The organism is Cryobacterium sp. HLT2-28 (genome assembly GCF_004402495.1).
GTDB lineage: Bacteria > Actinomycetota > Actinomycetes > Actinomycetales > Microbacteriaceae > Cryobacterium > Cryobacterium mannosilyticum.
This window is the reverse complement of sequence record NZ_SOFH01000023.1, coordinates 452692-510362: the sequence shown is the minus strand read 5'-3', so window position 1 is coordinate 510362 and position 57671 is coordinate 452692. Positions and strand designations below refer to the sequence as shown.

At 69.2% G+C, this 57671-nt stretch carries 51 protein-coding genes and 2 tRNA genes (2 of these 53 only partly in view); 29 read left to right on the top strand and 24 right to left on the bottom strand.

What is annotated here, in order from left to right; translation table 11 throughout:
- Window positions 1-435, top strand: partial view of a uridine kinase gene (locus tag E3O48_RS13920; protein ID WP_241982539.1) — the 3' portion only. Its footprint begins 246 nt before the window's first position; the window shows 435 of its 681 coding nt (coding positions 247-681); its start codon lies beyond the left edge, outside the window; it ends in the stop codon at window positions 433-435.
- A 43-nt stretch (window positions 436-478) separates the two neighbouring features.
- On the opposite strand, the gene E3O48_RS13915 is transcribed toward E3O48_RS13920, so the two are convergent.
- Window positions 479-1486, bottom strand: coding sequence for a ketopantoate reductase family protein (locus E3O48_RS13915; protein ID WP_134539591.1), 1008 nt, complete (start codon window positions 1484-1486; stop codon window positions 479-481).
- Between the two features lie 117 nt (window positions 1487-1603).
- Between E3O48_RS13915 and truB the strand changes: the two genes are divergently transcribed.
- The 4 genes from truB to E3O48_RS13895 are packed head-to-tail and all read left to right on the top strand — an operon-like array spanning window position 1604 to window position 4335.
- On the top strand, window positions 1604-2563 hold the full coding sequence (gene truB, locus E3O48_RS13910) for a tRNA pseudouridine(55) synthase TruB (protein WP_134539687.1): 960 nt from the start codon (window positions 1604-1606) through the stop codon (window positions 2561-2563).
- The gene (locus E3O48_RS13905; protein ID WP_134506291.1) at window positions 2560-2928 is read left to right on the top strand and encodes a hypothetical protein; all 369 of its coding nucleotides are present in this window, start codon (window positions 2560-2562) and stop codon (window positions 2926-2928) included. Before truB ends, E3O48_RS13905 begins: the two co-directional genes overlap by 4 nt.
- Before the next feature lie 37 nt (window positions 2929-2965).
- Entirely contained in the window at window positions 2966-3409 is a 444-nt protein-coding gene (locus tag E3O48_RS13900) for a hypothetical protein (RefSeq protein WP_134539589.1), read from the top strand.
- Window positions 3406-4335 carry a bifunctional riboflavin kinase/FAD synthetase gene (locus E3O48_RS13895; protein ID WP_134506295.1) on the top strand — a complete coding sequence of 310 codons (930 nt, stop codon included), beginning with the start codon at window positions 3406-3408 and terminating at the stop codon, window positions 4333-4335. The genes E3O48_RS13900 and E3O48_RS13895 overlap by 4 nt, the downstream gene beginning before the upstream one ends.
- A gap of 185 nt (window positions 4336-4520) precedes the next feature.
- On the opposite strand, the gene E3O48_RS13890 is transcribed toward E3O48_RS13895, so the two are convergent.
- Window positions 4521-5198 carry a maleylpyruvate isomerase family mycothiol-dependent enzyme gene (locus tag E3O48_RS13890; RefSeq protein WP_134539587.1) on the bottom strand — a complete coding sequence of 226 codons (678 nt, stop codon included), beginning with the start codon at window positions 5196-5198 and terminating at the stop codon, window positions 4521-4523.
- 23 nt (window positions 5199-5221) lie between these two features.
- On the opposite strand from E3O48_RS13890, the gene E3O48_RS13885 reads away from it, so the two are divergent.
- Window positions 5222-6448: an MFS transporter gene (locus E3O48_RS13885; protein WP_134509781.1), complete on the top strand. Its 1227-nt coding sequence runs from the start codon at window positions 5222-5224 to the stop codon at window positions 6446-6448.
- 25 nt (window positions 6449-6473) lie between these two features.
- Here E3O48_RS13885 and E3O48_RS13880 read toward each other — a convergent pair whose 3' ends face one another.
- Window positions 6474-8132, bottom strand: coding sequence for an MFS transporter (locus E3O48_RS13880; RefSeq protein WP_370250052.1), 1659 nt, complete (start codon window positions 8130-8132; stop codon window positions 6474-6476).
- Window positions 8133-8244: 112 nt separating this feature from the next.
- Here E3O48_RS13880 and E3O48_RS13875 point away from each other — a divergent pair, with 112 nt between their 5' ends.
- Window positions 8245-8838 (top strand): TetR/AcrR family transcriptional regulator, encoded by a 594-nt coding sequence (locus E3O48_RS13875; protein WP_134539585.1) that lies wholly within the window; start codon window positions 8245-8247, stop codon window positions 8836-8838.
- 31 nt (window positions 8839-8869) lie between these two features.
- Here the strand turns inward: E3O48_RS13875 and E3O48_RS13870 are convergent, their stop codons facing one another.
- A complete protein-coding gene (locus E3O48_RS13870; protein ID WP_134539583.1) occupies window positions 8870-9802 on the bottom strand; it encodes an ROK family protein in 933 nt (310 codons plus the stop codon).
- Between the two features lie 123 nt (window positions 9803-9925).
- On the opposite strand from E3O48_RS13870, the gene E3O48_RS13865 reads away from it, so the two are divergent.
- From E3O48_RS13865 to E3O48_RS13850, 4 genes are read left to right on the top strand one after another with little or no spacing between them, the layout of a single operon-like run.
- On the top strand, window positions 9926-10876 hold the full coding sequence (locus E3O48_RS13865; protein WP_134509776.1) for a sugar-binding transcriptional regulator: 951 nt from the start codon (window positions 9926-9928) through the stop codon (window positions 10874-10876).
- 25 nt (window positions 10877-10901) lie between these two features.
- The gene (gene deoC, locus E3O48_RS13860; protein ID WP_241982538.1) at window positions 10902-11921 is read left to right on the top strand and encodes a deoxyribose-phosphate aldolase; all 1020 of its coding nucleotides are present in this window, start codon (window positions 10902-10904) and stop codon (window positions 11919-11921) included.
- Between the two features lie 11 nt (window positions 11922-11932).
- A complete protein-coding gene (locus tag E3O48_RS13855) occupies window positions 11933-13468 on the top strand; it encodes an aldehyde dehydrogenase family protein (protein WP_134539581.1) in 1536 nt (511 codons plus the stop codon).
- Window positions 13465-14328 (top strand): aldehyde dehydrogenase family protein, encoded by an 864-nt coding sequence (locus E3O48_RS13850; RefSeq protein ID WP_134539580.1) that lies wholly within the window; start codon window positions 13465-13467, stop codon window positions 14326-14328. The genes E3O48_RS13855 and E3O48_RS13850 overlap by 4 nt, the downstream gene beginning before the upstream one ends.
- 138 nt (window positions 14329-14466) lie before the next feature.
- On the opposite strand, the gene E3O48_RS13845 is transcribed toward E3O48_RS13850, so the two are convergent.
- Window positions 14467-15828: a zinc-dependent metalloprotease gene (locus tag E3O48_RS13845; RefSeq protein ID WP_370250048.1), complete on the bottom strand. Its 1362-nt coding sequence runs from the start codon at window positions 15826-15828 to the stop codon at window positions 14467-14469.
- Window positions 15829-15952: 124 nt separating this feature from the next.
- Between E3O48_RS13845 and E3O48_RS13840 the strand changes: the two genes are divergently transcribed.
- The 5 genes from E3O48_RS13840 (at window position 15953) to E3O48_RS13820 (ending at window position 21497) form a co-directional block, all read left to right on the top strand.
- The gene (locus tag E3O48_RS13840; protein WP_134539578.1) at window positions 15953-17071 is read left to right on the top strand and encodes a PDZ domain-containing protein; all 1119 of its coding nucleotides are present in this window, start codon (window positions 15953-15955) and stop codon (window positions 17069-17071) included.
- 214 nt (window positions 17072-17285) lie between these two features.
- The gene (locus tag E3O48_RS13835; RefSeq protein ID WP_174774804.1) at window positions 17286-20198 is read left to right on the top strand and encodes a UPF0182 family protein; all 2913 of its coding nucleotides are present in this window, start codon (window positions 17286-17288) and stop codon (window positions 20196-20198) included.
- A 223-nt stretch (window positions 20199-20421) separates the two neighbouring features.
- Window positions 20422-20498, top strand: a tRNA-Met gene (locus tag E3O48_RS13830).
- Window positions 20499-20592: 94 nt separating this feature from the next.
- Window positions 20593-20669, top strand: a tRNA-Met gene (locus E3O48_RS13825).
- 111 nt (window positions 20670-20780) lie between these two features.
- Complete coding sequence (locus E3O48_RS13820; RefSeq protein WP_134539576.1) at window positions 20781-21497, top strand: maleylpyruvate isomerase family mycothiol-dependent enzyme; 717 nt, start codon at window positions 20781-20783, stop codon at window positions 21495-21497.
- 69 nt (window positions 21498-21566) lie between these two features.
- Here E3O48_RS13820 and adhE read toward each other — a convergent pair whose 3' ends face one another.
- The 10 genes from adhE to E3O48_RS13770 form a co-directional block, all read right to left on the bottom strand.
- Entirely contained in the window at window positions 21567-24311 is a 2745-nt protein-coding gene (adhE, locus tag E3O48_RS13815; RefSeq protein ID WP_134539574.1) for a bifunctional acetaldehyde-CoA/alcohol dehydrogenase, read from the bottom strand.
- 278 nt (window positions 24312-24589) lie between these two features.
- Window positions 24590-25735: a cysteine desulfurase family protein gene (locus tag E3O48_RS13810; RefSeq protein WP_134539572.1), complete on the bottom strand. Its 1146-nt coding sequence runs from the start codon at window positions 25733-25735 to the stop codon at window positions 24590-24592.
- Between the two features lie 7 nt (window positions 25736-25742).
- Window positions 25743-26600 (bottom strand): carboxylating nicotinate-nucleotide diphosphorylase, encoded by an 858-nt coding sequence (gene nadC / locus E3O48_RS13805; protein ID WP_134539570.1) that lies wholly within the window; start codon window positions 26598-26600, stop codon window positions 25743-25745.
- On the bottom strand, window positions 26594-28267 hold the full coding sequence (gene nadB, locus E3O48_RS13800) for an L-aspartate oxidase (RefSeq protein WP_134539568.1): 1674 nt from the start codon (window positions 28265-28267) through the stop codon (window positions 26594-26596). Before nadB ends, nadC begins: the two co-directional genes overlap by 7 nt.
- A 1-nt stretch (window position 28268) precedes the next feature.
- Window positions 28269-29585, bottom strand: coding sequence for a quinolinate synthase NadA (nadA, locus tag E3O48_RS13795; RefSeq protein ID WP_134539566.1), 1317 nt, complete (start codon window positions 29583-29585; stop codon window positions 28269-28271).
- A gap of 61 nt (window positions 29586-29646) precedes the next feature.
- Window positions 29647-30339 (bottom strand): NUDIX domain-containing protein, encoded by a 693-nt coding sequence (locus E3O48_RS13790; protein ID WP_134509756.1) that lies wholly within the window; start codon window positions 30337-30339, stop codon window positions 29647-29649.
- 95 nt (window positions 30340-30434) lie between these two features.
- On the bottom strand, window positions 30435-31190 hold the full coding sequence (locus tag E3O48_RS13785; RefSeq protein WP_134509754.1) for a polyprenol monophosphomannose synthase: 756 nt from the start codon (window positions 31188-31190) through the stop codon (window positions 30435-30437).
- A gap of 4 nt (window positions 31191-31194) precedes the next feature.
- Window positions 31195-32736, bottom strand: coding sequence for a glycosyltransferase family 39 protein (locus E3O48_RS13780; protein WP_134509752.1), 1542 nt, complete (start codon window positions 32734-32736; stop codon window positions 31195-31197).
- An 83-nt stretch (window positions 32737-32819) separates the two neighbouring features.
- Entirely contained in the window at window positions 32820-34187 is a 1368-nt protein-coding gene (locus E3O48_RS13775) for a HAMP domain-containing sensor histidine kinase (protein WP_134509750.1), read from the bottom strand.
- Between the two features lie 13 nt (window positions 34188-34200).
- Window positions 34201-34875: a response regulator transcription factor gene (locus E3O48_RS13770; RefSeq protein ID WP_134539564.1), complete on the bottom strand. Its 675-nt coding sequence runs from the start codon at window positions 34873-34875 to the stop codon at window positions 34201-34203.
- 153 nt (window positions 34876-35028) lie between these two features.
- Between E3O48_RS13770 and E3O48_RS13765 the strand changes: the two genes are divergently transcribed.
- Complete coding sequence (locus E3O48_RS13765; protein ID WP_134539562.1) at window positions 35029-35892, top strand: carbon-nitrogen hydrolase family protein; 864 nt, start codon at window positions 35029-35031, stop codon at window positions 35890-35892.
- Window positions 35893-35914: 22 nt separating this feature from the next.
- On the opposite strand, the gene E3O48_RS13760 is transcribed toward E3O48_RS13765, so the two are convergent.
- Together E3O48_RS13760 and E3O48_RS13755 are read right to left on the bottom strand one after the other, a co-directional pair.
- A complete protein-coding gene (locus E3O48_RS13760) occupies window positions 35915-36319 on the bottom strand; it encodes an ATP-dependent DNA ligase (protein WP_241982537.1) in 405 nt (134 codons plus the stop codon).
- A 108-nt stretch (window positions 36320-36427) separates the two neighbouring features.
- Window positions 36428-37459 carry an alpha/beta fold hydrolase gene (locus tag E3O48_RS13755; protein ID WP_134539560.1) on the bottom strand — a complete coding sequence of 344 codons (1032 nt, stop codon included), beginning with the start codon at window positions 37457-37459 and terminating at the stop codon, window positions 36428-36430.
- A 151-nt stretch (window positions 37460-37610) separates the two neighbouring features.
- On the opposite strand from E3O48_RS13755, the gene E3O48_RS13750 reads away from it, so the two are divergent.
- Entirely contained in the window at window positions 37611-38684 is a 1074-nt protein-coding gene (locus E3O48_RS13750; RefSeq protein ID WP_134509742.1) for an alkene reductase, read from the top strand.
- A 99-nt stretch (window positions 38685-38783) separates the two neighbouring features.
- On the opposite strand, the gene E3O48_RS13745 is transcribed toward E3O48_RS13750, so the two are convergent.
- Window positions 38784-39986, bottom strand: a complete 1203-nt coding sequence (locus tag E3O48_RS13745) for an aminotransferase class I/II-fold pyridoxal phosphate-dependent enzyme (protein ID WP_134539558.1) — start codon at window positions 39984-39986, stop codon at window positions 38784-38786.
- A gap of 103 nt (window positions 39987-40089) precedes the next feature.
- Between E3O48_RS13745 and E3O48_RS13740 the strand changes: the two genes are divergently transcribed.
- From E3O48_RS13740 to E3O48_RS13710, 7 genes are all read left to right on the top strand, one after another.
- On the top strand, window positions 40090-40650 hold the full coding sequence (locus E3O48_RS13740) for a hypothetical protein (RefSeq protein WP_134539556.1): 561 nt from the start codon (window positions 40090-40092) through the stop codon (window positions 40648-40650).
- Between the two features lie 152 nt (window positions 40651-40802).
- Window positions 40803-41486 carry a hypothetical protein gene (locus E3O48_RS13735; RefSeq protein WP_134539554.1) on the top strand — a complete coding sequence of 228 codons (684 nt, stop codon included), beginning with the start codon at window positions 40803-40805 and terminating at the stop codon, window positions 41484-41486.
- 121 nt (window positions 41487-41607) lie between these two features.
- Window positions 41608-43263, top strand: coding sequence for a S1C family serine protease (locus E3O48_RS13730; protein WP_134539552.1), 1656 nt, complete (start codon window positions 41608-41610; stop codon window positions 43261-43263).
- A 128-nt stretch (window positions 43264-43391) separates the two neighbouring features.
- The gene (locus E3O48_RS13725) at window positions 43392-44453 is read left to right on the top strand and encodes a glycosyltransferase family 2 protein (protein ID WP_241982536.1); all 1062 of its coding nucleotides are present in this window, start codon (window positions 43392-43394) and stop codon (window positions 44451-44453) included.
- Window positions 44450-45262 (top strand): CDP-alcohol phosphatidyltransferase family protein, encoded by an 813-nt coding sequence (locus tag E3O48_RS13720; RefSeq protein ID WP_134539550.1) that lies wholly within the window; start codon window positions 44450-44452, stop codon window positions 45260-45262. Before E3O48_RS13725 ends, E3O48_RS13720 begins: the two co-directional genes overlap by 4 nt.
- A gap of 46 nt (window positions 45263-45308) precedes the next feature.
- Window positions 45309-46184, top strand: coding sequence for a glycosyltransferase family 2 protein (locus tag E3O48_RS13715; RefSeq protein ID WP_134539679.1), 876 nt, complete (start codon window positions 45309-45311; stop codon window positions 46182-46184).
- Window positions 46185-46253: 69 nt separating this feature from the next.
- Entirely contained in the window at window positions 46254-47552 is a 1299-nt protein-coding gene (locus E3O48_RS13710) for a hypothetical protein (RefSeq protein WP_370250039.1), read from the top strand.
- Between the two features lie 53 nt (window positions 47553-47605).
- Here the strand turns inward: E3O48_RS13710 and E3O48_RS13705 are convergent, their stop codons facing one another.
- Window positions 47606-48568, bottom strand: coding sequence for a hypothetical protein (locus tag E3O48_RS13705; RefSeq protein ID WP_134539548.1), 963 nt, complete (start codon window positions 48566-48568; stop codon window positions 47606-47608).
- A 97-nt stretch (window positions 48569-48665) separates the two neighbouring features.
- Here E3O48_RS13705 and E3O48_RS13700 point away from each other — a divergent pair, with 97 nt between their 5' ends.
- Window positions 48666-48953: a helix-turn-helix domain-containing protein gene (locus E3O48_RS13700; protein ID WP_134539546.1), complete on the top strand. Its 288-nt coding sequence runs from the start codon at window positions 48666-48668 to the stop codon at window positions 48951-48953.
- 38 nt (window positions 48954-48991) lie between these two features.
- Here E3O48_RS13700 and E3O48_RS13695 read toward each other — a convergent pair whose 3' ends face one another.
- From E3O48_RS13695 to E3O48_RS13685, 3 genes are all read right to left on the bottom strand, one after another.
- Window positions 48992-49738: an ABC transporter ATP-binding protein gene (locus E3O48_RS13695; RefSeq protein ID WP_134509726.1), complete on the bottom strand. Its 747-nt coding sequence runs from the start codon at window positions 49736-49738 to the stop codon at window positions 48992-48994.
- Window positions 49738-50538 carry an ABC transporter permease gene (locus E3O48_RS13690; protein WP_241982535.1) on the bottom strand — a complete coding sequence of 267 codons (801 nt, stop codon included), beginning with the start codon at window positions 50536-50538 and terminating at the stop codon, window positions 49738-49740. The genes E3O48_RS13695 and E3O48_RS13690 overlap by 1 nt, the downstream gene beginning before the upstream one ends.
- A 122-nt stretch (window positions 50539-50660) precedes the next feature.
- On the bottom strand, window positions 50661-51353 hold the full coding sequence (locus E3O48_RS13685; protein WP_134509724.1) for an NTP transferase domain-containing protein: 693 nt from the start codon (window positions 51351-51353) through the stop codon (window positions 50661-50663).
- Window positions 51354-51623: 270 nt separating this feature from the next.
- Between E3O48_RS13685 and E3O48_RS18380 the strand changes: the two genes are divergently transcribed.
- From E3O48_RS18380 to E3O48_RS13670, 3 genes are read left to right on the top strand one after another with little or no spacing between them, the layout of a single operon-like run.
- The gene (locus E3O48_RS18380; protein WP_370250035.1) at window positions 51624-53369 is read left to right on the top strand and encodes an ATP-binding cassette domain-containing protein; all 1746 of its coding nucleotides are present in this window, start codon (window positions 51624-51626) and stop codon (window positions 53367-53369) included.
- Complete coding sequence (locus E3O48_RS13675; protein ID WP_241982534.1) at window positions 53345-54919, top strand: hypothetical protein; 1575 nt, start codon at window positions 53345-53347, stop codon at window positions 54917-54919. Before E3O48_RS18380 ends, E3O48_RS13675 begins: the two co-directional genes overlap by 25 nt.
- A 42-nt stretch (window positions 54920-54961) precedes the next feature.
- Window positions 54962-55246 carry a DUF3039 domain-containing protein gene (locus E3O48_RS13670; RefSeq protein ID WP_134509720.1) on the top strand — a complete coding sequence of 95 codons (285 nt, stop codon included), beginning with the start codon at window positions 54962-54964 and terminating at the stop codon, window positions 55244-55246.
- 9 nt (window positions 55247-55255) lie between these two features.
- Here E3O48_RS13670 and E3O48_RS13665 read toward each other — a convergent pair whose 3' ends face one another.
- Both E3O48_RS13665 and E3O48_RS13660 read right to left on the bottom strand, forming a co-directional pair.
- Window positions 55256-56578: a nicotinate phosphoribosyltransferase gene (locus E3O48_RS13665; RefSeq protein ID WP_134539544.1), complete on the bottom strand. Its 1323-nt coding sequence runs from the start codon at window positions 56576-56578 to the stop codon at window positions 55256-55258.
- A 47-nt stretch (window positions 56579-56625) separates the two neighbouring features.
- On the bottom strand, window positions 56626-57671 hold the 3' portion of the coding sequence (locus E3O48_RS13660) for a beta-ketoacyl synthase (protein WP_134539542.1). It continues 187 nt past the right edge of the window; 1046 of the gene's 1233 nt are visible here — the last part of the coding sequence; its start codon lies beyond the right edge, outside the window; it ends in the stop codon at window positions 56626-56628.

Below are 57671 nucleotides of genomic sequence, written 5' to 3'. Positions count from 1 at the left end.
CGGCTCTTCCGGCACCTCTACGACTTCTCGCTGCTGCGCCGGGTGCTGCTCGACCCGTTCCGGATGGGCGGAAGCACCGGGTTCGTGACCCGGGCGTTCGACCCGGACCGGGACACCTGGATCGAGCCGACCTGGCTGACCGGGCCGCCGGACTCCACCCTGGTCATCGACGGCGATTACCTGAACCGGTCGGAGCTGCGCGACCTCTGGCAGTACAGCGTGCTCGTCGAAACGGCGGACGAGGCCGCCGACACCCTCAGCGTCGTCCCGATCGATGACGCCGGCGAGGTGCACGGTCCGGAAGATCGCGCCGCCGAGCAGGCCCAGGCCGACCGGCTCTACCGCACCGAGGTGCGACCGCGCAGCCGGGCCGCCGCCGTCGTCGACCTCACCGACCCGGCCCGGCCGCAGCGCAGGTTCTTCGACAGCTGCTGATGCGGACGCACCGGGCTCGGCGCGGGTCAGCGCGAGACGCCGGTCAGCGCAACGAGAGAGTAGCGAAGCGCGCACAGACCTCGGCCGGCGTGAGAGCGCTGCCCGAGGTCTCGACCTCATGCACCAGGGCCGTGAGCAGCACGTTCACCGGCGAGGCCAACCCGGCCAGCCCGGCCTCGCGCACGACGGCGCCGTTCAGGAAGTCGATCTCGGTGCGCTGGCCGCGCCTCAGGCTCTGCAGGGTGGAGCCGAGGTTCGGCACGTCGCCCATCCGCGCCCGCATCATCCTGGGCAGCGCCTGCCCCAGCGCCAGCGGCAGCCGTGAGAACAGGCGCAGCCTGGCGTCGCCGAGTCCCTGCAGCGCCCCGAACCGCACCCCGCGCCTCATTCCCACCCGCACGGTCTCGCGCATGCTGGCCGTCAGCACCCGGCGGAGGCCGGGATGGTCGACGACCTCCTGCACGCTGAGGCCGGTGATGGCCGGCAGCGAATTGAGCATGTTCACGACGAGCTTCGTCCACTGCGCCCCGACGAAGTTGTCGATCACCCTCGTGGGCACGGCCTCGGCCAGCACGTCCCGCCACCGGGCGGCCTGGGCGTCGGCGGGGCCGGAGCCGCGGCCGAGGTAGGTCGGCGCCGGGGTGGTGATGGTCACCCGGCCGGGCGACGTGTAGTTCGCGGCGATGATCGACAGGGCGCCGAAGCATTCCGAGCGCGGCAGCAGCCGGGACGCCGTGGCCACCCCGTCGAGACCGTTCTGCACGACGATCACGGGGGAGCCGTCGAGAACGGCCGCGTTGCCTGCGATGGCGGCGGCCGCATCCTGCGCCTTGGTGCAGACCAGGGTGAGCTCGGGCGTTTCGACGAGGCGTTCCAGGGCCGTCGGGCGGGCGTGCGCCTCGCCGAAACCGCCGGTGAGACGGATGCCGTCTGCCCGGATGGCGGCCAGCCCGGCCCCGCGCGCCGTCACCGTCACGTCATGACCGGCCCGGGCCAGCAGAGTGGCGAAGGTGCCGCCGAGGGCGCCTGTTCCGATTACCGCGATCTTCATGGCCCCAGCCTAGGTCGCGCCGTGTGGGCGGAGCGCCGCCGGAATGGCGGCTACCATGACTAGGTGAGCGACGATTCCGGGCAGCCAGGCAACGGGCCGCAGGCTAAGCCACGGCGGATGAGCGGCTCCGCCAGCGGGCTGGTGCTCATCGACAAACCGCAGGGCTGGACCAGCCATGACGCCGTCGCCCGCACCCGCCGCCTCGCCGGCACCCGCAAGGTGGGCCACGCCGGCACGCTCGACCCGATGGCCACCGGCCTCCTCATCCTGGGCATCAACAGCTCGACCCGGCTGCTCACCTATGTCGTCGGCCTGGACAAGGAATACCTCGCCACAATCAGGCTGGGCGCCGCCACCACGACCGACGACGCCGAGGGCGAGGAGCTCGGCCGGGCCCCCGCCGCCGCCGTCGCGGCGATCACGACCGAGGCCGTCGCCGCCGGGATCCTGGCGCTCACCGGCGACATCAGCCAGCAGCCGAGCGCCGTGAGCGCCATCAAGGTCGACGGAGTCCGTGCCTACGCACGCGTGCGCGCCGGTGAGGACGTCGACCTCCCGTCCCGCCCGGTCACCGTGAGCGCGTTCGAGCTGTTCGAGGCGACCCCCGTCGACGGTTTCCTCGACCTCACCGTGCGGGTGGAATGCTCGTCCGGCACCTACATCCGTGCCCTCGCCCGCGACCTCGGCGCCGATCTCGGCGTCGGCGGCCACCTCACCAGCCTCCGCCGCACCCGGATCGGCCCGTTCCGGATCGACGAGGCCGGCCCCCTGGCCGAACTCGACGTGGCCACGGCCCTGATCGGACCGGCGGCGGCGGCAACGCGCATCCTCGGCCGGCTCGACCTCACCGAGCAGCAGACCATCGACCTCGGCCACGGCAAGCGCATCGACGTGGGCGCTGACCCGGACCCCAGCCAGGCCGGACCGGTCGCGGCCATCGCCCCCGACGGGCGGCTGGTCGGCCTGGTCGAGTTCCGCGGCGGACAGGCCAAGTCCATCGTCAACTTCCCGCCGGACGAGGCATCGGCCCCCGCAGCCTCGGCTGCGGCCCTCCCCGGCACGGATGGCGCCGCGTGATCGAGTGGTTCGCCTGGGTCCAGGTCGCGATCGCCGTCGGCGGCGGCCTGCTCTGCATCGGCCTCGGGCTGCTCGGCCGCAAGCCCACCGACCTGTCGATGGGAGCGGCCGCCCTCGTCGAACTGCTGCTCCTGGCGCAACTCGTCGTGGCGATCGTCGCCCCGTTCACGGGCAACACCGCCAGCGGGAGCCTGCTCGAGTTCTACACCTACCTGGTCAGCGCGCTCCTGGTGCCCGTCGCCGCGGCGATCTGGGCCTTGATCGAGCGCAGCCGGTGGAGCACGGTCATCCTCGGCGCAGCCTGCCTGGCCGTCGCCGTCATGCTCTACCGGATGCTGCAGATCTGGACGGTGCAGGGCCTGTGAGAAAGCGCCCATCGGATGCTGCGATAATTACGAAGCCATGACTGGACCCCAGAACGAAGCCGACATGAAGACCGCCGTGGATGCCCCGACCCGACGGGTGACCGGCATCGGCCGGGTGCTGATCGCCGTGTACGGTCTCCTGGCGCTCGCCGCCACCGGCCGGTCGTTCGTGCAGATCGCGGAGAGTTTCGCGGACGCTCCACTGTCATATTCCCTCTCCGCCCTCGCCGCGGTCGTCTACATCGTCGCCACGATCGCCCTCGTCCGGAGCGGGCGCGGCTGGTACCGGGTCGCCTGGATCACGATCGGCTTCGAACTGCTCGGTGTGCTCGTGATCGGCACGCTCAGCCTCGTCGAACCCGCGCTGTTCCAGCACAAGACCGTGTGGTCGGTGTTCGGGCGCGGCTACGGCTTCGTGCCCCTGGTGCTTCCGCTGCTGGGCATGTGGTGGCTCGCCCGTCGGGCTCCGGGCCGCGCATGAAGATCATCAGGGGACTCAACAGGATTCCGGCCGACTGGCCGGCCTCCGCCGTGAGCATCGGCAAGTTCGACGGTGTGCACGCCGGTCACCGGGCCGTCATCGCCGAGTTGAAGGCCCTCGCCGACGCCGAGGGGCTGGCCTCGGTTGTGGCCACCTTCGACCGGCATCCACTCGCCCTGCTGGCGCCGCCTGAATGCCCGCAGGCCCTGATCAGCACCGAGCAGAAACTGAATCTCCTCGGCGAGACCGGCGTCGACGCCGTGCTCGTGCTCGAGTTCAACGAGGCGCTCGCCGCCCTCCCGGCAGAGGAGTTCATCGACTCCGTGCTGGTCAAGGGCCTGCACGCGAAGCACGTCCTCGTCGGCCGGGACTTCCGGTTCGGCGCCCGCGCCGCCGGCGACGTGCACCTGCTCCAGCGTCTCGGTGCCGCGGACGGGTTCGACGTGCGCCTCATCGACGATGTGAAGCCCGACAGCATCCGCCGGGTGTCGTCGACCTGGATCCGGGAGTTGCTCGCCCACGGCGACGTGCTCGCCGCCACCGGTCTGCTCGGTCACGTGCCGACGGTTCGCGGCGAGGTCGTGCACGGCGCGGCCAGGGGGCGGGAACTCGGCTTCCCGACCGCGAACCTGTCACCGGAGTCCGAGGGGCTCATCCCGGCCGACGGCGTCTACGCCGGCTGGCTGACGGATGCCGGGGTGCGCTACCCGGCGGCGATCTCGGTGGGCAACAACCCCACCTTCGACGGTGTGGCCCAGAAGCAGGTCGAAGCCTATGTGCTCGACCGGGAGATCGACCTCTACGACCACGTCGTGGACGTGTCGTTCGTGGACCGGATTCGCGGCATGGTCGCCTTCACGGGCATCGAGCCGTTGATCGTGCAGATGCGCGACGACGTCGAACGCGTGCGCCACCTGCTGTCCTGAGCTGCCGCCGTTCCGCGGCTGCCTGATCTCGACCGGGTCGCCCGCCGTCGCCGCGCCGGTTTCGGCAGGGCGCGCCCGCGCCCGCGGTCGCGCCCTGCCGAAGCGGGCGCGGTCAGGTCCTTTCCGTCCAGACGGTGATCGAGCTTGTCGCGGTGATCGAGCTTGTCGAGATCAGGGCGCCGGAGCTAGGCCGAGGCGCGCCGCCCGCCCGGAGTGAAGCCCTCCCGGCCGAACAGGAACAGCACGATGTCTTCGGCGGTGCCCTCGAACGGAGATCCCCGGCCGACGCGCCAGAGCGCATCCGTTGCGACCAGGGTTCGCCGGCGCAGAACGGCCTTGACCGGGGTGGGCGCGATCAGCGCGCGGCGGAGCGCCACCGCTCCGGTCACGGTCGGCGCCACCGGCAAGGGGAGGTCCAGCGCGCGGCCGATGTCGAAGCCGTGAACGACGGCCTCCGTCAACTCGGTGACGCCATGGCGGCCGACACCCGCCAGTCGGTCGGCGGCGATCCGGCGCAGCGCGGCGACGAGCGCTGCCGGCTCCGCCTTCGCCGCGGCCCGGCTGAGCACATCGATCCCGCGGTTCGGATTCAGGAACCGACCGTCCAGCATCGCTCGGCCCAGGCTGCGCACCAACTCCGTGTTCGTGACGCCGAGCCGCCAGACCAGGTGGCCGGCGACATCGCGCACCCGCCACTCGCCGCACAGGCTCGGCGCCTCCCACTGCTCGGGGCTGAGCCCGGCCAGGAGATCGGCGACGGCCGTCAGGGTCTCCGCGAGTGGCATGCTCCAGTCGGAACCGGCCCCTGACTCATCGACGGCCGGACGTTGACTGAACGGCAGGTACTTCGTGAATTCCGGCATGGTGTCCAGCCTAGACTTGCCCGGTGATCGACACCCCGAAGCGGCAGAGTGCCGGGCGCGCCCTCGCCCTGGTCGGGATCGTCCTGGTGGCGGCCAACCTTCGCACGGCCGTCGCCGCCCTGTCGCCGATCGTGACCCAGGTGAGCGCCGACATCCCGCTCGGAGCGGTCTTCATCGGAGTGCTCGGCATGCTTCCCCCCGTGTGCTTCGCGGTCTTCGGCATCTTCGCCCCGGTCTTCACCCGGCGCCTCGGCCTCGAACCGGTATTGATCCTCGCCCTGGCGGCGATGGTGCTCGGGCACCTGGCGAGGGGGCTCTCCGGTTCGCTCAGCTGGCTCATCATCGGCAGTGTGATCACCTTCGCCGGAATGGGCGTCGGCAACATCCTGCTGCCCCCGCTGGTCAAACGGTACTTCCCCGACCGGGTGGGCCTGGTCACCTCGTTGTACGTGACCGTGATGTCGCTCAGCACGCTGCTGCCGCCGCTGGTGGCCGTGCCGGTCGCGGATGCCGCGGGCTGGCGGGTTTCCCTCGGCATGTGGCTGGCCCCGGCCCTGGTCGCGCTGCTGCCCTGGCTCACGCTGCTGCTGCGGGAGCGGGGACTGGCACGTTCACGCGCCGCACCCGTCGTCGAGGAGGCCGAGCCGGCGCTGCTCGGCCGGATCTGGCGCTCGTCGATCGCCTGGGCCATTGCCGTCGTGTTCGCCACGTCATCGCTCAACGCCTACGCGATGTTCGCCTGGTTGCCGCAACTTCTCATCCAGTCCGCCGGTGTGACGCCGGGGCAGGCCGGGACCCTGCTGTCCCTCTATGCGGCCGTGGGCCTGCCCTGCGCGCTGGTCATTCCCTCCCTCACCGTGCGGATGAGGAATCCCGGCCTGCTCGTCTACGCCGGCATGGTCGCCTTCGTCGCCGGCGACCTGGGGCTCCTGCTCGCCCCGTCGACCCTGACCTTCCTCTGGGTCGGTCTGGCCGGGCTGGGACCGCTCCTGTTCCCGCTCGCGCTGGTGCTGATCAACCTGCGCACCCGCAGCCATGAGGGAGCCGTCGCGCTGAGCGGGTTCGTGCAGGGCGTCGGCTACACCCTGGGCGCCCTCGGCCCGCTGGTGGTCGGCGTGCTGCACCAGCTCACCGGTGGCTGGCAATGGCCGCTCATCTTCCTGATCGCGACCGGCCTCGCGATCAGCCTGGCGGGCGCTGTGATCTCCCGCCCGCACCTGCTCGAGGACGACCTGCGCGCCACACGCTGACCCAGGCCGGCCGGAGCCGCCGGCCTCAGGGAACCAGCCCGGTGCCGGTCACCGTGCCGGTCACGGCGACCTCGGCAGCCGCGTCCTCGTCGTCCCGGCGCATCGCCGGTAGGGCGATCGTGGCGAGCAGGCCGAGCAGGATGATGCCGGCCGCGCTCAGGGTGGTGATCCGGGCTGCCCCGACCATCGCCGTCTCGGCCGCGACCTGGGCGGCGGGTCCGTTCGGCAGTGCACCGAGTTCGGGGATGGCTGCCCCGGCCGAACCCTTGACGATGCCCACGATCTGCTGCTGGGCCGCATTGTCGAGGCCCGGCACCGAGCGGAGATTGTCGGTGGTGGCCGCGGCGAGAGTGGAGACCAGCAGAGTGCCGAGCAGGGCGATTCCGAGCGCCGACCCCAGCTGCCGCACGGTGCTCTGCAGCCCGGACGCCTGCCCGCTCTGGCTGACCGGCACGTCGGCGAGGATCACGCTGGTCAGCTGGGCCGTGGCCATGCCCACGCCGGAGCCGTAGACGAAGAGCCAGGCCGCCAGGACCCAGCCGTTGGCGGTGAGGCTGATGCTCAGTCCCAGGCCGGTGATGGCGACGGCCTCGAGGAAGAGGCCGATCCGCACGACGGCGCGACCGCCGAGCCGGCGGGTGAGCTGTGGTGTGCCGCCCGAGATGAGGAACGTGCCCACCGCGAGGGCGAGGATGAGCAGCCCGGTGTCCAGGGCGGTGTAGCCGAGCGCGCCCTGCAGGAACAAAGGCAGGGCGAAGAGCATGCCGAATTCGCCGAGGGCGACGACCAGCGCCGCGATGCTGCCGTAGCGGAAACTGCGGATGCCGAACAAGGTCAGGTCGAGCAGCGCCGGCCTGTGCGAGCGGGCGCGAGAGCGCTCGACGAGCACGAACGCGGTGAGCATGGCAAGGCCGAGCGCGAAGGCCACCGGCACGGGCGACACCGACCAGGACCAGCTGAAACCGCCGAGAGTGAGCGGCTCGGTGGTGGTCCACCAGCCGTAACGCTGGCCCTCGATCAACCCGAAGACCACGGCGCCGAGACCGAGGATCGAGAACACCACGCCCGCGGCGTCCGCACCGCGTTCGGCGTGAGGGTCCGTGGTCTCCGGCACCCAGAGCAGGGTGCCGACCAGCACGATGATCGTGATCGGGATGTTGATCAGGAAAGCCCAGCGCCAGCTGAAGTCGGTCGTCAGCCAGCCGCCGACGAGCGGTCCGACGGCTGCCATCCCGCCGATGGTCGAGCCCCAGATCGCGAAGGCGATCCCGCGTTCGCGCCCGGTGAACAGCGCGTTGATCGTCGAGAGGGTGGCCGGCAGGATCATGGCGCCGCCGGCGCCCTGGAGCAGCCTGGCCATGATCAGCGTCGTGGCGGAGTCGGACAGCGATGCCAGCAGGCTCGCGACGCCGAACACGACGATGCCCACGATGAGGAGGCGCCGCCGGCCGAAGATGTCCCCGATCCGGCCGACGGTGATCAGCAACGCCGCGAAGACCAGGGCGTAGACCGAGTTGACCCACTCGGCGTCGGAAGCGGTCAGGTTGATGTCCCGGATGAGGACCGGGAGCACGACGTTCACAACGGTCGCGTCCATGATGATCACGGACACGGCCAGGGCGATGATCGGCATGGCCTTCCACCGCTTCGGATTCAGTGTGGTGCCCTGGCGTGCGTCGGTCACGATGGTTCCCCGCTTCTCTCGGTCTTGCTGACACTTATGTCAGTATCATAGACCGCGCAGCGAGTGGCTCGTACACTGGATCACCGGCGGAACAGCCGGACGAGGGGATGCCATGCCGAAGATCGCAGCGCCGAGTGTCGCTGAGCATCGACTGCGCCAGCGGGACGCGTTGCTCCGCGCCGCCACCGAGCTCCTCGTCACCGGGGGAGTGAGCGCCGTGACTCCCGCGGCCGTCGGTGCCGCCGCCGGGCTGTCCCGGCCCGGCGTCTATCAATACTTCTCCTCCGGAGCCGACATCCTCGCCGCGGTGATCGAGGACGCGTTCCCGCGCGCCAATGAGTCGCTGCGGAACGCGCTCGACGGGGTGGCCGGGCCGGAACGGAGACTCGAGACCTATCTGCGCGAGACGCTGCGCCTGGCCGCCGAAGGTGCGCACCGCCCGGCCGCGGCGCTCGCCGCGGCGCTCGCCGCGGCGCAGCTTCCCGCCGAGTGCCTGGCCAGGCTGGGGGAACTGCACCGGGAGCAGGCGGCCCCGTTCCTGGCCGCGCTGGAAGAGCTCGAGGTGCCTGAGCTGCAGCTCACCGCGCGGCTCCTGGCCGGAGTGATCGAGGCCGCGATGGGCGCGATCGACACGGGCGCGCCCCTCGCCCTGGTCACGGAGCACACGCTCGCGCTGGTTCGCTTCGCCGTGGCGCCCCGACCGTAGTCAGTCGACTGCCGTTGCTGCGCCCGGAGGATCAGGCGACGAGGGCGGCCCGGTGGATGAGGGCGGCGGCGCCGATCAGAGGGCCGTCCCCGGAGAGGGCGGACGGCACCACCCGCACCCGCCGCGCGAACTCGAAGACCGTCCGTTCGTCGACCGCCGCGCGCACGAAGTCGAACAGGTCGGGCGTCACGTGCGAGAAGCCGCCGCCGATGGCGACGACGTCGAGGTCGACGAGGTTGGTGGCCGAGGCGATGGCCTGGCCGATCGCGCGGCCGGCGCGGCGCACGGCGGCCACGGCGACCGGGTCTCCGTCGGCGTAGGAGGCCGAGAGCTCCTCGCCGGTCGTGCCGGACCAGCCCTGGGTCCTGGCCCAGGCCACGGTGCGGGGGCCGGATGCGACGGCCTCCAGGCAGCCGATCCCGCCGCAGGCGCACCGGTCGTCGAAACCGCCGACCTCGATGTGGCCGATGTGGCCGGCGTTTCCGCTCGGCCCGGACACCGTGGTGCCGCCGAGGATGAGGCCGCCGCCGACGCCGGTGGACACCACCATGCCCATCAGGCCGTCCACGCCCTGTCCTGCCCCGAGCCAGTGCTCGGCCAGCGTGATGCACAGGCCGTCCAGCCGCACCCGCACCGAGACATCCGGGACCAGGCGTTCGACCAGGTCCCGGAGCGGATACCCGCGCCAGGCCGGGAGATTCAGCGGCGAGACGGCCCCGTCGGCCACGGCGATCGGCCCGGCGCTGCCGATGCCGACGCCGGCCAGGTCCGACCCGGCCGGCAGCCCGGCGAGGGCGCGGCCGACGACCGACTCGACCGCGTCGGCGAGCTGCTCGCTCGTGGCCGTTGGTCCGGTGGGGGAGCGATGCCGGCTGGACGCGAGGACGGCGCCGTGGTCGTCGACCAGGGCGGCCTCGACCTTGGTGCCGCCGAGGTCGACGGCGAGCGCGTAGGTGGGGGACATGATCCGAGCCTAGATCGTGACATCGGTTCGCCCGACTGCTCAGATGAGCAAGATTCCAAGCAGATGTTGATCGGGGCGGGACAGCAACCTAGGCTGGTCTCAAATCGGATGGAGCGCACCAGGGTGATCGACACTGACGAACTGCTGTCAATTCGTGCCGCCGAGCTGTACTACGAGGAGAACAAGACGCAGGACGAGATCGGCACCCTCCTCCGTCTCACCCGGTGGAAGGTGGGCCGGCTGCTCGCCCAGGCCAAGGCCAGCGGGTTCATCCGGATCGAGATCGTGCACCCCCGCGCCCGTCGGCTCTCCGTCGAGCGCAGGCTCCGGGAGGCGACCGGCCTGACGGATGCGATCGTGGTCTCCTCGGCGGGCGTCGCCAGCGACGAGGAACTGCAGTCCCGCACCGCCCAGGCCGCCGCCGACTACCTGACCGGCCTCCGCCCGGTGCCCCGCACCCTCGGGATCAGCTGGGGCCGCACCCTGCACGAGGTCGCCCTGCACCTCAAGCAGGGCTGGGCGCACGGGGTGAACGTCGTGCAGATCAACGGCGGCGTCAGCCTCAACCGTCGCGCCGGGACCGCCGCGGCGACAGCGGTGAACATCGCACACAAGGCGGCCGGCGCGGCCACGCTGCTGCCGAGCCCGGCCATCCTCGAACGCCTCGAGACGAAACAGGCGATCGAGTCCGACCGTGCCGTCGCCGCCGTGCTGAACCTCGCCACCGCGGCTTCGGCCTACCTCTTCAGCGCCGGACAGGCCGACGAGAACTCGGCGCTGGTCGACAGCGGCTACCTCACCGTGGAGCAGGTCGCCGAACTCGTCCGAAAGGGCGCCGTCGGCGACATCGTGGGCCGGTACATCGACAGCAACGGCAACATCGTCGACCCGGAACTCGACGGGCGCACCGTGGGCATCCAGCTCGAGCACTTGCGCCAGGCGAAGACGGCGATCGCCGTGATCGCCGGCGGATCGAAGCACGCCATCGCCCGCGCCATTGTCGGCAGCGGGCTCTGCACCGTCCTGGTGACCGACGAAGACACCGCCCTCGCCATCCTCGGCGACGAAGCTTGACCAACCCAAACCGCAAGGACAACTCATGACTAGCAGTCAATTGGCCATGGCCCAGCTGAACACCGGGGAACGTGCACTGGCGCTCCTCGGCGGCGAGGCCACCGACGCGAACCTGCGCCGGTACCTGCACGGCATTCCGGGGATCGACGCCGTCGGCCTCGAACAGCGCGCGGCCGACCTCGGTACGCGCTCGGTGAAGACCAGCTCGAAGAAGTGGGCGCTCGACAAGATCATCAGCCTGATCGACCTCACCACCCTCGAGGGCGCAGACACCCCCGGCAAGGTGCGCTCCCTGGTCGGCAAGGCCCTCACTCCCGACCCGGGAGACCCCGCCTGCCCCCGGGTCGCCGCCGTCTGCGTCTACGGCGACCTGGTTCCCATCGCCGTCCAGGCGCTCGGTTCCTCCCACGCCGCCGGCACCGCCACCGGAATCAACGTCGCGGCCGTCGCCACCGCCTTCCCGAGCGGGCGGGCATCCCTCGCCGTCAAGCTTGCGGATGTCGGCGACGCCGTCACCGCGGGCGCCGACGAGATCGACATGGTCATCGACCGGGGCGCGTTCCTCTCCGGCCGGTTCGGCCAGGTCTACGACGAGATCGTCGCCGTGAAGGAGGCCTGCAAGCGGGCCGACGGAAGCTACGCCCACCTCAAGGTGATCCTCGAAACCGGGGAACTGAACACCTATGACAATGTGCGCCGCGCGTCCTGGCTGGCCATCCTGGCCGGCGGCGACTTCATCAAGACCTCCACCGGCAAGATGGCGCCCGCGGCGACGCTGCCCGTCACGCTGTCGATGCTCGAGGTCGTGCGGGACTGGAAGCGCCTCACCGGTGCCAGGGTCGGCGTCAAGCCGGCCGGCGGCATCCGCACCTCCAAGGACGCCATCAAGTACATCGTGACCGTCGCCGAGACCGTCGGGGAGGAATGGCTCACCCCGAGCCTGTTCCGGTTCGGCGCCTCGAGCCTGCTCAACGACGTGCTGATGCAGCGCCAGAAGATGACCACCGGGCACTACTCCGGCCCCGACTACGTGACGATCGACTAAGGGAATCACCAATGAGCTTTCTTGACTACGCTCCGGCACCGGAGTCCCAGGCAGTGCTGAACCTCCGCTCGGACTACGGCCTGTTCATCAACGGCGAGTTCGTCGCCGGTCGGGGCGTTCCGTTCCAGACCATCAACCCGGCCACCGAGAAGCCGATCGCGATGATCGCGCACGCCAATACGGCGGATGTCGACACCGCCGTCGCCGCGGCCCGCCGCGCCTACGACCGCACCTGGTCGAAGCTCTCCGGCAGTGACCGCGGAAAATACCTCTTCCGGATCGCGCGCCTCGTGCAGGAACGCGCCCGCGAGCTCGCCGTCGCCGAGACCCTCGACAACGGCAAGCCGATCAAGGAGAGCCGCGACGTCGACGTTCCCCTGGTCGCCGCGTGGTTCTTCTATTACGCGGGTTGGGCCGACAAGCTCGATCACGCCGGAGTCGGACCGACCCCGTCCTCCCGCGGCGTCGCCGCCCAGGTGATCCCGTGGAACTTCCCCCTGCTGATGCTGGCGTGGAAGATCGCCCCTGCCCTTGCCGCCGGGAACACGGTCGTGCTGAAGCCCGCAGAGACCACCTCGCTGACCGCACTGCTGTTCGCCGAGATCCTGCAGCAGGCCGACCTGCCCGCCGGAGTCGTCAACATCGTCACCGGTGGCCGGGAAACCGGCCAGGCGCTCGTCGGCCACCCCGACGTCAACCTGGTCGCCTTCACCGGCTCGACCGGGGCCGGCCGGGCCATCGCCCGCTCGGTCGCCGGAACCGACAAGAAGGTCATCCTCGAGCTCGGCGGCAAGGCCGCGAACATCGTCTTCGACGACGCGCCGATCGACCAGGCCGTCGAGGGGATCGTCAACGGAATCTTCTTCAACCAGGGTCACGTCTGCTGCGCGGGAAGTCGCCTGCTGGTGCAGGAGAGCATCCACGACGACGTCATCGACCGGCTCAAGCAGCGCCTCTCGACGCTGCGCCTCGGCGACCCGCTCGACAAGAACACCGACATCGGCGCCATCAACAGTGCCGACCAGCTGCGCCGCATCCGTGAGCTCACCGAGATCGGGGAGCAGGAGGGCGGCGAACGCTGGAGCCCGGCCTGCGTGCTGCCGGACAGCGGATTCTGGTTCGCGCCGACGATCTTCACCAATGTGTCCACCAGCCACCGCATCGCCAGGGACGAGGTCTTCGGCCCGGTGCTGTCGGTGCTCACCTTCCGCACCCCGGCCGAGGCCATCGCGAAGGCGAACAACACGCCGTACGGCCTGTCCGCCGGGATCTGGACCGAGAAGGGCAGCCGCATCCTCGCCGTCGCCGACAAGCTGCGCGCCGGAGTGATCTGGGCGAACACCTTCAACCGGTTCGATCCGGCCAGCCCGTTCGGCGGCTACAAGGAATCCGGCTACGGACGCGAGGGCGGCCGCCACGGCCTCGCCGCGTACCTCAAGCCCGCCGCCGGCCGGTCCGCCGCGCGCACCGTCACGACGGCCCCCGCCGAATCCTCGCCCGAGCTCGACGCGAAGGCCCCCGTCTCACGAAAGAAGGCCGCAAAGTGACCCGCCTCGCCGTTCCCAAGACCTACAAGCTCTACATCGGCGGCAAGTTCCCGCGCAGCGAGTCCGGCCGCGTCTACGAGATCCGTTCTCACGGCGGGGACTTCCTCGCCAACGCCGCGCAGGCCAGCCGCAAGGACGCCCGCGACGCGGTCGTCGCGGCACGGTCGGCCCTCGGCAGCTGGGCCGGCGCCACGGCGTACAACCGCGGACAGGTGCTCTACCGGATCGCCGAACTCCTCGAGGGCCGCCGCGTGCAGTTCATCGACGAGATCGTGCAGACCGAGGGTGTGACCACGGCCGCGGCATCCGCCCAGGTCGACGAGGCGATCGACCGCTGGGTCTGGTACGCCGGCTGGGCCGACAAGTACGTGCAGGTCGCCGGCAACGCGAACCCGGTCTCCGGGCCGTACTTTAACATCTCCGTGCCCGAACCCACCGGCGTCGTGGCGATCATCGCCCCGCAGTCCGGCGGTTCGCTGCTCGGGCTGGTCAGCGCGGTCGCCCCTGCCCTCGTGGCCGGGAACACCGTCGTCGTCGTCGCGAACGAGACCATGCCGCTGTCCGCGGTCAGCCTCGGCGAGGTGCTCGCCACCAGCGACGTGCCCGGCGGGGTCGTGAACATCCTCACCGGTTCGCCGGCCGAGATGGCGCCGTGGCTGGCCAGCCACGCCGACGTGAACGCCATCGACCTCGTCGGGGCCGGTGACCTCGACTGGGTGCACCTGCAGATCGACGCAGCGGAGACCCTCACCCGGGTGCTGCAGCCGGAGAACGGCCCGGATGCCGCGAGCCCGTCGCTCGCCCGCATCGTGGCGTTCACGGAGACCAAGACGATATGGCACACCAAGGGCCTGATCTAGCGGCGCCCGCCCGTCGAATTCGACGGAGATTTTGCCCAAATCGGTCCAAAACCGGCTGCACAGGGCGCGAAACCAGAAAATCTCCGTCGAATTCGACAGGCATCGCGAGCCGAGTGGGCGGACGAACCGGCCGCGCCGCTACTCCTCGTGCGGCCGCTCGGTGTTGTCGTCGCGCAGCAGGTCCTCGAGGGCCTGGTCGACCTCGTCGAGCACGGGCTCCGCGCCCTGGGCCGAACTGGTCAGCCGGGCGACCAGGCTCTTCGGATCGTCGAGGTCGGCGCTCGTGGGCAGAAGGTCTGGGTGCGCCCAGAGTTGGTCGCGCGCCTCGTTGCCGACCGCATCCGTCACGGCCTGCCACATGGCGGCGGCCTCCCGCAGCCGGCGGGGCCGGAGCTCCAGCCCGACCAGGGTGGAGAAGGCGGACTCGGCGGGGCCGCCGGAAGCCCGGCGCCGCTTCACGGTCTCGGCGATCGCGTCCGCCTTGGGCAGCCGCCCCGTCGCCTCCGCCGTGACCACGTCGACCCAGCCCTCGACGAGGGCCAGCATGGTCTCCAACCGGTCGAGTGCGGCCAATTGCGCGTCGGTCTTCGGCGGAATGAGCGACCCGTTCACCATCGCCTGGCGCAATTCCTCGGGGTTGGACGGGTCGAAGCCCTCCGCCAGTTCCTCGAGCCGGCCGGAATCGATATGGATCCCGCGCGCGAAGTCGGTGATCGAACTGATCAGGTGCAGCCGGAGCCAGCGGGAATGGCGGAACAGCCGCGCGTGCGCGAGCTCGCGCACCGCCAGGTAGATCTGCACCTGGTCGGCGGGTACGTCGAGGCCCTCACCGAACTCGGCGACGTTCTGGGGGAGCAGGGCCGCCTGCTGGTCACTGAGCAGCGGGATCCCGACGTCGCCGCCGGAGACGACCTCGCTCGCGAGCTGGCCGACGACCTGCCCGAGCTGCATCGCGAAAAGGGTGCCGCCGATGCTGCGCATGACCTGGCTTGCGCCGGCCATCATGCCCTGCAGCTCCTCGGGGGCTTGTTCGGTGAGCACCCGGGTCAGCGAGTCGGAGATGCTGGTCGCGACCGGCTCGGCCAGCTGGGTCCAGAGCGGCATGGTCGCGGTGACCCATTCCTTGCGGGTCATCAATCGCGGCGTCGTGGTGAGTTCGGCGACGGAGATCACCTCGTCCAGCCAGAGGGCCGCGATGTGGAAGGCCTGGTCGAGGTCCGCGCGCTCCTTCGGGGTCGGTGAGAGAGCCCCGGCGGTCGCCCGTTCCTGGCCCTGGCTGAGCGCGATGTCCCAGTTGATGCCGCCGTCGCCACCGCCGCGCAGGGCGCCCTGCAGCTGGCTCATCAACGCTGCGATGCTGGCCGGGTCATTGGGCAGCCCGGCGGCCCCGGCGAGCTGGCTCGGATCGATCGACGACTTCCCGGACAGGATGTCGCGCAGCATGTCCCGGAACTCGTCTTCGGGATTGTGACCCTCTTCGGGTCGTGAGTCGTCGGCCACTTCAGGCACCTCTCAGTCGCGTGCCTCTACGCTATCCGGAGATCGGCTGTCCGAGCTGGGAAATGTCCTACGCTGGTGGGTCTGGTGTCCGCCTGTCGCGAACACGCAATCTGGAAGGAACCCGGTGGCCCTTTTCACCGATGACGCGCCACCGTCCGGCGAACATCCGCATCGACCGGGCCGCTCCGGACGGGCCGGCTGGATTGTGCTCGGCGTTGCGCTCACGATCGGCCTGATCCTGGGCGTTACCCCTTCGCCGTACGTGATCGAGAAGCCGGGGCCGGTCTACAACACGATCGGCGCGGCGAATCACAACGGAACCGAGACGCCCCTGATCACCATCCCCGGCGAGACCGTCTACCCGACCAAGGGCAGCCTCGACCTGCTCACGGTGTCGCTGGTCGGAAATCCCGACAACCGGCCGAGCTGGCTGAAGGTCGCCGCGGCGTGGCTCGACCCCAGCCAGGCGGTCATCCCGATCGATGCGGCCTTCCCGCCGAGCGTGACGACCAGGCAGCGTGACGAGGAGAACCAGGCCATGATGGTCGACTCGCAACAGGATGCCATCGCCGCGGCCCTGACCAACCTCGGCTACGACTACCCGACCGTCGTCTCCGTCGTCTCCCTGCCCAAGGACTCCCCGGCCCAGGGGATCATGAAGGCCGGCGACCAGGTCGTGTCCGTCAACGGCGCCGCGGTGGCCGACATCGCCGCGCTGCGGAAGGCCCTCAAGGCCAACGGCACCGAGACTCCCGCCAGCATCGGCATCGTCCGCGACGGCAAGAACCTCACCGTGCAGGTCGCCCCCGTGAAGTCCTCCACAGCCGGGGCCGTGGTCGTCGGCATCAACGTCACGACCTCCTACGACTTCCCGTTCGACGTGAAGATCCAGCTCGACCAGGTGGGCGGGCCGAGCGCCGGCATGATGTTCGCCCTCGGGATCATCGACAAGCTCACGCCGGGTGCGATCCAGGGCGGGGCGGATGTCGCCGGAACCGGAACCATCGACCAGGCCGGCACGGTCGGCCCGATCGGCGGAATCCGCCAGAAACTCGAGGGCGCCAGCGCGGCCGGCGTCGACTGGTTCCTGGCACCGGCGGACAACTGCAACGAGGTCACCGGACACATCCCCGACGGGCTCAAGGTCTTCGCGGTGAAGACGCTCGACGACTCGCTCGCGGTGCTGGACGCCATCCGCACCGACGGGGACCTGGCCAAGCTGCCCACCTGCCCGGCCGGGTGATCCGCTGCCCGCAGCAAGGGCGCAGGGTATCAGCGCCGTTGTTTCCCGCACCGGGGAGCACTGGCACCTGCGCGCCGCGCCGCTGCCTCTGCCTCTGCCGGAGCAGTTCCCTTCCGGGGGAGGTTTGAGCCTCGCGGTCAACGTGCAGCTAGGGAACGAAACCCCTGTCTAGACTAGACGTTGACCCTTATCGGACAGAGCAAGAGGCCAATTCGTGAGCACAAATTCATCCGCGGGCACCCCCCGACGGAGCAGAGCCCCCCTCGCCATCACGGCCGCGATCATCGCAGGGCTGGTGATTGTGTTCTTCATCTTCGCCGGACTGTACGCGGATGTGCTCTGGTTCGACCAGCTCGGCTTCCTCAGCGTGCTGACCACCCAGTGGTTCGCGGGCACGGTGCTGTTCCTGATCGGCTTCGTGGCGATGGCCCTCCCGGTCTGGGTGAGTATTCAGGTCGCCTACCGGCTCCGCCCCGTCTACGCCAAGCTGAACTCGCAGCTCGACCGGTACCAGCAGGTCATCGAGCCGTTGCGCCGCCTCGCCATGTACGGCATCCCGGCACTGCTCGGCCTGTTCGCCGGCGTTGCCGCCGCGACCCGTTGGCAGGTCGTGCTGATGTGGCTGAACAGCACCCCCACAGGCAAGACCGACCCCCAGTTCGGTTTCGACGTCTCGTTCTACCTGTTCGACCTGCCGTTCTTCCAGGCCCTGCTCGGCTTCGCGTCGGCCGTCGTGCTGATCGCGGCCATCGTGGCTGCCGCAACCAGCTACCTCTACGGTTCGATCCGGGTCAGCGGACGTGACGTGCTCGTCGCCCGTGCGGCCAGGATCCAGATCGCGGTCACCGCCAGCCTCTACCTGCTGCTCCAGGCGGTGAGCATCTGGCTGGACCAGTACTCCACCCTGACCGACACGAACGAGCTGTTCACCGGCGCCGGCTATACCGATGTCAACGCCACCATCCCCGGGCGGGCGATCCTCGCCGGGATCGCGGCCGTCGTCGCCATCCTGTTCCTGGTCACGGCGGTCATCGGCCGCTGGCGCCTGCCCGTCATCGGCACCGCGCTCCTGATCGTGAGCAGCCTGCTGCTCGGCTCGCTCTACCCGTGGGTGGTGCAGCGCTTCCAGGTCGTCCCCAGCGCCAAGACGCTCGAGTCGCCCTACATCAAACGCAACATCGACCTCACCAGGGACGCCTACGGCCTCGACAAGGTCGAGGAGGTCCCCTACAACGCGAGCACCACGGCCGAGCCCGGCGCGCTCCGCGCCGACGCCGAGACCACCGCGAACATCCGCATCCTCGACCCGGCCCTGGTCAGCGACGCGTTCAGCCAGCTCGAGCAGTTCAAGCAGTACTACCAGTTCCCGTCGAACCTCGACGTCGACCGGTACACGATCGACAAGAAGTCCCAGGACACCGTGGTCGCCGTGCGAGACCTCAAGCTGTCCGGCCTCAACGCCGGAGCCACCTGGGTGAACTCGACCATCGTCTACACCCACGGGTACGGCGTCGTGGCTGCCTACGGCAACCAGCGGTCGGCCGACGGCCAGCCGGTGTTCCTCGAGTCCGGCATCCCGAGCAGCGGGTCGCTTGGCAAGTACGAGCCGCGGGTGTACTTCGGCGAGAGCTCGCCGACCTACTCGATCGTGGGAGCCCCTGAGGGCAGCAAGCCGGTCGAACTCGACTACCCGTCCGGCACGGAGGGCGCCCAGCAGACCTACACGACCTTCACCGGCAACGGCGGTCCGAAGCTCGACAACGCCTTCAACAAGCTGATCTACGCCCTGAAGTTCCAGTCCGAGCAGATCTTCCTCGCCAACGACGTGAACGAGAAGTCGCAGATCCTCTACGACCGCGACCCGGTCACCCGGGTGCAGAAGGTGGCGCCGTACCTCACGCTCGACTCGGACGCCTACCCGTCCGTCGTCGACGGGCGCCTGAAGTGGATCATCGACGGCTACACCACCTCGGCCGGCTACCCGTACTCGACCCCGGTCGGGCTGAGCGACGCGATCGCCGACACCGAGACGCCGCCCCAGCCGTTCGCGCTCGACAACGTCAACTACATGCGCAACTCCGTCAAGGCCACGGTCGACGCCTACGACGGTTCCGTCACGCTCTACGCCTGGGACGACAAGGAGCCCATCCTGAAGACGTGGCAGAAGATCTTCCCATCGACGCTCAAGCCGATGAGCGCGATGAGCGGTGACCTGATGAGCCACGTGCGCTACCCCGCGGACCTGTTCAAGGTGCAGCGGAAGGTGCTCGGCAAGTACCACGTCACCGACCCCGGTTCGTTCTACTCGGTCGACGACGCGTGGACCACCCCGAACGACCCGGTGTCGCCGTCGACGAACACAACCCTGCAGCCGCCGTACTACCTCACCATGCAGGTGCCGGGGTCGGAGAAGCCGGCGTTCACGCTGTATTCGACCTTCATCCCTGACGCGACCGGCGCGACCAGCCGTAACGTGCTCACCGGCTATCTGGCCGTCGATGCGGATGCCGGGTCCACCGATGGCAAGCGTGCCGCCGGCTACGGCAAGATCAGACTGCTCACCCTGCCGAAGGACGACACCGTCCCCGGTCCGGGCCAGGTGCAGGCCAAGTTCAACGCCGACCCGACCGTGTCCACCCAGCTGAACCTGCTCAAGCAGGGCCAGTCGAAGGTGCTCAACGGAAACCTGCTCACACTGCCCGTCGGCGGGGGACTCCTCTACGTGCAGCCCGTCTACGTGCAGTCGACCGGTGAGACCAGTTACCCGCTGCTGCAGAAGGTGCTCGTGGCGTTCGGCGACCAGATCGCCTTCGAGGACACCCTCGACAAGGCGCTCGACGTGCTCTTCGGCGGTGACTCCGGTGCGAACGCCGGCGACACCAGCGTGCCGCCGACCACGACGACACCGCCGACCACGACGACCCCGCCGGCCACCGGGACGACCACTCCGCCGACGTCGACCGGCGACCCGGCGAAGGATGCCCAGCTCAAGTCGCTCCTCGCCGTCGCCAAGCAGGCACTCAGCGACAAGCAGGCGGCCCTGTCCGCCGGTGACTTCGCTGCTTACGGCACCGCGGACAAGAAGCTGGCCGACACCATCGCCAGCATGCTGGCACTGCTGGGGTAGCCCGGCAGGCACCATCCGCCACGCGCGGGTGCCGTGCCGCTCCGCCGGTGGTTCTTCCATCCGGGGGAGCGGCACGGCACCCGCGTTTCGGCGTCGGGGGCCAGTGAAAACGGGGGTTGTGGTCGGCCGGTTCGCGAGGCTGTNCGTTTCGGCGTCGGGGGCCAGTGAAAACGGGGGTTGTGGTCGGCCGGTTCGCGAGGCTGTGGTAAATTTGTACTTGTAGCGCGGGGTGGAGCAGTTCGGTAGCTCGCTGGGCTCATAACCCAGAGGTCGTAGGTTCAAATCCTGCCCCCGCAACCAATATCCCCCGGAATCCTCGTGATTCCGGGGGTTTTCTCATGCCCGGCCGCCTGGGCCGTGCACTAGCGGGGCTGTGGTAGATTAGATCTTGTAGCGCGGGGTGGAGCAGTTCGGTAGCTCGCTGGGCTCATAACCCAGAGGTCGTAGGTTCAAATCCTGCCCCCGCAACCAATAACCCCCGGAATCCTCGCGATTCCGGGGGTTTTCTCGTTCCCTGCCGCTCCTGCGAGGATAGGCGCGGGGCGGTCAACCGGGATCCTCCAGTGATCCAGGGAGAGCTGAATGCCTCTGCGCCCGTCTGACCCGACCGCCACGGTGCAGGCGGCCAGCCTCGGCACCGAGTTCTTCCGCCGCCGGCTCGACGCACTTCCGGACGGCGCGCTGGCGGGGGAGTCCCTGCTTCCCGGCTGGACCCGTGCCCACGTCGTGGCCCACGTCTGCTACAACGCCCTCGCCCTCGGCCGGCTGGCCCAGTGGGCCTCCACCGGCGTCGAGACGCCGATGTACGCCTCAGCGGAGGTGCGCAACACCGAGATCCGGGATGGCGCGCTCCTCGCCCCCGGCGCGCTGCGGCGACTCTTCGCCGACTCGGCGGCCCGCCTGGACACGTGCTGGGGTGACGTGCCCGAATCCCGGTGGGAGCACCCGGTGCGGAACGGCCAGGGCGCCATGGTCCCCGCGTCGGAAACGCGGTGGATGCGCACCCGGGAGGTGTGGATCCACGCGGTCGACCTGAACACGGGCGCCTCATTCCGGGACATCCCGGCACCGGTGCTCGAGCGCATCCTCGGCGACATCACCGGCGCCTGGCAGGCCAGGGGCGAGCCGGGCATCCGTCTGACGCCGACCGACTCCGCGAGCGCCTCCAGCGGGGCTGCGGATGCGGGGGTGCAGCTGCGCGGGTCCCTCGCCGCCCTGACCGCCTGGGCCGCCGGCAGAGGCTCACTGGGAGTATCTGCCGCCGCGGGGGACGTCCCTGCGCCGCCGCGCTGGCTCTGAACGCGGGAACGCAGAACGGCCCCGCACCTTTCGGTGCGGGGCCGTTCTGCGTTCAGTGGGCGGTCAGGCCTACTTGGCTGCCTTGCGTGCGGGCTTCTTGGCGTCGCCGTGCTCTTCGGCGCCGGTCTTGATCGCTTCGTCCACGACGGCGGCGCGGTTGGCGCGCACCTCCTTGAACGAGGTGCCGTAGTACGCGGCTTCCATGATGGTCTTCATGTCGGCGAGCATCGGCATGCGCGGGTTGGCCGGTGCGCACTGGTCGCCGTAGGCGCCCATCGCGAGGGCGTCGAGGCGACCGATGAAGTCTTCCTCGTTGACGCCCTGTGCCTGGAAGGACGGCTTGATGCCGACCTGGTCGCGCAGCTTCTCGACTGCCTGGGCGTAGGACTCGATGCCCTCTTCAGGCGTCGAGGCCGGGAGGCCGAGGTGCTTGGCGATCTGCTGGAAACGCTCGGGAGCGATGTAGCTCTCGTACTTGGGCCAGCTGGTCAGCTTGGTCGGGATGAGCCCGTTGTAACGGATCACGTGCGGCAGGTACGTGGCGTTCACTCGACCGTGGATCAAGTGGAGCTGCGCACCCGTGACGTGGGCCATCGCGTGACAAATACCGAGGAACGCGTTACCGAAAGCCATTCCGGCGATCGAGGACGCGTTGTGCATCTTCTCGCGGGCCTTGATGACGCCGGCATCCGTGCTGTTCGCCGTGCCGTTGGCGCTGATCGCGATGTTCTCGAAGATGAGCTTGATCGCGTGCAGGCAGAGGCCGTCGGTGAAGTCGTTCGCGTAGACGGAGACGTACGCCTCTGTCGCGTGCGTCAGGGCATCGAAGCCTGAGTCGGCGACGAGGAACGACGGCATCGCTGCGGTCAGCGACGGGTCGATGATCGCGACGGTCGGCAGCAGGGCGTAGTCGGCGAGCGGGTACTTCACTCCGCTGACCTCGTCCGTGATGACGGCGAACGGTGTCATCTCTGAGCCGGTTCCCGAAGTGGTCGGGATGCAGACGAGCTTGGCGAGTTCACCGAGGTCGGGGAACTTGAACGCGCGCTTGCGCACGTCGAAGAACTTTTCCTTCATGTCGGAGAATTCGATTTCGGGGTGTTCGTAGAGGAGCCACATGACCTTGGCGGCGTCCATCGGCGAACCGCCGCCGAGGGCGATGATCGTGTCGGGCTTGAAGGCCCGCATCTCTTCGGCACCCTTGGTGACGGCGGACACGGTCGGCTCGGGGAGCACGTTGTCGATGATCTGCAGCGACACGCGGTTCTCGCGGCGGTTGAGCACGTCGAGGATCTTGTCGACGAAGCCGAGCTTGGTCATGGTCGCGTCGGTGACGATGGTGACGCGTTCCACGTTGCGCATGTCCGTCAGGTAACGGATGGCGTTCGGCTCGAAGTACGTCTTGGCGGGGACCTTGAACCACTGCAAGTTGTTGTTCCTTCGACCGATCCGCTTGACGTTGATGAGGTTGATCGCCGACACGTTGTTCGACACGGAGTTGTGGCCGTACGAGCCACAACCGAGGGTCAGCGAGGGGATGAAGGCGTTGTAGATGTCACCGATGCCGCCGAGCGAGCTGGGGGCGTTGGTGATGATGCGAACGGCCTTGACGCGCTTGCCGAACTCCTCGATGATCGCGGGGTTCTCGCTGTGGATCGAGCCCGAGTGGCCGAGACCGTCGAATTCCACCATCTGCTCGGAGAGCGAGATGCCTTCTTCGGTGTCCTTGGCGTGCAGCACGGCGAGGACCGGGGCGAGCTTCTCGCGGGTCATCGGCTCGTGCGGTCCAACGCTTGCAACCTCGACCAGGATGATCGACGTGTCTTCCGGAACGGTGAATCCGGCCTGCTGGGCGATCCAGACCGGCGACTTGCCGACGACGGAGGCGTTCAGCTTGGCGCCGCCGCAGTTCTCCGAGTTGGCCTGCACGCCGAAGATGAACTCTTCGAGCATGGTCTTCTCGGCCGGGGTGACCCGGTAGGCGTGGAGGAGCTTGAACTCGGCCATGGCCTCGTTGTAGAGGGGCTCTTCGATGATGACGGCCTGCTCCGAAGCGCAGATCATGCCGTAGTCGAAGGCCTTCGAGAGCACGACGTCGTTGACGGCACGCTTGAGCTTGGCGCTCTTCTCGATGAACGCCGGCACGTTGCCGGCGCCGACACCGAGGGCGGGCTTGCCGCAGGAGTAGGCCGCGCGGACCATGGCGTTTCCACCGGTCGCGAGGATGGTGGCCACGCCCGGGTGGTTCATCAGCAGGGTGCTGGCTTCGAGTGAAGGAACTTCGATCCACTGGATACAGTTCTTCGGTGCGCCGGCGGCGATGGCCGCGTCGCGCACAATGCGTGCGGCGGCAGCGGAGGACTGCTGTGCTGCGGGGTGGAAGCCGAACACGATCGGGTTGCGGGTCTTGAGGGCGATAAGGGATTTAAAGATTGCGGTCGAGGTGCAGTTCGTCACCGGGGTGATTCCGCAGATAACACCGACCGGCTCGGCGATTTCGGTGATGCCGGTAATTTCGTCGTGGCTGATAACGCCGACTGTTTTAAGGTTCTGCATGGAGTTCGTAACGTGCTCGCATGCGAAGAGGTTCTTCACGGCCTTGTCTTCGAAGACGCCGCGGCCGGTTTCCTCTACAGCGTGAACAGCCAGTTCGGCATGCTTGCTGAGGGCCGCTACCGACGCCTTCTTGACGATGTGGTCGATCTGTTCCTGCGTGAAATTGGCATATTCGAGCAGTGCTTCGCTCGCGCCTTTAACCAGGGTGTCAATTGTTGTTGCAAGTGACTCGGTGACTGGTTTGTCGATTATTGTCATGGTGCCCCTCTTCGGCAGCCCAACTTGGGCTTTTCGCCTCTTAGCGTAATTCTACGACCCCGCGACGGGGGTCGAGCATCAGGGGTAGGGCGGCTGGGCCGTCAACAGAGATACATTGATGCATTTATGCTGATGTTTCCGCTGATTTCGGCCTCGGAAGATTTTTGAACTTTTTTCTCCAGAGGGGGAATGCGGGGTCCCCCTCCACGCGGGCGCGCCCGCGAGCGGTCCCGCGCGGGCGCCGGCGTCGCGTGGACGGGCGTGGTGCGGATGCCGGATCAGCGGCGGCCGAGGTGCTGCACGGCTGCGACGGCGTCCTGCACGGCGGCCGCGGCCCGGCCGGCTTCGGCGGTGGCCGTGCCCGACGCCAGGGTGAACCGCACGGAGGTGAGCGCCTCCTCCGCCGGGAGCCCCAGCGCGGTGAGTACGTGCGAGGGTTCGTCGCTGCCCGCCGCACAGGCCGAGCCGCTTGAACAGACGATCCCGCGCTGCTCCAGTTCGAGCAGAACGGCTTCACCGCTGGTGCCGGGGAAGACGAAGGATGCGCTGCCGGGCAGGCGCGCGGACGGATGCCCGGTGAGCCGGGCGGCGGACGTGCCGGTCAGCACCGTGGCGATGAAGGCGTCGCGCAGCCGGGTCACCCGCTCCGACGCGGCCACGCGTTCCTGTTCTGCCAGGCGAAGCGCGACCGCCAGGGCGACGGCCCCCGCGACATTCTCGGTTCCACTGCGGCGGCCGCGTTCCTGGCCGCCGCCGTGCACCAGCGGTTCGATCGGAAGCCGGCGGCGCAGGTAGGCCGCCCCGATCCCCTGGGGGGCCCCGAGTTTGTGCCCGGAGAGGCTCAGGGCGTCGACGCCCAGCTCAACGATGGAGAGGGAGAGCCAGCCGGCGGCCTGCACGGCATCGGTGTGGAACGGCACCCCCGCCGCCCGGCTGAGGGCGGTGAGCTCGCGGAGCGGCTGGATGGTGCCGACCTCGTTGTTGGCGTACTGCACGGACACCAGGGTCGTCTCCGGACGGAGCACGCGGCGCAGCTGCTCGGGGTCGACCTGGCCGGAGGAATCCGGGTCGAGCATGGTGATCTCGAAGCCGTGCAGGCGTCGCAGGTAGTCGCAGGACTCGAGCACCGCCTCGTGTTCGACCGGGGACGTGATGATCTGCCGGCCGCGGGGCGACCCGAGCGCGATGCCCTTGACCGCGAGGTTGTCGGCCTCGGTGCCGCCGCTCGTGAAGACCACCTCGGTGGCGCGGCAGCCGAGGACCGCGGCGACCGACGTCCGTGCCGCGAGCAGGGTGGCGGCCGCGGCCTCGCCCACCTGGTGGTGGCTGGACGGGTTGCCGAACCCGCCGGTGAGCTGCGGCCAGAGCGCGTCGAGCACCTCCCGGCGCACGGGGGTGGTGGCGGCGTTGTCGAGGTAGACCATCAGCGGCTCAGCCCTCGAGCACCGCGATGTCGAGGCCGAGGTCGAGTGAGCGCACGCTGTGGGTCAAGGCCCCGACCGAGATGATGTCGACCCCCGACTCGGCGATGGCGCGCACGGTGGCCAGCGAGACCCCGCCGCTGGCCTCGACCAGGGCGCGGCCGGCGGTCAGTCGAACGCCCTCCGCGAGGTGCTCCGGCGTGAAGTTGTCGAGCATGATGGTGTCGACGCCGGCGGCCAGCACGGGCTCGATCTGGTCGATCCGGTCCACCTCCACCTCGAGGTGCGTGGTGTGCGAAATGCGGTCCCGCACCTGGAGCAGCGCCTCGGTGAGCCCGAGGCCGCCGGCGGTGAGCACGGCCAGGTGGTTGTCCTTGGCCATCACGGCGTCGGACAGGCTGAAGCGGTGGTTGTGGCCGCCGCCGCTCCGCACGGCGTGGCGCTCGATCGCGCGCAGGCCGGGGGTGGTCTTCCTGGTGTCCACGATCCGGGCGCGGGTGCCGGCCGTCTCGGCGACATAAAGTGCCGTGAGCGTGGCGATGCCGCTCATCCGTTGCACGAAGTTCAATCCGATCCGCTCCGCCTGGAGGATGCCACGGGCGGGCCCGGACGCCTCCGCGAGCACCTCTCCCGCCTTGAAAGCGGCGCCGTCCGCCACGAACAGGCGCACGTCGATGCGCTGGTCGGTCAGCCGGAACGCCGAGGCGAACACCGGGCCGCCGCTGAAGACGCCGGACTCCCGCGCCACGAGCTGGGCGGTCGCCACGGCGTCGGCGGGGATGAGCACCTCGCTGGTCACATCGCCCCAGGGGGCGTCTTCGTCGAGTGCGGTGCGCACGACGGTGTCGATGGCAGTCAAGGTCAGCATGCGATGGCCTCCTCGGCCTCGGTGTTCGTTTCGGTCGTGTCCTTCGTCGCCCGGCTGAAGGCGACCGTGTGGGCGAGCTCCGGCCGGCTGGCCGGGAAGTCGGAGCGGTAGTGGGCGCCGCGGGATTCCTCCCGGCCGAGTGCCGCCGCCACGGTGATCCGGGCGAGGTCGAAGAGGTTCGCATCTTCGTATGCCTGGATCTGCATATTAGGGCGGGGGTCGGCATCCGGGCCGGTGGCCGGTCGGTTCCAGCCGGCCAGGGTGGCGGCGGCGGCAGCGAGGCCCTCGCCGCTCCGGAGCACGCCCGCGTACTGCCACATGACTCGCTGGATCGCCTCCCGGTCGGCGAACGGCAGCGTCGATCGGCCGCTCAAGGCCGCCGCGGGCCGCGGGTCCGACGTGCCCTGGACGGCGTCGGCTCCAGCGTCCCCGGCGGTGTCCACACCGTCGACAGGGGAGACCCCCAACGCGCGCACGGCCCGGTCGGCGAACACGGCCGCCTCGAGGAGGGAGTTCGAGGCCAGTCGGTTCGCGCCGTGCGCTCCGGTGCGGGCCGTCTCGCCGACCGCGTAGAGGCCGGGCAGGCTCGTTCTGCCCCAGATATCGGTGAGCACGCCGCCCATCCAGTAGTGGGCGGCCGGGGCGACCGGGATCGGCTCGGTGGCCCAGTCCAGGCCGGCCTGGCGGCAGGCCGCGGTGATGGTCGGGAACCGGTGTTCGAGCAGGTCGCGGCCGAGCCCGGTGGCGTCCAGCAGCACGGGAGCCCCGTCCTGCCCGGCCATCTCATGGGCGATGCTTCGGGCGACGACGTCGCGGGGAGCGAGTTCGGCGCCCGGGTGCACGTCGAGCATGAACCGGGTGCCGAGCGCGTTGTGGAGCACCGCGCCCTCGCCCCGCACCGCCTCCGAGACGAGGGGGGTGCCGGGCACCGCGAGGGCGGTCGGGTGGAACTGGTAGAACTCCAGGTCGGCGACTGCCGCGCCGGCCCGCCAGGCCGCTGCCACGCCGTCGCCGGTGGCCAGGGCCGGATTCGTGGTGTGCGGGTAGAGTGAGCCCGCACCGCCGGTGGCGAGGATGACCGAGTCCGCGGTGAGGCTCTGCAGTTCGCCGTCGGGGCCGAGCAGAATCGCGCCGCCCACCCGGCCGCCCGCCACGACGAGGTCGACGAGCATGGTGTGTTCGCGCACGAGCAAGCGGGGCCCGGCGCCGTCGATTCCCGGGGTGAGCGTGCGGGCCCGTTCCGCGCGTTCCCGCACGGTGGCGACCAGGGCGGACTCGATGGCGGCGCCGGTCGCGTCGCCGCCGGCGTGCAGCACGCGCGACCGCGAATGCGCGGCTTCGAGTCCGCGGGTGACCCCGGATTCATCCCGGTCGAAGTCGACGCCGAAGCGGATGAGGTCCCGCACACGGGCGGGACCCTCCGTGCACAGCACCCGGACGGCGGCGGCATCGCAGAGGCCCGCCCCGGCCCGCAGGGTGTCGACCATATGGGATTCCACCGAGTCGTCGGGGAACATCGCCGCGGCGATGCCACCCTGGGCGTACCGGGTGTTGCTGTCCGGCAGGGCCGCCTTGGTCACCAGGGTGACAGTGTGGCCGGCGTCGGTCGCCCGGATGGCGGCGATCAGTCCGGCCAGGCCGCTGCCGATGACGAGGACGTCGGCCATTTCAGGCGTCCTGGCGGGCCGGTGCGGGCGGCCGGGCCGCGAGCATCCGTTCGAGGGCGGTGCGGGCGGGCGCCGCGACGTCGTCCGACACGCGGATCCGGTTGAGCACGACGGGCGGCCGGTCGACGGTGCCGACCAGACCCTCGAGCACCCAGGCCAGGTAGCCGGCGTGGATGCGGTACATCGTCGAGCACGGGCAGATCACCGGGTCGAGGCAGAAGATCGTGTGTTCCGGATGCTGGGCCGCGAGGCGCTGCACCAGGTTGATTTCCGTGCCGATGGCGAACGTCGACCCAGCGGGAGCCGCCTCGATGGCCTTGGTGATGTAGTCGGTGGAGCCGTATTCGTCCGCGGCGTCGACGACCGCCATTGGGCACTCCGGGTGCACGATCACCCGCACGCCGGCGTGCTCCCGGCGGGCGGTGTCGATCTGGTCCACGGTGAAGCGCTTGTGCACGCTGCAGAAACCGTGCCAGAGCACGACCTGAGCGGCGTCGAGTTCGGCCGCCGTGTTGCCGCCCCGCAGTTTGCGCGGGTTCCACATCGGCATCCGGTCGAGCGGCACACCCATGGCTTTGGCCGTGTTGCGGCCGAGGTGCTGGTCGGGAAAGAACAGCACCCGCCGGCCGCGTTCGAACGCCCACTCGAGCACGGTCTCCGCGTTCGACGAGGTGCAGACGATGCCACCGTGCGCGCCGCAGAACGCCTTGAGCGCCGCCGAGGAGTTCATGTAGGTGACCGGGATGACGGGCACCCGGCCGTCGGCATCCGGGGCCGTACCGTACTGCTCCTCGAGCTGTTCCCAGCAGTCGGTGACCGAGTCGATGTCGGCCATGTCCGCCATCGAGCAGCCCGCGGCCAGGTTGGGCAGGATGACGGCCTGGGCCGGGGTGGAGAGCAGGTCGGCGGTCTCGGCCATGAAGTGCACGCCGCAGAAGACGATGGCCTCCGCGTCGGGCCGGCTCTTCGTGGCCTGGGCCAGCTGGAACGAGTCACCGACGAAATCGGCGTGCTGGAGCACCTCGTCCCGCTGGTAGAAATGGCCCAGGACGACCACCCGGTCGCCGAGGGTCTTCTTCGCGGCGCGGATGCGGTCGGCCAGCTCCTCCGGCGACGCCACCCGGTAGGTCTCCGGCAGCGCCCCCTGCCGTGGCGATCCGGTCGGGATCACGTCGCCCATGGACGAGCCCGGACCGTAGCCCGGTGTTCCGGCGTCGAACTCCCACGGCCCGGCGGCGAGCTCGGGGCTGCAGGTGCTGCCCGTGGCGGCTCCGGTGCTGATCAGCTGGATGGCCTGGTCAACGGATGCGATGGTCATACGGTTACTCCTCGATGGTCAGAAAAGCCAAAGCGGCAAATCAGGGGGCCGGGCATCCGGGTCAGCCGATCGACGGACCCAGCGGGCCCAGGTCGACGGCCCGCACGGAATCGTTGTATCGGTAGAGGCGGGGTGGACGGTGCCGGGCGCCGGCCACGCGCTCCCCGGTGTCAACGACGGTGCCGGAGGACTCGACCGTTCGGCGGAAGTTGGCCGGGTCGAGGGCCTTCTGCAGCACGGCCTCGTGCACATCCCGGAGCTGGGCCAGGGTGAAGGTCTCGCCGAGGAAGGCGTGGGCGATCCGGGAGTACTCGACCTTCGTGCGGAGCCGCCACAACGCGTACTCGACGATCCGGTTGTGGTCGAAGGCGAGCTCGGGGAGCCGGTCGGCCGGGAACCACTGCACGTTGTCGCCGTCCACGGCGAGCGCCGCCTCCCCTGACTCGACGAGCGCCCAGTAGACCACGGAAACAACGCGGGTGCCGGGGGAGCGGCCGGGGTCACCGAAGGTGTAGAGCTGCTCCAGGTACTTGGGCGCCAGGCCGGTGGTCTCCCGGAGGGTGCGTGCGGCCGCCGTCGCGAGTTCCTCGTCGGCCGGAAGGCTCCCGCCCGGAAGCGCCCACTGGCCGAGGAACGGCTCCCGGGTGCGGCGCACGAGCGGAAGCCAGAGGGTCTTGAAGTCGGACTCCGTGTCGGAACGAAGCGCGAAGATGACCGTCGAGACGGCGAGTGTCGCCTGTGCTGGTGCGGTCATCTGCGGTATCCACTAAGTAAAGGTCACTGTGACTCTAACTGGTGGCACCATCATATAGTCAGAATGACCCGAACTCACAACTTCGGAATGGCAGGTCAGACTCGATCGGATGCCGCCGCAGGCTCCAACGCCCTCACCCGGCGCGCTCCCTTGCCGGTCAGGCCCCAGATCGTGACCCGGGCCATTGCCTCGATCACGATTCCGCCGCTCATTTTCGAGGAGCCGCGGGTGCGCTCCACGAACGTGATCGGCACTTCGACCACCCGGAGTCCGGCGCGAACGGCGTGAAGCAGCATGTCGATCTGGAAGCAGTAGCCCAGGCTTTCGACGCTCGAGAGCCTCATCCGCTCCAGCGCGTTTGCGGTGTAGACCCGGTAGCCCCCGGTCACATCCCGCTCCTGCAGCCGCAGGAGCAGCCTGGAGTAGATCGAGCCGCCGCGGGAGAGCACCCGACGGTGCCACGGCCAGTTCTTCACCTCGCCGCCGGGGATCCAGCGCGACCCCATCACGACGTCGGCCGAATCGGCTGCGTCGAGCAGGGCGGGGAGCTGCTCAGGGAGGTGCGAGCCGTCGGCGTCGAGCTGCACGAGCCGGTCGTAGCCGCGGGAGAGGGCCCAGGAGAACGCCTCGAGGTAGGCGGCGCCGAGGCCGTCCTTGCTGGTGCGGTGCAGCACGTGCACCGCGGCGTCCGAGGCCGCCAGTCCGTCGGCCAGGGCGCCCGTGCCGTCCGGCGACGAATCGTCGACGACCAGCACGTCGGCATCCGGCACGCTGGCGCGCACGCGGCCGACGATCGGGCCGAGGTTGTCGCGCTCATTGTAGGTCGGGATGATGACCAGAGTCTGTGCCATGAAGCTACCTTGTCAGTTCGATGATGATGGTGCGGTTGACGGTCGTCGACCCGGTGACCGTGAATCCGAGCTGCTGCAGTGTGCGGATATCGTCTCCGGACGTGAATTCCTGGCTGCCCTTGTATTGAAGCACCCACACCGTGTTCGTGCCGGTGAGGCGATCACCGACGGCGGCCAGCGGGGCGGTCTGGTCCCACAGGTGGCCGGTCGAGTCGTAGGAACGGGTGAGGGTCACGTCCCGCATCCCCTGGAACGCCGCGGGGTAGAGGTGCAGGGCGAGGCGGGGCTTGCGGGAAGGCCGCACGCTGTCGTCGAAGACGACGGCGTCGCCGGGCCTCGCACCGGCCTGCACGATGTCCGCTGCCTGGCGCCAGTCGCTGCCGAAGTTCTTCCCGTATTGGCCGCGCTGGGCCTGGTAGACCGGCAGCATGAGCGACACGATCAACAGCAGGACCGACGCCTGCGCCCAGCGCGGCTTGAGCCAGGCGATTCCGATTCCCACCGCGATGGCAGCGGCGGGGGTGCAGATCGACAGGTAGCGCAGGGAGTACATGGGGGTCACGAAGTGTGTGCCGACGAGGAGCACGGCGCTCGGGAAGAGCATCCAGGCCAAGGCGATGGCGAGGGCATGCTTCGTCGCGCGGGTGTCGGCCCGACGGCCGCGGAGCACGAAGACGGTCACGACGGCCGCGCCGACCAGGGCCCAGGCGACGACCGCCAGGGGGGCGTTCCCGAACCACTGTTGCACGGCGGCGTCCAGCACCGCGATCTGCGGGCGGCGGCCGATGAAGGCGATCTGCTCGCGCTGGTGCACACTGGCGAGCATGACCGGCAGGGCAAGCAGCAGGCCGGCGACGCTGGACACCGCCCAGGCTCGGAAGGTCGCCATCCGCCGGGCGTCCCGCGGTGCCAGCAGGAATACTGCGAGCGCGAGCACCGGGATGAGCAGCACAACGTAGAGGAACATATAGATCCCGGCGGCGAGGAGCGCGGAGTAGCCGGCCCAGACCCCGGCGCGGGCGAGGCGGCCGGTCGGCGGGTGGCGCACGATGTGCTCGAGCAACACCACCAGCCAGACCGCGATGGCCGTCGCCATGGCGGTCGAGCGAGCCTCGGCTCCCATGTAGGTGACCCGGGGGAGCACGACGAAGACGAGCGCGGATATCGTCGCCACCGTGGTGCCGGTCAGTCGGCGCGCGAGGAGGTAGGTGCCCGCGGTGGCCACCCCGATGGCGATGGCGCTGGGCAGCCTGGTCGAGAACTCGGTTGCGCCGAAGGCCTGGATCCAGAAGTGCAGGATCAGGTAGTAGGCACCGTGGACCGCGTCCACATTTCCCAGCATCCTGAACAGCGACGAAAGGGACCGCTCCGCCGACATGACGCTCGCCGCCTCATCGCCCCAGTACGACGGCTGCCACGACCCGAAGGCCGACACGAGGATTCCGAGCAGGCCCAGCAGCGCGGCGGGCAGCAGCGGACCGCGCGCGGGCAGCGGCCGGGGCTCTGGCTGAGCCTCGGTGAGCGGGAGCGCGGAGAGGGAAGACACACCAACACGTTATGACACCCGGGTTAACGTTTACCCCGAGGGCCGGACGGCAGCCTGCGAAGGCTCTCAGGTTGCCCGGTCAGTCAGGACGCGCCGGTGCGGCGCGGCAGCCTGACCTCCACGGCAAGCCCGCCGCCGGTGTTCCGGAGCGAGATCCTCCCACCGGCGCGATCGACGATGGCGTGCACGATGGCCAGTCCCAGACCTGACCCGGTGCCGCCACCCGCCCGTGAATGCTCCGGCCGGGAGAACCGGTCGAAGGCCACCGGGATGAATCCGTCCGGCATCCCCGGCCCAGTGTCCAGCACGGTCATCACGGCCTCGGTCCCGGCCCGGTGCAGGGTCACCATGATCTCGCCCCGTCCATGCATGGCACTGATCGAATTGGAGACGAGGTTGTCGACGAGCTGGCCCACGTTTGTCGGAGAGACGGCGTAGCGGCCATCGGCATCCTCGCCGTCGACCTGGTAGTCGACGTCGAGATCCGCGCCGTCGCGCACCACCCGGGCGCGGTCCACCGACGCGGAGATCTCGGCGACGATGCCGTTCCAGGTAGTCTCAGGCGGCGGCTGCTGCCCTTCCAGCTTGGACAGTTCGAGCAGGTTGGTGGCAAGCCGGGCCAGCCGGTCGACGGTGACGGATGCGTCGGCGATGTCCTGCTCGAGGGCCGGCGCGTCTCCGGAATTGAGGCGGGCGAGCTCGAGTTGCGACTTCAGCACGGCCAGGGGGGTGCGGAGCTCGTGGCTGGCATCCGACACCACCTGCTTCTCGCGATCGACGCCGCGCCGGAGACGCCCGATGAAGTCGTTGAGCGTGATCGCGAGCCGGCTGACCTCGTCGTTTCCGGCGGGCACGAGCAAATGGGCCGACGCCCCAGCCGTGCTCAGGCTCTCCGCCTCGGCGCGGAGACGGTTCACCGGCCGCAGCGCGGCGCCGGTCAGCAACCAGGAGGCCAGGCCGAAGCCGACGGTGAGCACGATCGTGCCGATCGTCAGCACCCGGGTCAGCTCGTCGAGCAGCAACGACAGTGCCTCCTCATTGCGAGCGGTGACGATCACCCAGTTGCCGGTGTCGGTGACCGCGATCGTCGAGGCGACCAGGTAGCGGGTGTTGCCGGTGTCGACGGTCTGCGGATGCTCGCCGATCTCCGCCAGGTCATCAAGCCTGTTGTTCAGGCTCCGGGGGAGGGAGGACCTGTGCAGTTCCCCGCCGGGATCGATCACGGCGATGAGCTGGCCCTCCGTCGGCGCGTCGATCGGCTCGGTCGGGTTGCGGACCAGGTCGGCCACGAGAGGCGCCGCGTCGTTGCGCAGGAGCGTCTCCGTCGTGTCGATCAGGATCGACTGCACCTCGAGGCGGAAGAAGAACGCGGCGGAGCTGAACAGCACCGCGGCGACGAGCACGCTGCCGATGCTGATGCGGCCCCTGATCGACAGGCCGGGCAGTTTCATGTCGAGGCGTCCGTCACGGGGTCAACTCGACCGCATAGCCGGCGCCACGCACGGTGACGATGCGGATGCCCGCGGCGTCGGAGTCGATCTTGCGCCGCAGGTAGCTGATGTACTGGTCGACGATGTTCGGATCGATGTGCTCCGTGCCGTTCCAGATCTCCTCGAGGATCGTCGTCCGGTCGACCGTCTCACCCGCGTGGCTGCAAAGCAGGCGAAGCAGGGCGACCTCCTTGGGGCTCAGCGAGACGATGCGGCCGGCCACGGTCACCTTGAGGTCGCGGGAGTCGATGGCCAGGCGGCCGAGCTCGAGGCTCGCCGGGGTTCCCATCGAATGCCGGCGCAGCATGGCGCGAACCCGTGCGGTGAGCTCGGCGAAGGCGAACGGTTTGGTCAGGTAGTCGTCGGCGCCGCTGTCCAGGCCGAACACCCGATCCTCCACGGTGTCCCTGGCCGTGATCAGCAGCACGGGCATCGTGTTGCCCGAGTCTCGGATGCGCCGGCAGATCTCGAAACCGCTCATCCCCGGCAGCATCACGTCGATCGCGGCGAGGGCGAAATCGTCGATATTGATCGCGATCAGCGCGTCCATACCGTTGCCGGCCCGGACGATCTCGTAGCCCTCGGCGTGCAGGCCGCGCTGGATGAGCTCGCCCATCTGGTCATCGTCTTCCACGACCAAGATCTTCATCGGGTGCCTTTCGGTTGCCGGAACCGCGTCACCTCATGCTGGCACGTCATCGTCCCCGTGCGCGGCGGCGCGGTGCGCCAGGGGAGAATCCGTGCCGGAATCGCAGCCGCTTGCCAGCCTGGTCGACGTTCGAGCGGCAGCTAGGCTGGCGCCATGATCGATTCCGCCGCTGCCGCCGATCCCGCTGCCGACAACCCCGCTGCCGCCGATCCCACCGCCGCGATCGGTGTTGCCGTCGCCCAGTTCAGGCCGGGCGCCGACCTGGCGGGCAACATCGCGGCCATGCGCGCGCTGGCTGCGACCGCGGCCGCCCGCGGCGCCCGCCTGCTGGTGTTCCCCGAGTACTCGTCCTTCTTCGAGCCCGTGCTGGGCCGCTCGTTCGTCGCGGCGGCGGAGCCGCTGGACGGCGTCTTCGTGACCGCGCTCGCCGCGCTCGCCGGCGAGTTCGGGATGCATGTCGTCGCCGGCATGCTCGAGGTCACTGCCGACCCGGATCGGTTCTCGAACACGCTCGTGGCGGTCGATCCGTCGGGGAAGCTGGTCGCGGCGTATCGCAAGCTGCACCTCTACGACGCGTTCGGGGACCGGGAGTCGGACTGGGTGCTGCCCGGCACGGTTGCGGCGCCGGAGACGTTCCGGGTCGAAGGGCTGACGGTCGGGATGCAGACCTGCTACGACATCCGTTTCCCGGAGGTGACCCGCCGGCTCGTCGACGCCGGAGCCGATCTCGTCCTGGTGCCGTCCGAGTGGGTGCGCGGTCCGTTGAAGGAACAGCACTGGCGCACCCTGGTCACGGCGCGCGCCCTGGAGAACACCGTCTACGTCGCGGCCGCCGACCACGCCCCGCCCATCGGCGTCGGCAACAGCATGGTGGTCGACCCGATGGGGGTCGAGCTGGTCACCATCGGCGAGACGACGGATGTCGCGGTCGCCTGGGTCTCGAAGGCCAGGCTCGAGGCCGTGCGAGCCGTGAACCCGGCGCTGGCGCTCCGGCGGTTCACGGTGCAGCCCCGCTGAGAGGCCTGCTCCGCTGGCGGGATCAGCTCTCTGTGGCGATCGTTTCCTGCGAGGTGGGGGCGGCGCGCACGGTGAACTTCTGATCCGGCCGATGACTTCGTTCCGGATGGCCGGGGATGTCGGGCTCGGCCATCGCCCGCTCCTCGCCCGTGGCCACGAGGCCCTGCGAACTGTTCGCCGAGCGCGTGAGCTGGGCCAGCCAGAGCGGATTGATCGTGGGTGGCTGGCCGCCGGAGAACTTGAAATAGAGCGGGATCGCCGGGTGCAGCCAGGCGGAACTGCGGCCGTCCCCGGCCTCGGCCGCGTTGCGCCACGACAGCAGGAAGCTCTCGCCGCGGCGCAGTTTCTGCACGATCACGATCTGCAGGTGCGCCAGGATCCGATCGTCGAATTCGACGGTGACCCGGTCGTACGTCAAGGAACCCATGGGTTGCCGCTTTCATTCGGTTGAAAAAAGCGCTCGTGAGCCTGCGATTCGGTGTGACCTTGTCTCAGGAACCAGTCGTCACCTCAGTGTGGTCGCATTGACGGTGGTTCACAAGCGAATCTGCGGCGGGGTTGCGGCTGCGCCGAGCAACCGCAGGGTCTCGCCCGGACTCTCGACGTGGCCGAAGTGCCCGGTGCCCGGCAGGGTGTGCGGAGTGAAGTCCCGGATGACCCGGCGCAGCCTGGCCGTGTCGGCCTCGGCGACGAACACGTCGGAACCTCCCCGGGTGGCCCGGACCGGGCACCGGATCCGCGACCAGGCGGCATCCGCGTCGTAGCGGCCGGCGAGGGCGGATGCGGCGGCGAAGCGGCCGGGACGCACCTCGGTCGCAAGCGCGGAGATCACGCTGGGGTGCACCGCGGAGACCCGGGCGAAGAGGGGCGCGGTCAGGGGGCGGAGCACGCCCAGCCGGTCGAGTGAGCGCACCAGGGACGTGCCGGCGCGCCCGAACCCGGCGAGCACGCGCATCACCCCGAGCAGTGCGGTGTAGGCAGGGAGGATGCCGAAGCGGGACACCGGGTGCCGCACGCTGTCGATCACGGCGTAGGTCGTCGCCGAGACGAGGCCGACGGATGCCGTCTCCGCGACGAAGGACGCCGCGAGTTCCAGGGCGATGAAACCGCCCATGGAGTGGCCGAGCACCTGCCAGCGACGATAGCCGAGCGCCTCGGCGATTTCGGCGACGAGCGCGGCCGTCGCCTCGATGTCGGGCGCCCCGGCATCCGCCTGCCCGGCATCGGTATGCGGGGTGCTGTCCCCCCAGCCGGGCAGGTCGGGGATGATCAGGTCGGTGAATCCCGGGCCGACGGCGGAGCGGGCCGACTGCAGCAGCGGTGTCCAGGTCGTCCAGGAACCGGCGGCGCCGTGGAGCAGGATCGTCGCGGTGTCGCCGCCGGTGCGGCGGCCGTGCCGCACCACGATCGTTCCGCCGCGCAACCGCATGGTGCTGGTGGTCAGGCCGAACCGGCGGGGGTCGGAGGAGAGCGGGAACGGGCAGTAATCCTCGGTCGCCGGTGGCGGCACGGGCTGCACGGGTTGGGTGGCAACGGGCCGCGCCGGTCGCGTCAGCAGGATGGTCATGTTCCTGGTTCGTTGCCGACGATCGCGCGGATTGCTCGTTTCGGTGGAATAGACCAGGCTCCGCACCCGTTGCCGACAAGGGGCACCCGCCTTCCGATTCGGCGGCGGCGTCAGGCCGCCCGGTGGTGCCCGTCCGACAGAAAGAGCAACAGTGAATCTTTTCTCGCCCGTCACCCTTGGTGACCTCGAACTTCCCAACCGTCTCGTGATGGCACCCCTGACCCGGGTACGTTCCGGCGTGGAGGGCGTGCCGGGGCCGCTCGTCGTCGAGCATTACCGGCAGCGCGCCACCCTGGGCCTGATCGTCACGGAGGGCACCTACCCCAGCCACGTCGGTCAGGGCTTCCCCGGCCAGCCAGGTCTGGTCACCCCCGAGCAGATCGAGGGCTGGACCAACGTCGCCACCGCCGTGCACGCCGCCGGGGGACGCCTCGTCGCCCAGGTCATGCACGCCGGCCGGGTCACCCACGCCGCCACGAACGGCGGACGGGACGTCGTCGCGCCGAGCGCGATCGCTATCGCCGGGGAGACCCACTCCTACGACGGAAAGCACCCCTACCCGGTGCCGCGCGCGCTGCGCGAAGACGAGCTGCCGGGCGTGATCGCCGAGTTCGTGCAGGCGTCGAAGAACGCGATCGCCGCCGGCCTCGACGGGGTCGAGATCCACAGCGCCAACGGCTACCTGCTGCACGAGTTCCTCTCGCCGGCCTCGAACCAGCGCACGGATGCCTTCGGCGGCTCGCCGGAGAACCGCGCGCGTTTCGTCATCGACGTGGTCACGGCCGTGGCCGAGGCCATCGGCGCCGAGCGGGTCGGCATCCGTGTCTCACCGGAGCACAACATCCAGGACGCGCTCGAGCCGGATGCGGCCGACGTCGCCGCCACCTACGGCGCCCTGGCCGACGCCCTCGCGCCGCTCGGCCTGGCCTACCTGAGCATCCTGCACAAGGACCCGGCCGGCGAACTGGTTCAGGGCCTCCGCGCCCGCTTCGGCGGACCGGTGATGGTCAACAGCGGCTTCGGCGGCATCACGACCCGCTCCGAGGCGATGTCGATCATCGCCGACGACGTGGCCGACGCTGTCGTCGTCGGACGGGCCGCGATCGCGAACCCCGACCTGGTGCGCCGCTGGCTGAACGACCTGCCGCAGAACGCTCCGGACCCGCTCACCTTCTACGGCGCCGGCGCCGAGGGCTACACCGACTACCCGGCCCTCCAGCACTGACCGTCCCTCCCGCGCATAACTCCTGCAATGCCGGCCGGGCTTCCGGATCGCCCCCGTGAACACGGGGCGACGGATGCCGCGGCCCGCGATCTGCAGGAGTTACGCGCGGGCGGTGAGCCCGGCCAGTTGCTCCGAGGCACGCTCCAGCACGTCGACCCGCTTGCAGTACGCGAAGCGCACCAGTGACGCGTACTCCGGGCGGTGCTCCGGCGAGCAGAACGCGGCGATCGGAACCGCGACCACGCCGGCGAGGCCGGGCAGGGCCCGGCAGAACTCGGCGCCGTCCGGATAGCCCAGCGGGGCGGCATCCGCCACGATGAAGTACGAGCCCTGCGGGCGGCTGACGGTGAACCCGGCCGCGGTGAGCCCCCGTTCGAGGACGTCCCTCTTGACGCGCAGGTCGGCGGCGATCCCCGTGTAGAAGCTGTCGGGCAGGTCGAGGCCGACGGCGATGGCCGGCTGGAACGGCGCCCCGTTGACGTAGGTGAGGAACTGCTTCACGGCCAGGATGGCGGTGACCAACGGCGCGGGCGCGGTCAGCCAGCCGATCTTCCAGCCGGTGGTGTTGAAGGTCTTGCCGCCGGAGGAGATGGTGACCGTGCGCCCGCCGGCCCCCGGAAGCGTCGCGATCGGAGTGTGCGCCACGCCGAAGGTGAGGTGTTCGTAGACCTCGTCGGTGACGATCACGGCGTCGTGCCGCTCGGCGAGCTCCACGATCAGGGCGAGCGTGTCGGCCGGGAAGACCGCGCCGGTGGGATTGTGCGGGTTGTTGACGATGATCAGCCGGGTGCGGTCGGTGACCGCCGCACGCAGCTCGTCCGGATCAGGCTGGAAATCGGGGGCTCGCAACCGCACCGTGCGGTGCACGCCGCCGCCGAGCGCGATCAGCGCGCCGTAGGCGTCGTAGAACGGCTCGAACGTGACGACCTCGTCGCCGGGTTCGAGCAGCGCCAGGATCGTCGCGGCCAGTGCCTCGGTGGCGCCGGCGGTGACCAGGACCTCGGTTTCGGGGTTCGCCGCCAGCCCGTAGAACCGGTGCTGGTGACGGGCGATGGCATCGCGCAGCACGGGAAGGCCCCGCCCGGGCGGGTACTGGTTGACGCCGTCGCTGATCGCCTGACGCGCGGCTTCGAGCACCTCCGGCGGGCCGTCCTCGTCGGGGAACCCCTGGCCGAGGTTGATCGCGCCCGTGCGGGCGGCGAGGGCGCTCATCTCCGCGAAGATGCTGGCCGCGACCGTGCCGTCTGCGGCGAGGAGGCCGGCTCCGTGTGCGGTGAGCCGCCAGGCGCCGGGGATCGTCATCGTTTCGCCTGCATGCCTCCAAGCTACGACATCGGCCCGCGCGCCCGGCAACCGGCTGTGGAGAGTTCGAGCGGCATTCCCGAAACTGCTCTACGTTGGCCGCATGCGGTTCGTCAGTCGTCGCCGATCGGTCATGGGTGCCATGGCGTTGCTCGGCACGCTCGCACTCGCCGGCTGCGCGCCGCCGGCCCCGCAGGCGCCGTCTCCCACGGCCACGGATGCCCCGGTCTTCGCCTCAGACGCCGAGGCTCTGGCGGCGGCCACCGAGGCGTATGCCGCCTACCTGGCCTTGAGTGACCAAATATCGCGGGAAGGCGGGGCGGACTCGAATCGTATGGCCGCGTTGGTATCCAAAGACGTTCTTGATGAAGAGCTGAGTGGATTCGACCAATTCCGGTCCGCCGGTGCGCACAGCGTTGGGGAGACAACGTTTTCAGTCGCGAAGCTTCAATCCGCGGAGTACACCACATCGCGGCGCACAATCATTTCTCTGTACATCTGTGAAGACGTGTCTGGTGTCGATGTTCTTGATGCAACTGGCGCGTCCTTGGTCTCGGCTGAGCGGAATCCGATCACGCCTTTCGAAGTGCGCTTCGAGATGAGTCAGCGTTCTTCCCTTGTACTTGCCGAGCGCTCGGCGTGGGCTGGAGAGACGTTTTGTTGAACCGAAGACTCCCGATTGTTTGTCTCATTGCCTCTGGTCTAGTGCTTTTCGGTCTGGGCGTTTCACCTAGTTTCGCGGCCACGGGCTGTGGAAAGTTCGAACAATCTACAGGCGGCTGTCCCAATGTCTCCGGGGCAGTGAACGGCGGCGGGGTGGACCTGTCGGCTGGATTCGACGCAGGGTCGGGCGGGGGAGGCCAGGCTGGCAGTGAGGCCGGCGGTGGCGCAGGGGGCGACCCGGCCGGCGGCGGCGGAGGCCAGCAGTCCGCCGCGACGGTGCCCGGCCCGGGAACGATCGTGCGGGACGGGTTCACCATCAAGTGCGTCGCCGGCACGCCCTGCGACCCGAACCTGATCGTCAGTGTCAGCGACCTCGTCAGCTTCCGCGCGGCGGCGCCGACGCAGGAGATGGAGCCGCACGGCTGGAGCGTGGTCGGTCTGCCGACCAACTTCATCGCCACTGCCGCCGTGCACACCCGCTCGGGCACGCTGCTGGGGTTTCCGGCCGAAGTGCGGTTCACCCCGGTCGGTTTCCGCTGGGACTTCGGAGCCGGCCAGGGCCTGGACTCGGCCGGAGGCGGAGCATCCTGGGCCGCCCTGGGCCTTCCGGAATTCTCCGACACGCCCACAAGCCACATCTTCACGGAATCCGGCAGCCGCTCGATCACTCTCAGCGTCGTCTACTCGGCCGAGTACCGGTTCGCCGGTCGCGACTGGCGCGCTGTGCGCGGCACTCTGGCGGTCCCGGCGACCCCGTTCAGCGTGGTCGTCGCCCAGGCGCGCACGGTGCTTGTCAACCGGGAGTGCACCGCCGGCACGTCCGGCCCCGGCTGCTAGAGGTGCGGAGAGGCGAGCTCTGCAAGCAAGGTCACGGCTTGATCATTGAATGCTCCCAGCCTGCGCAAACCATTCACTCAGGTTCGGGCGCAAAGCTGGCATCGCTTGGAAGGAGCACACCATGACCGACAACACGCAGGACTCCGGCATCAACCCTGACCATCGCGACGACGCAGTTCCGTTCGAAGTCAATGCCGCCGGGGAAGCCATCGCTCCCACCGAAAACGCTGAGACCGTTCCGACTCCCGAGTCGGCGGCACCGGTGCAGGCTCAGCCAGAGCAGGCCCAGGCCCAGCCAGAGCAGGCCCAGTCCCAGGCGCCGTCCGAGCAGGCACAGGCTCAGCCAGAGCAGGCCCAGGCCCAGCCGGAGCAGGCCCAGCCGGAGCCGGCCCAGCCCCAGCCCCATCAGGCGCAGCCGACAGTCGCCTACGCCACAGACGCGTTCGGCCGTCCGCTGCCGGCGGACAGCACCGCCCCCAACTACTACGCCCCGAACATCGCACCACCGGCCTACGCCACCGCGAACGGGCTGCCGCCGCACACCCCGGGCTCCGGTCCGGTCCGGGACCCCGCCAAGCGACGGGCAAGCATCGCCCTGATCGCTGCGCTGGCCATCGGCGCCCTCGTCGGCGGCGCATCCGGCGCGGGTGTGACGGCGTTCGTGCTCAGCAACCAGAGCAACGGCGTCCCCGTCAACCAGGCGCAGGGCCCGAGCAACGTCGTCGTCAACAACACCGACAGCGTCAACCAGATCACCGCCGTGGCGGCGAAGGCATCGCCCAGCGTGGTCACCATCGAGGCCAGCAGCGGGAACTCCGGCGGCACCGGCTCCGGTGTCGTGCTCACCGACGATGGATACGTGCTCACCAACACCCACGTCGTCACCCTCGACGGCGCGGCCGCCGACGTGACCCTCCAGGTCAAAGGCAACGACGGCAAGCTCTACGCCGCCACCATTGTGGGCACCGACCCGATCTCCGACCTCGCCGTGATCAAGCTCACCGATGCCAGGGGGCTCACGCCGATCGACTTCGCCGACTCCGGCAAGCTCAACGTCGGTGACACCGCCATCGCCATCGGCGCCCCGCTTGGCCTGGCCGGCACCGTCACCGATGGCATCGTCAGCGCGCTCAACCGCAGCATTTCGATTGCCTCCTCTGCCGCCCCCACGACGCCGGACACGACTGCGCCCGATGGCCAGAGTCCCTTCTTCTTCGACCTGCCGAACAAGGACGGCAGCAAGTCCCAGCAGGGAACCTCGAACTCGGGCAGCATCTCCCTGTCGGTCATCCAGACGGATGCCGCGATCAATCCCGGCAACTCCGGCGGTGCGCTGCTCAACGCCAAGGGCGAGCTGATCGGCATCAACGTGGCCATCGCCAACGCCGGCGGCTCCTCCACTTCGGCGTCCGGCAACATCGGCGTCGGCTTCTCGATTCCGTCGAACCTGGCCAAGCGGGTCTCGGATGAACTGATCGCCAACGGCAAGGCCACCCACGGCCTGCTCGGTGCGAGCGTGACCAGCGCCGCCAGCAACCCGAAGAGCAGCACGGTCGGCGCCCTGATCAGCGAGGTCTCCTCCGGCGGTGCCGCGGAGAAGGCCGGTCTGAAGAAGGGTGACGTGATCACCAACTTCAACGGCGTTCCGATCACCGACGCCAACGATCTGACCGCCCAGGTCCGCGTGCTCGCGGCCGGTGACAAGGCCGAACTGAGCTACGTGCGCGACGGCAAGTCCATCACCGTGTCCGTCACGGTCGGGCAGCTCGCCAGCTAGCAGACCGCTCCTTCCTTCCCGCTGCGCCGCCGGTTCCATGCCGGCGGCGCAGTTCTGCGTTCCGGGGCCACGCAGGGCGGCAAAGTCACGGCTGGTAGGCTCAAGCGACCCTCCGGAGGAATGCAAAAATGACCAGCCAGGTGCCACCTCGCGGAGACACACCGCTGCTCGGAGTCTCCTATGTGATGCCCGTGCTCAACGATGTCACCCACGTTCGCGATGCCGTTCTCAGCCTCCTGCACCAGGACTACACCGGCCCGTTCGAGGTCACCCTCGCCCTCGGCCCGAGCATCGACGGCACCACCGAACTCGTCGAGGAGATGGCCTCCGTCGACCCGCGCATCCGGGTCGTCGAAAACGAGGTCGGATCCACGCCGGCCGGTCTGAACATCGCCATCCGGGCTTCGCAATACCCGGTCGTGATCCGGGTGGACGCCCACTCCGTGCTGCCGGCGGACTACGCGCGCATCGCGGTGGAAACCCTCGAACGTACGGGGGCGGACAACGTCGGCGGCGTCATGGACGCCCAGGGCGGGACCCCCTTCCAGAAGGCCGTCGCCCGCGCCTACGGCACGAAGGTCGGTCTGGGCGGAACCCCCCTGCACGTCGGCGGCCCCGAGGGCAAGGCGGAGACGGTCTACCTCGGCTGCTTCCGGATGGACAGCCTGGTGCGGGTCGGCCTCTTCGATGAGGGCATCAAGCGCGGCCAGGACTGGGAACTCAATCGGCGCATCCGCGACGTCGGCGGAACGGTCTGGTTCACGCCGCGCCTGCGCGTGGTCTACCGTCCCCGGCCGAGTCTCGCCCGCCTGGCCAGGCAAATGGTCTCCACCGGGCTCTGGCGCGGCGAACTCGCCCGGCGTTACCCGGCGGCCAACGGCATCCGCTATTTCGCCCCGCCGGTGATGGTGGTCGGCGTCGTGCTCGGCCTGGTGCTCGGCCTGGCCGGACTTGCCGCACTGCCCACCGGCGCGGCGCCGTGGCTGCTGCTCGGATTCCTCGCCCCAGCGGCCTACCTGCTGATCGTGGTCGTGGCCACAGTGGCCGTCACTCGCCCCGACGGGTTTCATGCCGGCCTCTGGTTTCTCGTAGTCTTGCCGTGCATCCACTTCTGCTGGGGCATCGGATTCCTGCTCGGGTATCTCAAACTCACCACCAACATCACGGCCCACACCGGGAGGCACCCATGACGCCAGCGACACCCGCGTCCGCCAGGCCGGCGTCGATCGCCGAGCTGCGCGCCGTGGCCCAGCCGCCCGAGGTGCGCCTGCGGGCCAACGCCGAGCATTGGACCGCCTCGCTCTACCTGCGGGACATCTCTCCCTACATCACCTGGATGCTGCTGAAGACCCGGATCACCGCCAACGGGGTCACGGGGCTGATGATCCTGGTCGGCTGGTCGACGGCAGCCGCGCTGCTCATCCCGGGCGTCTGGGGCGCGCTGCTGGCGCTCATCCTCGGCCAGCTCCAGATGCTGGTGGACTGCTGCGACGGTGAAGTGGCCCGGTGGCGCAAGGAGTCCTCCCCGGCCGGGGTGTTCCTCGACAAGGTCGGCCACTACACGACTGAGGCCCTCATCCCGATCGCGTTCGGCATCAGGGCTGCGGCGTTCCCGTTCGAGGCCCCGGCGGACCTGCTCTGGACCACCCTCGCCCTGCTCCTGGCCCTGATCATCGTGCTGAACAAGGCGCTCAACGACATGGTGCACGTGGCCAGGGCGAACGCCGGTCTCACCAAACTCTCCGACACTCGCGGGGAGAAGACCCTCACGTCCAGCCGCCTCGCCCAGGTGCGTCGCCTCGCCCGATTCGTGCCGTTCCACCGCCTGTACCACTCGGTCGAACTCACCATCCTGATTTTCGTGGCCGCCATTCTCGGCAGCTTCCTGGGTGAGCCCCTCGTCGACCGGGTCGTGCTGATCGTGCTCATCCCGCTGTCGTTCCTGGCCCTGGTCGGTCACTTCGTCGCCATCATGGCCTCCAAGCGTGTCCGTTCCTGAGGCCACCCCGACAGGTCCTGTCACCCGGACCGGTCCGGTCACCCCGATCGGTCCGGTCACCCCGACGGTCGGCGTCGTCGTGCTCACCCAGGGGACGCGGCCCGACGACCTGGCCCGCGGCATCCGTTCGCTGCTGGACCAGCAGGATGTGCACCTCGACATCGTCTGCGTCGGCAACGGCTGGCAGCCGACCGGGTTGCCGGCGGGCGTCAAGTCCCTCGGGCTGCCGACCAACCTCGGGATTCCGGCCGGCCGCAACCGCGGGGTCTCCTCCGTCGCCGGTGAGTTCCTGTTCTTCCTCGACGACGACGCCAGCATCCCCGACCCTCGGTTCCTCAGCGAGGCGATAGCCATGCTTCGCGCCGACCCGACCATCGGCCTTCTGCAGCCGAGGGTGGTCGACCCCTCCGGTCTCAGCTCGCCCCGCCGCTGGATTCCGCGCATCCGCAAGGGCGAGGCAACGCACTCCAGCAACGTCTTCTCAGTCTGGGAGGGCGCGGTGCTCCTGCCGCGGAAGGTCTTCGACGCGACCGGGGGCTGGGCGGAACCGTTCTTCTACGCCCATGAGGGCATTGAGCTGGCCTGGCGCGTCTGGGACCTGGGGCTTCGCACCTGGTACGCGGGCGACCTCGTTGCCAATCACCCGGTGATCCAGCCGACCCGGCACGCTGACTACTACCGGCTCAACGCCCGCAACCGGGTCTGGCTCGCCCGCCGGAACCTCCCCGCTCCCTTCGTGCCCGTCTACGCAGGCGCCTGGCTGGGCATCCAGCTGCTGCGCTGGTCGCGCAACCGTCCTGCCCTCCGAGCCTGGTTCGGCGGTTTCCGCGAGGGCTGGACCAGCGACCCGGGGGAGCGGCGTCCGCTCAAGGCCCGCACCGTCTGGCGGATGACCCTGGCCGGGCGTCCGCCGATCGTCTGACTGCTCCGGGAACCCCCGTTCGGGGGTCGCGGGGAGCCGCAGGCCCGCTGCAATCGGTACGCTTGACTGGTGGGTATACAAAGAGATGTCGGGCTTGCACTCAAGCTGGTCAGGGACGTCATGGCATCACGCAAGGCTCAACGAGTCCTCGAGGGACGCCTTGCGGTACGTGATCTCAGGCCGGACCAGCACTTCAAAATCGCGGTCTACTTCGCCGACGGCGATGTCAACCTCTACCAGATGCGCCAGTGGTACAAACCGCTGGCCAAGCTCGCCGAGACCTGGCCGGTGCTCATTCTCAGCCGGAGCGGCAGCGGGGCCCTTCCCTTGATCGACGAGGCACCCGTGCCCGTCGCCTATGTGCGGAAGGTCTCCGACCTCGAGCGGGTGCTTGAGGAGCAGGACATCCGGATCGTGCTGTACGTCAACCAGAACCCGCGGAACTTCCAGATGATGCGTTACGGGCGTCGCTGGCACGTTTTCATCAACCACGGTGAGAGCGACAAGATGTACATGGTCACCAACCAGATCAAGGCCTACGACTACGCCTTCGTCGCCGGGGACGCGGCGTTGGCCCGCCTCGACAAGGTGCTCTGGGACTACGACTTCCACAAGCGGGCCATCAAGATCGGGCGACCGCAGGCCGACCACTACGGCGGTACCCTCCCGTACACCCCGGACGAACGCCAGGTGGTGCTGTACGCCCCGACCTGGGAGGGTGACCGGCCGGCCGCTGCCTACGGTTCGATCGCGACGCACGGTGTTGCTCTCGTGACGGCCCTGCTCGACACGGGGCGGCACCGGGTGATCTACCGCCCTCACCCGCGCAGCGGTGTCGTGGACGCCGAGTACGCGGCCGCGAACCGCCGGATCATCGCGGCGATCGCCGCGGCGAATGCGCGTGACACATCCGCGAAACACCTCTTCGACTCGAGCCCCGATCTGGGTTGGCAACTCTCCGCGGCGGATGTGGCCATCGTCGACATCTCAGCCATGGTCTACGACCGCCTGGCCGCCGGGAAGTCGCTGATGGTGACGCGGCCGGCGAACCCGGAAGCCCAGATCGACTCGAGCGGGTACCTCTCCGACTGCGAGTGGCTTGACGCAGCGGAGGCCCACGACATCGAGCGCGTTCTGGAAGATCTGAACCATGACACCGCGGTGCAGCAACGGCTGGCCGTGTGGGTGGAGCGGTACTTCGGGGACACGCGAAAAGGGGTCGCCACAGAGCGCTTCCATGCCGCGGTCCAGCACCTGATGGATGAATGGGACCGGTGCGACGCGGTGCACCCTGCAGCAGCCAGCGTCGACGTCCTCGATGCGGGCCCGGTGACCCCGGACGACGCCGACCCCGACGACGGCGTTTAGTCCCGACGACGGCGTCTAGGCCCGACGACGGCGATTACGCCCGACGACGGCGTCTAGGCCTGAGGGGGCACGGGGCCATCCGCTGCAGCGTCTGACGCGCCCGCATCGGTGGCCCGTTCCGCCCGGGCCCGGCGTAGGGCCTTCGGCACCAGGCCGGGCAGCCTGCCGAGGGTTCCGCGGCCGAGTTCGGTCAGCCTGCCCGAGCGTCCCGGAAGCAGGACACTTTCCTGCACGGCCGCCTCCCGCACCTCGATTTCCCGCACCATGACGGCCCTGGCCCGGGGGTCCAGCTCAGGACGGAACCCGGCCGGGGCCTGCCCGAAGGCCAGCCGCGACGAGTGGATGACCCGCTTGCCCAGGATGTGGTTGCCGGTACCACCGATGACCGCGCCGACCCCGAACGGCAGGGCCTTGCCGATCAGGCTGGCACCCCCGCGGGCCGCGAACTGCTTGATGAACGCGCTTTTCAACCGGTCGGAGAGCGGCCCCATGATGGCCCGGGGGAGACTGGTCGTCACGAGTTCTCCCCAGTATGCGGTGCGGGCGGTGCCGTTCCCGGAAAACTGGCCGGCGAGCTGGCGCACCAGGTCTGAGCCCTCATGGCCGAGCATCATGGTCATCACCAGCGCCCGCGCGCGTTCCGGGTCATCGACGGTGATTCCATGCACCTCGCTCACGGACTGCGTGAACAGCGCCGTGGCCTCGAGGAAACCGGCCGTTTCGACCCCGGACAGGGCGAGTGTGATCCCGGTTCCGACGCCGGGTACCACGGCAGTCGCGCCGACCGCCGCGCCCCCGGTCGTCACCGCGGCGAGGTAGCGCCGTTCGAGAATCGCCACGAGCTCCACGGGGCCGGCTTGAGGAGATCGGCGCCGGATGGAACGGATGTGCGCGAGCACCGCCGGGCGGTGGATCGCCATCACCCGGTCGAAGCTCTTGGTGAGGGCGGGCGGCAGTTGGCCGCCCTGGGGCAGTCCACCGGTGGTCGACACGATCGGTTTGGGTTTCCTTGCCATCGAACTGCTCTCCTTAGCGTCCCGACGAGTTTACGTGCCGGTGTCCACATCTGCCCGACCACTGGCGGGATGCTCAAGTGAAGCCTATAGATGGAGGATGCCAGAGCCTTCCTCCGAAGCATCCCGCATCCTCGGTGACCGCCTGCGTCGCCGTCGCCGCCAGTTGTCACTCAACCAGGAGGCGGTGGCGCACCGGGCCGGTCTCAATGTGTCGAACTACGCCCGCATCGAAAGGGGTCACGGCAACCCGACGTTCCACACCCTGATCAGACTCGCCGCGGTGCTCGGCCTCGAACCGGGCGAGCTGATGAGCGGGTTCTCGGCGGAGCACCTCCCGGAGCCGCGCGACGGCCCTGAGACAGTCCTCATCCGACGGCTGCGCTGACCCGTCGCGGCTGATCCGTCGCGCCGCCGGGCCGCCGCTCACGCGGGCTTGATGCCGTACTGGGCGTTGTAGAGCGCGAGGACCTCGTCGATGGGCCCGTCCAGCACGAGCGCTCCCTTGTCCAGGTACAGGCCGCGCGTGCAGAACCGCCGGAGGTCGCGTTCGTTGTGGGACACGAAGAACAGTGTGCGCCCGCCGGCGAGGAGTTCCTCGATCCGCCGGTAGCACTTCTCGCGGAACGCCTTGTCGCCCACCGCCAGCACCTCATCGACCAGGAGGATGGGCTCCTCGAGCCGGGAGATCACGGCGAAGGCGATCCGCACCTTCATCCCGCTGGAGAGGTGTTTGTAGGGAGTGTCGATGAAATCGCCGATCTCGGCGAAGTCGAGGATGTCGTCGAAGCGTGCGTCGATCTGGGCCCGGGTCATGCCGTGCAGGCCTGCAGTGAGGTAGACGTTGTCCCGCACCGTGAGATCGTCCACGAAACCGCCGGTGATCTCGATCAGCGGCGCCACCCCCTCGGTGACGTGCACGGTGCCCTCGTCGGGGAGGACCACGCCGGTGACCAGTTTGAGGAGGGTCGACTTGCCCTGCCCGTTGCGGCCGACGACGCCGATGGCCTCGCCGCGCTGCACCGTGAAGGAGACCTTGCGGAGCGCCCAGAACTCGTCCGGCCGGCTGCGCCGCCGCCCGCCGGCGAAGAGATCCTTGAAACTGCGGCGGCCGCGACGGTTCCGTCTGAAACGGATGCCGACCCCGGTCAGCGAAATGACTGGCGCCGCCACTAGATCTCCTTCAGGACTGCACGCTCGGTGCGCTTGAAAACCAGGATCCCGAGGCCGAGTATCGCCAGCGACATCCCGGCGCTGATGCCGACGGTGAGCCAGTCCAGGTCGCCTGGGAAGAACGCCGCCCGGTAGAGGCTGAAGATCCCGCTCAGCGGATTGAACGCCGCCCAGAAGTGCAACTGGCTGGGGAGGTCCGTGGTGCTGTAGATGATGGGGGAGGCGTAGAACAGGAACCGGAGCACAAGCTTGACCGCTCGCTCCAGGTCGCGGAAGAAGACGACGAGGGGCGCGACCATCAGCCCGATCCCGGCGGTCAGAACCGTCTGGATCAGGATGGCTAGCGGGAACAGGAACGCCCCCGCGGTGATCGGCGCGCCGGACACGATCGCGAAGAAGAGCAGAACCGGCACGGAGGCCAGGAACTCAATGCCCTTCGATAGCACCAACCGGTTGACCCAGATGGTCCGGGGGATCCTGGTGGAGCGGATGAGCTTCGCCTCGCGCAGGAACGCCCGGGTGCAGTCGGAGATGGTGCCGTTGAACCACATCCAGGGAAGCAGGGCCGAGAGCAGGAAGATGATGTACGGCTCATGGCCCGCCCCGCGATTGAAGACCTGCGTGAAGACGAACCAGTAGATACCGGCCATGACGAGCGGGTCGAGGATCGACCAGAAGTAGCCCAGGAGCGAGGTCGAGTAGCGGACCCGCAGGTCTCGCTGGGTCAGTAGCCAGAGCGAATGACGGTAGCGCGCAAACGACGTGCGTTGCTCGGGGCGCACTTCCGCATAACTACTCACTCGACCAATCGTAGGTGAGCCCGGCCCGGCCCGGCTCCATCTGGGACCCAGCGAGTCCCGGGCATGAAAAAGCCCCCCGGCACCTGATTGTTCCGGGGGGCATGTTCATCGTCGACGTCTGGTTAGACGAAGAGGTTCGCGCGCTCCAGGTCTTCAGCGAAGTCGACCTCGACCGCGTAGAAGTCCGAGATGTCGAGCGGCTCGACGAGGAGGTTGTTCTTCTCGATGGCGAGTTCGATGCCGCGTTCGAAGTAGTCCTGGTCGCCGACCTTGGCGAGGTGGTGAAGCAGGACCGCCTTGTAGGCGCTCGAGATGTAGTTGATGCCGACCGCTTCGCCGAGCCCGCCCTTGACGGTCTTCGACAGCTCCTTGATGTAGCCTTCGGCGCTGGTGGTGTACTTCACCTCTTCATCCGACACCTTCGAGGTGTTCACGGTGACGAACGACTGGTCGCGGGCGACCATCGCCGCGGCCCGGTCGAGAATGGCGGGGTCGAAGACGACGTCGCCGTTCATCCACAGCACGCCGCCGGTGCTCGACGCCTGAAGCGCGCGCATCAGGCTCTTCGACGTGTTGGTCTGGTCGTACTCTTCGTTGTAGACGAAGGATGCCTGCGGGAACGCCTCGATGATGTGCTCGAGCTTGTAGCCGACCACGATGGTGACCTTGGCCTTCTTGCCGAAGGCGTGTGCGATGTTGTCGAACTGCTGCTGCATGATCGTTCGACCGTCGTTGAGTTCGGTCAGCGGCTTCGGAAGCGAACGACCGAGTCTGCTTCCCATTCCTGCTGCCAGAATGACTACCTGGGTGGTCACGATTATCTCCTAAAAAAAGATTCGAGCGACCCCTGCATCCGATGCATAAGACTCTTGTTTCGAACAAGTTTGTCTAGGGTTCACTCATAAGTTCACGTATAGACACGCCGTTATGCCAGCATCAGTCTACCTTATGCCCTCTCTCCGGGGGAAGAGGCGGTTTCCGGAGTGTGCTCAGTCCGTGACCACGGGCGCCGTTTCGGCCCGGCATTTGTGTCGTCGGCTGACCTCCAACCTGCGGTGTCAGGCGGTCCTTGGTAGGTTAGCGGGGTGACTCTTGTGCCCCCCAACTCCGAGCCCGACGAGCCGACGACAGTCCCGCCCGTGGGGGTCGAGACGCCCGCGAAACCGCAGATTCCCGCGGACGAACGCGACATTCCGGTGTCCACGGCCGCGGCACCCAAGCCGACCGTGCGCAAGGCCCCGGTTCGCAAGGCTCCGGCCCGGCCGACGGGTGCCTCCCGCACCCCCGCGGCGCGGAGCAGCAAACCGTCCGCCGCTCCGCTCGCCGACGGCGCTGAGGTTCCGCCGACGTCCGCGGGGCCGGCCCCGAAGCCCCGGACGACAAAGCCTGCGGCGCGCACCGCCGCAGCCCGCCCCGCGACCGCTCGGGCCAAGGCTGCGTCAGCGGTCGAACCTGGCGCCGATGCGCACGATTCTCCGGTGGCAACGCCGGCCGCCGCCCGGTCGGCGGCCGCGAAGGCGACGTCCGCTCGCACGGCCACCGCCAGGACCGAATCGGCCGCCAAATCGACTGCTGCCCGAGCCGACACGGCGAAGGCTCGCGCCGCGAAGGCCGCAGCGACCAGGGCCGCGGCACTCTCTGCATCCCTCGGCCAGGCCGTCGCCGAGCCGGCCGTCGCCGAGCCGACCGTGGCTGAGCCGACCGTGGCTGAGCCGGCCGTGGCTGAGCCGGCCGTGGCTGAGCCGGCCGTTGCCGAGCCGGCCGTCGCTGATCCGGCCGTGGCTGAGCCCGTTGCTGCGGAGACCGCAGTTGCTGAGCCTGCGGTCGGTGAGCCTGAGGCCGTGACGCCCGAACCGGTCGACGAGGCCGTGGAAACCGTTGTCCCACCGGCCTCGGCCGCCGAGATCCTGCCGCCAGAGTACGCAGGCCCCGTCCTGGCACCGGAAGCGGATCCCGCTGCGCCGCCGGCGGTGGCCGTCCGGGCACCGAAGAAGGCACCGGGACGGACGCCGCGCGCCTCGACGAAACGGAGACCGAAGTCGGCCCCGCCGGTCCCGGAGGGGCAGCTTACCCCGCTCGTGCTGTCGGTGACCGGGCTGAAGAAGAGTTTCGGCAACACCGTGGCCGTTTCCGGGATCGATCTCGAGGTTCGCGAGGGATCCTTCTACGGCATCGTGGGACCCAACGGTGCAGGCAAGACGACGACCCTCTCCATGATCACCGGACTCCTCCGTCCCGACGCGGGCGCCGTGCAGGTTCACGGCATCGATGTCTGGGGCAGCCCCATCGCCGCCAAGCGCATCATCGGCGTGCTGCCCGACCGGCTCCGACTGTTCGACCGGCTCACCGGGGCGCAACTTCTCTACTACTCCGGCGTCCTGCGCGGACTCGACGGAGCGACGGTGCGCAAGCGGTCGGCAGACCTGGCCGCGGCGTTCGGCCTCGAGGATGCGCTCAACCGCCTCGTCGCCGACTACTCGGCCGGTATGACGAAGAAGATCGCTTTGGCCTGCGCGATGATCCACTCGCCGAGGCTACTCGTGCTCGACGAACCCTTCGAGTCGGTTGACCCGGTGTCGGCCGTCAACGTCACGGAGATCCTGCAGAAGTACGTGGCCAGCGGCGGCACGGTTGTGTTATCCAGCCACGGCATGGACCTGATCCAGCGGGTCTGCGATCACGTGGCCATCATCGTGCAGGGGGCGGTTCTCGCCTCCGGCACCATCGACGAGGTCCGGGGTGAGAAGACCCTCGAAGAGCGGTTCATCGAGCTTGCCGGCGGACGCAAGGTTGCGGAGGGCATGGAGTGGTTGCACAGTTTCTCGGACTGAAACTCCGCCTGCTCGCGAACCTGTTCCGGCGCAGTCCCTGGCAGGTCGTCGGCATCGCGATAGCGCTCGTCTACGGCCTCGCCGTGGCCGTCGGCCTTGTCATCGTGCTGGTAGGGCTCCGCTTCGTCGGCGATGTCGTCGCCGTGCGCGACGGACTCGTCGTCGCCGGGTCGATCGTCGTGCTCGGGTTCTTTCTCGTTCCCCTGGTCTTCGGCATCGACGACAGCATGGACCCGCGGAAGTTCGCGACCATGGGCATCCCGAACCGACGGCTGTCGGCAGGGCTGGTGCTCGCGTCGCTGGTCGGGGCGCCGGCCTTCGTGCTGGCGCTGGTGCTCCTCGGCACGATCGTGACCTGGTCGCGGGGAGTGGTCGAGACGTTGCTGGCCATCGTGGCGGCCGCCCTTCTCCTGGCAACGTGCATGCTGGCGTCCCGGGTGAGCACCTCGATCGCGGCGTTCCTGCTATCGACCCGCCGGTCCCGGGAGTTCACGGGCATCATCGGCGTGCTCTTCCTGGTGATGGTGGCCCCGGTCGTGCTGCTCATCCTCAATCTCGACTGGGAGCGCTACGGCCTCGACCTGCTCGGCGGGCTCTCGGCGATCCTCGGCTGGACGCCACTGGGGGCAGCCTGGGCGGTCCCCGGCGACGCCGCCACCGGCGCGTGGGGGCCGGCCTTCCTGAAGCTGCTGATCGCCGCCGCCACGGTCTACCTTCTGTGGCTGGCCTGGCAGACCCTGGTGGCACGGATGCTCGTCACCCCGGGCCGTGAGGCCCAGGCCCGCCAGTACGGCGGGCTCGGCTGGTTCGACCGGATGCCGCACACCCCGATCGGTGTCATCGCGGCCCGCAGCCTCACCTACTGGGGCAGGGACTCGCGGTACTGGATGTCGCTGGTCATGATTCCGGTCATCCCGGTCCTGGTGATCCTGCCGCTGTCCTTCGCCGGGGTTCCGCTTCCGTACCTCGCACTGCTCCCGGTGCCGCTGATGTGCATCTTCCTCGGCTGGACGATGCACAACGACGTCGCCTACGACCACACGGCCATCTGGCTTCACGTCGCCTCCGGAACCCGCGGATTCGCCGACCGGATCGGACGCCTGGTCCCGACGCTGTTCGTCGGCATCCCCTTGATCGGGATCGGATCGGCGGTCAGCGTTTCGTTCTTCGGCGATTGGACCGTGCTGCCGTCCCTGCTCGGCGTGAGCACGTGCATCCTCCTCACCGGGCTCGGCTTCTCGAGCTACACCTCGGCCCGGTTCCCCTACCCCTCCACGAAACCGGGAGACAGCCCGTTCGCACAGCCCCAGTCCACCGACACCGCCGCGGCGATGATCCAGTCGCTGACCTTCACCGGCTCGATCCTTTTGTCGCTGCCGTCGATCTGTTTCGCCGTCCTGGGCATCTTCGCCGATCCGATCTGGCACCTGCCGGCGCTGTTCTCGGGCGTCGGAGTCGGCCTGCTCACCCTCACCGGCGGAATCTGGCTTGGCTCTCGCACGTTCGAACGGCGTGGCCCCGAGATGCTCGCGTCCGCGATCCGGGCCTGAGCCACCCACAACGGATGCCCCGCTCCTGCCTACAATGTTCGTATGACTGAAGACTTTCGCGCGAGCATTGCAGAACCAGGCCAGCCGGGCGGCGGCACCTCCACGCTCGACCGCGAGCTCGAGGAGCTCATCAACCAGGAGCAGATCGAGCCGGGCGACCACGAGCGGTTCTCCCACTACGTACCCAAGGACAAGATCCTCGAGTCCGCGATCTCCGGAAAGCCCGTACGCGCCCTGTGCGGCAAGAAGTGGCTGCCCGGACGTGACCCGGAGAAGTTCCCGGTCTGCCCGACCTGCAAGGCAATCTACGAAAAGATGAAGGGCTAGCCCGAGGCCCTACCGGTACAGCGTCGGGATGACGGGATCGCCCCGGCCGAGCCGGAACGCTTCGATCGGCAGCTCCTGCATGACGCGGGCGTTGTGGGTCCGGGCCCGCACGGTGCCGGCGGCCCCGAGGTAGCCCTCGTCGATGACGCCGTCGGTGACGAACGGCACGAGCAGGGCTCGGTCGTGACCGTCCGGCGCCTCGAACCCGGTGGGGTCTTCGTCGGCCTCACCGACCAGCACGATCTCGGCCCGGGCGATTCCGGCGGCGTCGAGGCGCCGCACCGAGCGTTTGCGGCCGCCGACTGACGCCTTGGCGGTGGACGTCTTCGCGACGGAGACCCACTCGCCGGCGTCGTCCCGGTGCGCGACCAGCTTGTAGACCATCCCGGCGGCCGGGGCTCCCGAACCGGTGACGACGGATGTTCCGACCCCGAAGGCGTCGACGGGCGACGCCGAGAGAGCGGCGATCGAGTATTCGTCGAGGTCGCTGGTGACCGTGATCCGGGTGTTCACGGCGCCCAGGGAATCCAGCTGCGCCCGTGCCCCAGCGACGACGGTCGGCAGGTCACCCGAGTCGATCCGGATCGAGCCGAGGCCGGGCCCGGCCACGCGGATGGCCAGGTCGATCCCGCGGGTGACGTCGTAGGTGTCGACGAGGAGGGTGGTCGACACCCCGAAGGCGGCAACCTGGGCGCGGAATGCGTCCTCTTCGCTGTCGTGGAGCAGGGTGAACGAATGCGCCGCCGTGCCCATCGTCGGCACCCCCCAGCTCCGTCCCGCCTCGAGGTTGCTCGTCGACGCGAAGCCGGCGATGTAGGCGGCCCGGGCGGCCGCGACGGCCGAGTATTCCCCGGTGCGCCGCGACCCCATCTCCGCGAGCGGCCGGCCCAGGCTCACCGACACCATCCGGGCTGCAGCGCCGGCCACCGAACTGTCGTAGTTGAGCACGCTCAGGATGAGGGTTTCGAGGATGACGCACTCGGCGAAGCTGCCGTCGATCGTCACCAGGGGCGAGCCGGGGAAGTAGACCTCGCCCTCCTGGTAGCCCCAGATGTCGCCGCGGAAGGCGTAGTCGGCCAGCCAGTCGAGGGTGGGGCGGCGCACGACGGCGTTGGCATCGAGCCAGGCGAGTTCGGCATCCGTGAACCTGAAATCGCGGATGAGTTCGAGCAGGCGTCCGGTGCCGGCGACGATGCCGTAGCGGCGGCCGGAGGGGAGCCGCCTGGCGAAGGCCTCGAACTGGCACTCGCGACCGGCGGTGCCGCTCTGGATGGCGGCGTCCACCATGGTGAGTTCGTAACGGTCGGTGCGGAATGCTGAGGATTCGGTCACCCGATAGACCCTATCCGCACCGGCCGATGATCGGCCCCGGTGACGATCTACAGGGCACCGAAGGCGACGATGCAGTTCTGGCCGCCGAAGCCGAATGCGTTCGCGAGAGCGTAACGAACGGGTTTCACCCGCGCGGTCAGGGGAACGTAGTCGAGGGTGCAGTCCGGGTCGGGGGTGACGTAGTTGATCGTCGGCGGGATGATCCCGGTGCGGATCGACAGGGCGCAGAGCAGGCCGGACAGGGCTCCCGCCGCGCCGATCAGGTGGCCGGTCATCGACTTCGGAGCGGTGACGGCGATTCCGTCGGCCGAAGTGCCGAGCGCCTGACGGATCGCCGAGGACTCCGCGCGGTCGTTCGCCTGGGTCGAGGTGCCGTGCGCGCAGATCATGTCGATGTCGCTCGGGTTCAGCTTCGACTTCGCGAGGGCCCTGGTCATCGCGAGGCTGGCGTACTTCCCCGTCGGTTCGGGGGCCACGATGCTGTGGCCGTCGCTTGTCAGCGCCCCGCCGAGAACCTCGGCGTAGACGCGGGCTCCGCGGGCCTTGGCGTGGGAGAGCAGCTCCATCACGAAGATCACCGCGCCCTCGCCGAAGACGAGTCCGTTGCGGTCGGCGTCGAACGGGCGGCTCGCCTCGGCGGGGGAGTCATTGTTCTTGGACGCTGCGTGCATGGCGTTCAGCCCGGCGAACATGACGGGGGTGATCGCGGCTTCGACGCCGCCGGCGATGACGACGTCAGCGTCGCCCATCATCAGGAGCGTGCGGGCCTCGAGCAGGGCGTAGGCGCCGCTCGCGCAGGCGAGGGCGCTGGCGTTGACCGGGCCGTGCACACCCAGGTCGATGGCCACCTCGCAGGCGGCCATGTTGAGGAGCGAAGACGGCACGAAACGCGGCGGGATGCGGCGCGAACCGCCGGAGTTGACGAGTTCGGTGGCCTCCTGGATCTCGGCATAGCCGGAAACGGCGCTGTTCACCACGACCGCGCTGTCGATTCCCTCCATGGACGGGCCGAACCCGGCGTCGGCCACGGCCTCACGGGCGGCGGCGATCGCGAGCTGGGACGCGCGGGAGGCCCGCTTAACCTGCTTAATGG

Excerpts from the sequence above, each read along its gene's own strand:
- E3O48_RS13870 (WP_134539583.1), bottom strand. The coding sequence starts at position 9,802 with ATGTCCCCCACCTACGCGCTCGCCGTCGACCTCGGCGGCACCAAGGTC.
- E3O48_RS13670 (WP_134509720.1), top strand. The coding sequence starts at position 54,962 with ATGACTGAAGACTTTCGCGCGAGCATTGCAGAACCAGGCCAGCCGGGC.
- nadA (WP_134539566.1), bottom strand. The coding sequence starts at position 29,585 with ATGACCATCGCATCCGTTGACCAGGCCATCCAGCTGATCAGCACCGGA.
- E3O48_RS13900 (WP_134539589.1), top strand. The coding sequence starts at position 2,966 with ATGACTGGACCCCAGAACGAAGCCGACATGAAGACCGCCGTGGATGCC.
- E3O48_RS13895 (WP_134506295.1), top strand. The coding sequence starts at position 3,406 with ATGAAGATCATCAGGGGACTCAACAGGATTCCGGCCGACTGGCCGGCC.
- E3O48_RS13755 (WP_134539560.1), bottom strand. The coding sequence starts at position 37,459 with ATGACCATCCTGCTGACGCGACCGGCGCGGCCCGTTGCCACCCAACCC.
- E3O48_RS13745 (WP_134539558.1), bottom strand. The coding sequence starts at position 39,986 with ATGACGATCCCCGGCGCCTGGCGGCTCACCGCACACGGAGCCGGCCTC.
- E3O48_RS13790 (WP_134509756.1), bottom strand. The coding sequence starts at position 30,339 with ATGACCGCACCAGCACAGGCGACACTCGCCGTCTCGACGGTCATCTTC.
- E3O48_RS13855 (WP_134539581.1), top strand. The coding sequence starts at position 11,933 with ATGAGCTTTCTTGACTACGCTCCGGCACCGGAGTCCCAGGCAGTGCTG.
- E3O48_RS13730 (WP_134539552.1), top strand. The coding sequence starts at position 41,608 with ATGACCGACAACACGCAGGACTCCGGCATCAACCCTGACCATCGCGAC.
- E3O48_RS13875 (WP_134539585.1), top strand. The coding sequence starts at position 8,245 with ATGCCGAAGATCGCAGCGCCGAGTGTCGCTGAGCATCGACTGCGCCAG.
- truB (WP_134539687.1), top strand. The coding sequence starts at position 1,604 with ATGAGCGGCTCCGCCAGCGGGCTGGTGCTCATCGACAAACCGCAGGGC.
- E3O48_RS13760 (WP_241982537.1), bottom strand. The coding sequence starts at position 36,319 with ATGGGTTCCTTGACGTACGACCGGGTCACCGTCGAATTCGACGATCGG.
- E3O48_RS13785 (WP_134509754.1), bottom strand. The coding sequence starts at position 31,190 with ATGGCACAGACTCTGGTCATCATCCCGACCTACAATGAGCGCGACAAC.
- E3O48_RS13740 (WP_134539556.1), top strand. The coding sequence starts at position 40,090 with ATGCGGTTCGTCAGTCGTCGCCGATCGGTCATGGGTGCCATGGCGTTG.
- E3O48_RS13775 (WP_134509750.1), bottom strand. The coding sequence starts at position 34,187 with ATGAAACTGCCCGGCCTGTCGATCAGGGGCCGCATCAGCATCGGCAGC.
- deoC (WP_241982538.1), top strand. The coding sequence starts at position 10,902 with ATGACTAGCAGTCAATTGGCCATGGCCCAGCTGAACACCGGGGAACGT.
- E3O48_RS13725 (WP_241982536.1), top strand. The coding sequence starts at position 43,392 with ATGACCAGCCAGGTGCCACCTCGCGGAGACACACCGCTGCTCGGAGTC.
- E3O48_RS13770 (WP_134539564.1), bottom strand. The coding sequence starts at position 34,875 with ATGAAGATCTTGGTCGTGGAAGACGATGACCAGATGGGCGAGCTCATC.
- nadC (WP_134539570.1), bottom strand. The coding sequence starts at position 26,600 with ATGCTGACCTTGACTGCCATCGACACCGTCGTGCGCACCGCACTCGAC.
- E3O48_RS13890 (WP_134539587.1), bottom strand. The coding sequence starts at position 5,198 with ATGCCGGAATTCACGAAGTACCTGCCGTTCAGTCAACGTCCGGCCGTC.
- nadB (WP_134539568.1), bottom strand. The coding sequence starts at position 28,267 with ATGGCCGACGTCCTCGTCATCGGCAGCGGCCTGGCCGGACTGATCGCC.
- E3O48_RS13720 (WP_134539550.1), top strand. The coding sequence starts at position 44,450 with ATGACGCCAGCGACACCCGCGTCCGCCAGGCCGGCGTCGATCGCCGAG.
- adhE (WP_134539574.1), bottom strand. The coding sequence starts at position 24,311 with ATGACAATAATCGACAAACCAGTCACCGAGTCACTTGCAACAACAATT.
- E3O48_RS13705 (WP_134539548.1), bottom strand. The coding sequence starts at position 48,568 with ATGGCAAGGAAACCCAAACCGATCGTGTCGACCACCGGTGGACTGCCC.
- E3O48_RS13915 (WP_134539591.1), bottom strand. The coding sequence starts at position 1,486 with ATGAAGATCGCGGTAATCGGAACAGGCGCCCTCGGCGGCACCTTCGCC.
- E3O48_RS13700 (WP_134539546.1), top strand. The coding sequence starts at position 48,666 with ATGCCAGAGCCTTCCTCCGAAGCATCCCGCATCCTCGGTGACCGCCTG.
- E3O48_RS13765 (WP_134539562.1), top strand. The coding sequence starts at position 35,029 with ATGATCGATTCCGCCGCTGCCGCCGATCCCGCTGCCGACAACCCCGCT.
- E3O48_RS13820 (WP_134539576.1), top strand. The coding sequence starts at position 20,781 with ATGCCTCTGCGCCCGTCTGACCCGACCGCCACGGTGCAGGCGGCCAGC.
- E3O48_RS13810 (WP_134539572.1), bottom strand. The coding sequence starts at position 25,735 with ATGGTCTACCTCGACAACGCCGCCACCACCCCCGTGCGCCGGGAGGTG.